Annotated in this window: 53 protein-coding genes (2 of these 53 cut by a window edge); 35 read left to right on the forward strand and 18 right to left on the reverse strand. The window is 64.2% G+C overall.

What is annotated here, in order from left to right; translation table 11 throughout:
• From cydB to ACYQ12_RS02315, 9 genes are all read left to right on the forward strand, one after another.
• Positions 1-721 carry the 3' portion of a cytochrome d ubiquinol oxidase subunit II gene (gene cydB, locus ACYQ12_RS02275; protein WP_459867105.1) on the forward strand. Its footprint begins 278 nt before the window's first position, so the window shows 721 of its 999 coding nt (coding positions 279-999); its start codon lies off the left edge, out of view; its stop codon occupies positions 719-721.
• Positions 722-729: 8 nt separating this feature from the next.
• Positions 730-2520, forward strand: coding sequence for a thiol reductant ABC exporter subunit CydD (cydD, locus tag ACYQ12_RS02280; RefSeq protein WP_459867108.1), 1791 nt, complete (start codon positions 730-732; stop codon positions 2518-2520).
• On the forward strand, positions 2513-4312 hold the full coding sequence (cydC, locus tag ACYQ12_RS02285) for a thiol reductant ABC exporter subunit CydC (protein ID WP_459867111.1): 1800 nt from the start codon (positions 2513-2515) through the stop codon (positions 4310-4312). Before cydD ends, cydC begins: the two co-directional genes overlap by 8 nt.
• A 301-nt stretch (positions 4313-4613) precedes the next feature.
• Entirely contained in the window at positions 4614-7592 is a 2979-nt protein-coding gene (fdhF, locus tag ACYQ12_RS02290; RefSeq protein ID WP_459867114.1) for a formate dehydrogenase subunit alpha, read from the forward strand.
• On the forward strand, positions 7592-8074 hold the full coding sequence (locus ACYQ12_RS02295; protein ID WP_459867117.1) for a helical membrane plugin domain-containing protein: 483 nt from the start codon (positions 7592-7594) through the stop codon (positions 8072-8074). The genes fdhF and ACYQ12_RS02295 overlap by 1 nt, the downstream gene beginning before the upstream one ends.
• A gap of 226 nt (positions 8075-8300) precedes the next feature.
• Positions 8301-8735: a host attachment protein gene (locus ACYQ12_RS02300; RefSeq protein ID WP_459867120.1), complete on the forward strand. Its 435-nt coding sequence runs from the start codon at positions 8301-8303 to the stop codon at positions 8733-8735.
• 290 nt (positions 8736-9025) lie between these two features.
• Positions 9026-10879 (forward strand): methyl-accepting chemotaxis protein, encoded by a 1854-nt coding sequence (locus ACYQ12_RS02305; RefSeq protein ID WP_459867123.1) that lies wholly within the window; start codon positions 9026-9028, stop codon positions 10877-10879.
• 110 nt (positions 10880-10989) lie between these two features.
• Positions 10990-11112, forward strand: coding sequence for a hypothetical protein (locus tag ACYQ12_RS02310; protein WP_459867126.1), 123 nt, complete (start codon positions 10990-10992; stop codon positions 11110-11112).
• A gap of 388 nt (positions 11113-11500) precedes the next feature.
• Positions 11501-13642: a methyl-accepting chemotaxis protein gene (locus tag ACYQ12_RS02315; protein ID WP_459867129.1), complete on the forward strand. Its 2142-nt coding sequence runs from the start codon at positions 11501-11503 to the stop codon at positions 13640-13642.
• Positions 13643-13718: 76 nt separating this feature from the next.
• Here the strand turns inward: ACYQ12_RS02315 and ACYQ12_RS02320 are convergent, their stop codons facing one another.
• On the reverse strand, positions 13719-14645 hold the full coding sequence (locus tag ACYQ12_RS02320) for a LysR family transcriptional regulator (RefSeq protein WP_459867132.1): 927 nt from the start codon (positions 14643-14645) through the stop codon (positions 13719-13721).
• 152 nt (positions 14646-14797) lie between these two features.
• Here ACYQ12_RS02320 and ACYQ12_RS02325 point away from each other — a divergent pair, with 152 nt between their 5' ends.
• Entirely contained in the window at positions 14798-15565 is a 768-nt protein-coding gene (locus ACYQ12_RS02325; RefSeq protein WP_459874454.1) for a ferredoxin--NADP reductase, read from the forward strand.
• 116 nt (positions 15566-15681) lie between these two features.
• Here the strand turns inward: ACYQ12_RS02325 and glnK are convergent, their stop codons facing one another.
• The 3 genes from glnK to ACYQ12_RS02340 form a co-directional block, all read right to left on the reverse strand.
• Entirely contained in the window at positions 15682-16020 is a 339-nt protein-coding gene (gene glnK / locus ACYQ12_RS02330; protein WP_459635063.1) for a P-II family nitrogen regulator, read from the reverse strand.
• A gap of 153 nt (positions 16021-16173) precedes the next feature.
• On the reverse strand, positions 16174-17433 hold the full coding sequence (locus ACYQ12_RS02335) for an ammonium transporter (protein WP_459867135.1): 1260 nt from the start codon (positions 17431-17433) through the stop codon (positions 16174-16176).
• Between the two features lie 25 nt (positions 17434-17458).
• Positions 17459-17797 (reverse strand): P-II family nitrogen regulator, encoded by a 339-nt coding sequence (locus ACYQ12_RS02340; protein WP_459867138.1) that lies wholly within the window; start codon positions 17795-17797, stop codon positions 17459-17461.
• Positions 17798-18050: 253 nt separating this feature from the next.
• Between ACYQ12_RS02340 and ACYQ12_RS02345 the strand changes: the two genes are divergently transcribed.
• The 3 genes from ACYQ12_RS02345 (at position 18051) to ACYQ12_RS02355 (ending at position 21360) form a co-directional block, all read left to right on the forward strand.
• Positions 18051-18491, forward strand: a complete 441-nt coding sequence (locus tag ACYQ12_RS02345; protein ID WP_459867141.1) for an accessory factor UbiK family protein — start codon at positions 18051-18053, stop codon at positions 18489-18491.
• Positions 18492-18702: 211 nt separating this feature from the next.
• Entirely contained in the window at positions 18703-20217 is a 1515-nt protein-coding gene (locus ACYQ12_RS02350; RefSeq protein ID WP_459867144.1) for a YifB family Mg chelatase-like AAA ATPase, read from the forward strand.
• A gap of 96 nt (positions 20218-20313) precedes the next feature.
• Entirely contained in the window at positions 20314-21360 is a 1047-nt protein-coding gene (locus tag ACYQ12_RS02355; RefSeq protein ID WP_459867147.1) for a sodium:calcium antiporter, read from the forward strand.
• Positions 21361-21372: 12 nt separating this feature from the next.
• On the opposite strand, the gene ACYQ12_RS02360 is transcribed toward ACYQ12_RS02355, so the two are convergent.
• From ACYQ12_RS02360 to ACYQ12_RS02370, 3 genes are all read right to left on the reverse strand, one after another.
• Positions 21373-22515 (reverse strand): aminotransferase class I/II-fold pyridoxal phosphate-dependent enzyme, encoded by a 1143-nt coding sequence (locus ACYQ12_RS02360; RefSeq protein ID WP_459867150.1) that lies wholly within the window; start codon positions 22513-22515, stop codon positions 21373-21375.
• An 85-nt stretch (positions 22516-22600) separates the two neighbouring features.
• Positions 22601-23089, reverse strand: coding sequence for a hypothetical protein (locus ACYQ12_RS02365; protein WP_459867153.1), 489 nt, complete (start codon positions 23087-23089; stop codon positions 22601-22603).
• Positions 23086-24057, reverse strand: coding sequence for an alpha/beta hydrolase (locus tag ACYQ12_RS02370; protein WP_459867156.1), 972 nt, complete (start codon positions 24055-24057; stop codon positions 23086-23088). Before ACYQ12_RS02370 ends, ACYQ12_RS02365 begins: the two co-directional genes overlap by 4 nt.
• Before the next feature lie 264 nt (positions 24058-24321).
• On the opposite strand from ACYQ12_RS02370, the gene ACYQ12_RS02375 reads away from it, so the two are divergent.
• Positions 24322-26526, forward strand: coding sequence for a malate synthase G (locus ACYQ12_RS02375; RefSeq protein WP_459867159.1), 2205 nt, complete (start codon positions 24322-24324; stop codon positions 26524-26526).
• A 156-nt stretch (positions 26527-26682) separates the two neighbouring features.
• Positions 26683-27102 carry a PaaI family thioesterase gene (locus ACYQ12_RS02380; RefSeq protein ID WP_459867162.1) on the forward strand — a complete coding sequence of 140 codons (420 nt, stop codon included), beginning with the start codon at positions 26683-26685 and terminating at the stop codon, positions 27100-27102.
• Positions 27103-27149: 47 nt separating this feature from the next.
• Here ACYQ12_RS02380 and ACYQ12_RS02385 read toward each other — a convergent pair whose 3' ends face one another.
• Positions 27150-27530, reverse strand: coding sequence for a DUF423 domain-containing protein (locus ACYQ12_RS02385; protein WP_459867165.1), 381 nt, complete (start codon positions 27528-27530; stop codon positions 27150-27152).
• A gap of 170 nt (positions 27531-27700) precedes the next feature.
• On the opposite strand from ACYQ12_RS02385, the gene ACYQ12_RS02390 reads away from it, so the two are divergent.
• The 5 genes from ACYQ12_RS02390 (at position 27701) to ACYQ12_RS02410 (ending at position 32626) form a co-directional block, all read left to right on the forward strand.
• Positions 27701-29182: an alanine/glycine:cation symporter family protein gene (locus ACYQ12_RS02390; RefSeq protein ID WP_459867168.1), complete on the forward strand. Its 1482-nt coding sequence runs from the start codon at positions 27701-27703 to the stop codon at positions 29180-29182.
• A gap of 52 nt (positions 29183-29234) precedes the next feature.
• Positions 29235-29435, forward strand: coding sequence for a sulfur carrier protein ThiS (gene thiS / locus ACYQ12_RS02395; RefSeq protein ID WP_459867171.1), 201 nt, complete (start codon positions 29235-29237; stop codon positions 29433-29435).
• Between the two features lie 91 nt (positions 29436-29526).
• Entirely contained in the window at positions 29527-30327 is an 801-nt protein-coding gene (locus tag ACYQ12_RS02400) for a thiazole synthase (protein WP_459867174.1), read from the forward strand.
• Positions 30328-30358: 31 nt separating this feature from the next.
• Positions 30359-31117, forward strand: a complete 759-nt coding sequence (gene trmB, locus ACYQ12_RS02405) for a tRNA (guanosine(46)-N7)-methyltransferase TrmB (protein ID WP_459867177.1) — start codon at positions 30359-30361, stop codon at positions 31115-31117.
• A gap of 504 nt (positions 31118-31621) precedes the next feature.
• On the forward strand, positions 31622-32626 hold the full coding sequence (locus ACYQ12_RS02410) for a 2-hydroxyacid dehydrogenase (protein ID WP_459867180.1): 1005 nt from the start codon (positions 31622-31624) through the stop codon (positions 32624-32626).
• 8 nt (positions 32627-32634) lie between these two features.
• Here the strand turns inward: ACYQ12_RS02410 and ACYQ12_RS02415 are convergent, their stop codons facing one another.
• The gene (locus tag ACYQ12_RS02415) at positions 32635-33549 is read right to left on the reverse strand and encodes an AEC family transporter (RefSeq protein ID WP_459867183.1); all 915 of its coding nucleotides are present in this window, start codon (positions 33547-33549) and stop codon (positions 32635-32637) included.
• Between the two features lie 180 nt (positions 33550-33729).
• Here ACYQ12_RS02415 and ACYQ12_RS02420 point away from each other — a divergent pair, with 180 nt between their 5' ends.
• Positions 33730-34245, forward strand: coding sequence for a hypothetical protein (locus tag ACYQ12_RS02420; RefSeq protein ID WP_459867186.1), 516 nt, complete (start codon positions 33730-33732; stop codon positions 34243-34245).
• Positions 34242-34844, forward strand: a complete 603-nt coding sequence (locus ACYQ12_RS02425) for an SCO family protein (protein WP_459867189.1) — start codon at positions 34242-34244, stop codon at positions 34842-34844. Before ACYQ12_RS02420 ends, ACYQ12_RS02425 begins: the two co-directional genes overlap by 4 nt.
• On the opposite strand, the gene ACYQ12_RS02430 is transcribed toward ACYQ12_RS02425, so the two are convergent.
• Both ACYQ12_RS02430 and bamJ read right to left on the reverse strand, forming a co-directional pair.
• Positions 34841-35938, reverse strand: coding sequence for an extracellular catalytic domain type 2 short-chain-length polyhydroxyalkanoate depolymerase (locus ACYQ12_RS02430; protein ID WP_459867192.1), 1098 nt, complete (start codon positions 35936-35938; stop codon positions 34841-34843). The two genes, ACYQ12_RS02425 and ACYQ12_RS02430, sit on opposite strands and share 4 nt — an antisense overlap.
• A 331-nt stretch (positions 35939-36269) precedes the next feature.
• Entirely contained in the window at positions 36270-36998 is a 729-nt protein-coding gene (gene bamJ, locus ACYQ12_RS02435; protein ID WP_459867195.1) for a BamJ family beta-barrel-assembly machinery protein, read from the reverse strand.
• 206 nt (positions 36999-37204) lie between these two features.
• Between bamJ and dctP the strand changes: the two genes are divergently transcribed.
• Positions 37205-38236 carry a TRAP transporter substrate-binding protein DctP gene (dctP, locus tag ACYQ12_RS02440; RefSeq protein ID WP_459867198.1) on the forward strand — a complete coding sequence of 344 codons (1032 nt, stop codon included), beginning with the start codon at positions 37205-37207 and terminating at the stop codon, positions 38234-38236.
• Between the two features lie 61 nt (positions 38237-38297).
• The gene (locus tag ACYQ12_RS02445) at positions 38298-38432 is read left to right on the forward strand and encodes a hypothetical protein (protein WP_459867201.1); all 135 of its coding nucleotides are present in this window, start codon (positions 38298-38300) and stop codon (positions 38430-38432) included.
• A gap of 115 nt (positions 38433-38547) precedes the next feature.
• Here ACYQ12_RS02445 and ACYQ12_RS02450 read toward each other — a convergent pair whose 3' ends face one another.
• The 3 genes from ACYQ12_RS02450 to ACYQ12_RS02460 form a co-directional block, all read right to left on the reverse strand.
• Positions 38548-39831 carry a TRAP transporter large permease gene (locus ACYQ12_RS02450; RefSeq protein WP_459867204.1) on the reverse strand — a complete coding sequence of 428 codons (1284 nt, stop codon included), beginning with the start codon at positions 39829-39831 and terminating at the stop codon, positions 38548-38550.
• Positions 39832-39875: 44 nt separating this feature from the next.
• Positions 39876-40502, reverse strand: a complete 627-nt coding sequence (locus tag ACYQ12_RS02455) for a TRAP transporter small permease (RefSeq protein WP_459867207.1) — start codon at positions 40500-40502, stop codon at positions 39876-39878.
• Positions 40503-40673: 171 nt separating this feature from the next.
• On the reverse strand, positions 40674-41207 hold the full coding sequence (locus ACYQ12_RS02460; RefSeq protein WP_459867210.1) for a TIGR02444 family protein: 534 nt from the start codon (positions 41205-41207) through the stop codon (positions 40674-40676).
• Between the two features lie 42 nt (positions 41208-41249).
• On the opposite strand from ACYQ12_RS02460, the gene ACYQ12_RS02465 reads away from it, so the two are divergent.
• From ACYQ12_RS02465 to chaB, 3 genes are all read left to right on the forward strand, one after another.
• Positions 41250-43187 carry an ATP-binding cassette domain-containing protein gene (locus ACYQ12_RS02465; RefSeq protein WP_459867213.1) on the forward strand — a complete coding sequence of 646 codons (1938 nt, stop codon included), beginning with the start codon at positions 41250-41252 and terminating at the stop codon, positions 43185-43187.
• Positions 43188-43253: 66 nt separating this feature from the next.
• Positions 43254-43514, forward strand: a complete 261-nt coding sequence (locus ACYQ12_RS02470; RefSeq protein ID WP_459867216.1) for a hypothetical protein — start codon at positions 43254-43256, stop codon at positions 43512-43514.
• Between the two features lie 73 nt (positions 43515-43587).
• Positions 43588-43821 (forward strand): putative cation transport regulator ChaB, encoded by a 234-nt coding sequence (gene chaB / locus ACYQ12_RS02475; protein WP_459867219.1) that lies wholly within the window; start codon positions 43588-43590, stop codon positions 43819-43821.
• Positions 43822-43897: 76 nt separating this feature from the next.
• Here the strand turns inward: chaB and ACYQ12_RS02480 are convergent, their stop codons facing one another.
• The 4 genes from ACYQ12_RS02480 to thiD form a co-directional block, all read right to left on the reverse strand.
• Positions 43898-44671 (reverse strand): SDR family NAD(P)-dependent oxidoreductase, encoded by a 774-nt coding sequence (locus ACYQ12_RS02480; RefSeq protein ID WP_459867222.1) that lies wholly within the window; start codon positions 44669-44671, stop codon positions 43898-43900.
• A 25-nt stretch (positions 44672-44696) separates the two neighbouring features.
• Positions 44697-45134 carry a D-aminoacyl-tRNA deacylase gene (gene dtd, locus ACYQ12_RS02485; RefSeq protein ID WP_459867225.1) on the reverse strand — a complete coding sequence of 146 codons (438 nt, stop codon included), beginning with the start codon at positions 45132-45134 and terminating at the stop codon, positions 44697-44699.
• 85 nt (positions 45135-45219) lie between these two features.
• Entirely contained in the window at positions 45220-46077 is an 858-nt protein-coding gene (locus tag ACYQ12_RS02490; RefSeq protein WP_459867228.1) for a universal stress protein, read from the reverse strand.
• A 119-nt stretch (positions 46078-46196) separates the two neighbouring features.
• A complete protein-coding gene (thiD, locus tag ACYQ12_RS02495; RefSeq protein WP_459867231.1) occupies positions 46197-47024 on the reverse strand; it encodes a bifunctional hydroxymethylpyrimidine kinase/phosphomethylpyrimidine kinase in 828 nt (275 codons plus the stop codon).
• Positions 47025-47311: 287 nt separating this feature from the next.
• On the opposite strand from thiD, the gene ACYQ12_RS02500 reads away from it, so the two are divergent.
• The 8 genes from ACYQ12_RS02500 to nuoI form a co-directional block, all read left to right on the forward strand.
• Positions 47312-47728, forward strand: coding sequence for an NADH-quinone oxidoreductase subunit A (locus ACYQ12_RS02500; RefSeq protein WP_459867234.1), 417 nt, complete (start codon positions 47312-47314; stop codon positions 47726-47728).
• Positions 47729-47797: 69 nt separating this feature from the next.
• The gene (locus ACYQ12_RS02505; protein WP_459867237.1) at positions 47798-48493 is read left to right on the forward strand and encodes a NuoB/complex I 20 kDa subunit family protein; all 696 of its coding nucleotides are present in this window, start codon (positions 47798-47800) and stop codon (positions 48491-48493) included.
• A 65-nt stretch (positions 48494-48558) separates the two neighbouring features.
• Complete coding sequence (nuoC, locus tag ACYQ12_RS02510) at positions 48559-50358, forward strand: NADH-quinone oxidoreductase subunit C/D (protein WP_459867240.1); 1800 nt, start codon at positions 48559-48561, stop codon at positions 50356-50358.
• 3 nt (positions 50359-50361) lie between these two features.
• Positions 50362-50886, forward strand: a complete 525-nt coding sequence (gene nuoE, locus ACYQ12_RS02515) for an NADH-quinone oxidoreductase subunit NuoE (protein WP_459867243.1) — start codon at positions 50362-50364, stop codon at positions 50884-50886.
• Positions 50883-52223, forward strand: a complete 1341-nt coding sequence (gene nuoF, locus ACYQ12_RS02520; protein ID WP_459867246.1) for an NADH-quinone oxidoreductase subunit NuoF — start codon at positions 50883-50885, stop codon at positions 52221-52223. Before nuoE ends, nuoF begins: the two co-directional genes overlap by 4 nt.
• 31 nt (positions 52224-52254) lie before the next feature.
• Entirely contained in the window at positions 52255-55029 is a 2775-nt protein-coding gene (gene nuoG / locus ACYQ12_RS02525) for an NADH-quinone oxidoreductase subunit NuoG (RefSeq protein WP_459867249.1), read from the forward strand.
• Entirely contained in the window at positions 55026-56033 is a 1008-nt protein-coding gene (gene nuoH, locus ACYQ12_RS02530) for an NADH-quinone oxidoreductase subunit NuoH (protein WP_459867252.1), read from the forward strand. Before nuoG ends, nuoH begins: the two co-directional genes overlap by 4 nt.
• Before the next feature lie 10 nt (positions 56034-56043).
• On the forward strand, positions 56044-56079 hold the start of the coding sequence (nuoI, locus tag ACYQ12_RS02535; RefSeq protein WP_459867255.1) for an NADH-quinone oxidoreductase subunit NuoI. It continues 531 nt past the right edge of the window; 36 of the gene's 567 nt are visible here — the first part of the coding sequence; the start codon lies at positions 56044-56046; its stop codon lies off the right edge, out of view.

Genomic DNA, 56079 nt, shown 5'->3' on the forward strand with positions numbered 1-56079 from the left:
GTGCCTGTTCTTTCGGGGCATGGCCTTCGAATTCCGCTTCGAGTCGCATTCGCGTCAGGGATTCGATCGGGGCTTCATCGTGGCCACGGTGGTGACCACGTTCATTCAAGGCATGATCGTCGGCAGCGTGATCAGTGGCGTGGCGACCGACGGCGAGCCCTACATGGGCGGCGCTCTGGGCTGGTTTTCATGGTTTGGTCTCTGTACCGGCGCGGCGCTGGTGGTGGGTTATGCGCTGCTGGGGGCGGCCTGGCTGATCGTCAAGACCGAAGGTCATCTGCAACGGCGGCTTTATCGCCTGATAAGGCCACTGACATTGCTGTTCCTGCTGGGCATGGTGGTCGTCGCCATCTGGACGCCGCTGGCGAATGCGCGCATTGCCGAGCGCTGGCTGAGCTATCCTCATAGCCTGTGGCTGGGCGTGCTGGCCGTGCTGATGGTGGTGCTGGCGTTTGGCATCATCCGCGGTGCACAGCGTCGCTACGAGAAGCGGATTTTTCTGCAGGTCGTGGGAATGTTCGTGCTGGGGCTGGTGGGCCTGGTCATCAGCCTGTATCCGATAATGATTCCGCCGGACGTGACTATCTGGAATGCCGCATCGCATCGCTCGAGCCAGACTTTTCTGCTGGTGGGCTACGCGATCATGGTTCCGATCATCCTGTGTTATACCGCCTACAGTTATCGGGTATTTCGTGGCAAGGTCCGCGAAAGCGAAGGGTGATACGTATCGTGAGCCATGACGAACCCGAAAGGAGCGCTCTTCCCACGCCGCGTCAGTGGCTGAATGCCAATGCCGGGCACGGCGCATTCTGGGCCCGTATCGCGATGATCGCCGGCACCGCCTCGACACTGCTGTTGTTCGTGCAGGCCTGGGCGATCGCCAGCGTGGCGCAGCGGATGGTCATCGAGAATGCCGCCTTCTCCAGCGTGATTCTGCCGCTGTGCCTGCTGCCGCTCGCCTTCATCGGCCGCGGAGCGCTGGCCTGGCTCAAGACCGAAGCCGGGACGCGCAGTGCCATCCAGATTCGTCAGTCGATCCGCCGCGACCTGCTCGGACGCCTCGGCGAACTCGGCCCCCTCTGGGCGCGGCGCCAGCACAGCGCGGCGCTCGGCAACCGTGTCTGGGATCAGGTCGACGCCCTGCAGGGCTATTACGCGGACTACCGCCCGCAGATGATCCTGTGCGTGAGCGTTCCGCTGCTGATCCTGCTGGCGGTATTTCCCTTGAACTGGGCGGCGGGGCTGATTCTGCTGGCGACCGCGCCGACCATTCCACTGAACATGGCCGTGGTGGGCATGGGCGCCAAGAGCCGCCAGCAGGCGCAGTTTCGCGAGATGAGCCGCATGAGCCGGCACTTTCTCGACACCCTGCGCGGGCTGTCGACGCTCAAGCTGTTCGGCGTCAGCCGCCGTCAGGCCGATGAAGTGCATGCAGCCTCGGAGAGCTTTCGCGCACGCACCATGCATGTGCTGCGCCTGGCCTTTCTCTCCTCGGCGGTGCTGGAGTTCTTCAGCTCGGTGTCGATCGCGCTGCTGGCCCTGTATATCGGCTTTACCTATCTGGGCCAGTTCCACTTCGGCACCTGGGGGCATGGGCTGGATCTGTTCATCGGGCTGTTCGTGCTGATTCTCGCCCCCGAGTTCTACCAGCCGCTGCGTGACCTCGGCACCCACTATCACGCCAAGGCCGAGGCGGAAGCCGCCGCCGAGGATCTGATTCCGATCCTGGCGCGCGACGTGGCGACCCGCCAGGGGCGCCGTGACTGGCCAGTGCCCGCGCGGCTGGGGCTGCGGCTGGACGATGTCACTTGCCGCTATACCGCCCGGTCGTCCCCCGCACTTGCCGGGGTCAGTCTCGAGATTGACCCGGGCGAGACTCTGGCCGTGATCGGTCCCAGCGGGGCGGGCAAGACGACCTTGCTGAATGTGCTGATGGGCTTTCTGCCTCCCGAGTCGGGCACCTTGACCACGGACGACGGGACCCGTATCGACACGCTGGCACCCGAGGCCTGGCAGCGCGCCATCGGCTGGGTCGGCCAGACGCCGACGCTGCTCTCGGGCTCGCTGGCCGACAACCTGCGTCTTGCCGCTCCCGAGGCCGGCGAGGACGCACTCTGGCGGGCACTGGAGCAGGCCGATCTCGGCGAGTGGGCGGGGCGCCTGCCTCAGGGCCTTGCAACCCGCCTGGGCGAAGGCGGACAGCCCGTTTCCGGTGGCCAGGCGCGGCGTATTGCCTTGGCGCGGGCCTTTCTGCGCGAGGCGCCGCTGGTGCTGCTCGACGAGCCCACGGCGAGTCTCGACCGTGACAGCGAGGCGCGGGTCATGCGCACGCTCGAACGGCTCCGGCAGGGGCGAACCCTGGTAATGCTGACGCATCGTCTCGAACTGCTGCAACTCGCCGATCGGGTGCTGGTGCTCGAGGAGGGGAGAGTCCGGGCCCTGGGGACCCTGGCGGCACTGCGGGCCGATGGCGGTCCGCTCGCCGAATATGTCCTGCCGGAGGCGCGTGTCGATGCCTGATCCCAGCTCCCCGTCCGCCAGGGCGGCACTCTCTCCCTCCATCAGGATGACGCTAAAGGAGCTCCGGCCCTATCTGGGGCAGATGCGCCCCTTCGCCTGGCTGCTTGGCAGCGGTGTACTGCTCAACCTGCTGGCGCTGGCCTCGAGTGTCGGACTGATCGCTCTGTCCGGCTGGTTTCTGAGTGCGGCGGCGCTGGCCGGCCTGACGGCGGCGACAGCGGCGAGCTTCAACTTCTTCGTGCCCTCGGCGGGGATTCGTTTCTTCGCCGTGTCCCGGACCGCGACGCGTTACGGTGAGCGTGTCACTTCCCACGAGGGCACGCTGAAACTGCTCTCCCGGCTGCGCAAGCACGTCTATCAGGCCATTGAACCCCTCTCGCCCGCCGCACTGATGCGCTACGGTAGCGGCGATCTGATGACGCGCCTGACCGCGGATGTCGATGCTCTGGACACCCTCTACCTGAGGGTGTTGACGCCGTCGCTGGTGGCGCTGTTCACGATCGTCGGTTGCGGCGTGGTGATCGGCGTGTTCGCTTGGCCGATCGGCCTGTTCGCTGCTCTGGCGCTGCTGGTATCGGGCGTGCTGGGACCCTGGCTTGCCTGGTATCGGGGATATCGCCACTCGAGTCGTTGGCATGCCTTGAACGGCACGCTGCGCAGCCGTCTGCTCGAGCGGCTTGCCGCCCTGCCGGAGCTGCTGCTGTACGGCCGCTGGCAGAGCGAGATCGAGGCCATGGTCGAGGCGCAGTATCAGCGCGATGCGGCAGAGCAGCGACTGGCCCGGCAGTGGGGGCGCGCGCAGCTCATCTCCCAGACTCTGCTGGGACTGACCATGGCCGGCACACTGCTGATGGCTGCCTGGATGGCCAGCCAGACGCGGCTCGATCCGACGCTGATCGCGCTGATGGGACTGGCGGTGCTGGCCGCTTTCGAGGCTATCGCCATGCTGCCCCAGGCTTGGCAGAATCTGGGCCGCATTCAGCGCGCCGCGCAGCGTCTCAACGAGCTTGGGACGCAGGTGCCGAGCATCACCTACCCCGAGGCGGATCTAGCCACGCCGCGTGATGCCCGCCTCGAACTCGAAGACGTGGCGGTGACCTTCGCCGATGGTACCCGAGCGCTCGACGGCGTGACGTTGACGTTGGAGGCGGGCGAGCACTTCGCGCTGCTCGGGCCGTCCGGTGGCGGCAAGACGACGCTGCTCAATACCCTGGTGCGCTTCGTCGAGCCCAGCCGGGGCAGGCTGCGTCTCGGCGGCGTGGCACTCGAGGACCTGAGCGAGCCGACATTGCGGGCATCGTTTGCCGTGGCGCCGCAGGACGTTCATCTCTTCGTGGCGAGCTATCGCGACAACCTGCGAATCGGCGCGCCGCAGGCCAGCGATGAGCAGATAATCGAGCTGCTCACGGCGCTCGGGCTCGAGGGGTGGCTGCAGAACCAGCCCGATGGGCTCGATAGCTACCCCGACGAAGGTGGTAGCTCGCTGTCCGGCGGCCAGTTGCGCCGCTTCGGCATTGCCCGCGCACTGCTGGCTCCGGCGCCGGTAGTGGTACTCGACGAGCCGACCGAAGGGCTCGACGAGCCGACCGCGGCCCAGGTGCTCGACGAGATACGCCGACGCTGTGCCAGCCGCACGCTGCTGCTGATCACCCACCGGCTGAGCGGGCTCGAGCGGCTCGATCGTATCGGCATTCTCGACGATGGCCGCCTGCTGGAGGCGGGCGCGCCTCAGGCACTGCTCGCCCGGCCGGATAGCCGCTACGCCGCCCTCAATCGCCAGGTGGTGCTCTAGACCCCACGGGACGGATTTACGGTACGCACCTTGTTTTACGGTACGCGCCTTAGACAGGCGAAACCGGGTTGACTACGTTTTAGCAGAGACGAATGGAAGAAGACGCGTTGCTCGGCCTCTCTGGCTACCTGACGGGCATCGTTTCCCTCGCTCCGTTGTCTCTCGTCCGGGTCCCGGTCGCAGCCGATCCGTAGGGGCTGGCCGGTTCAAGCCCGACAGAATAAGGATATTCAACAAGCCCGACTGATTCGGTGTCTTTTCCTCACGCAGATCGGCCGGGCCCCGTGAAAAGGGTTATCCCATGACCAAGGTCACTGACTGCACGATTGTTTATGATGGGGAGCGATTGACGGGCCAGGCGGGCGCACCACTTATCGATTTCCTCGCGGAACACGACATCGACCTGCCGCATGTGTGCTACCACCGTGCACTCGGCCCAATCGAGACCTGCGATGCCTGTTGGGTCGAAATCGATGGTGAGCTCAAGCGGGGCTGCACGATCCACACCCAGGAAGGTCTGGCAATATCCAGCAAGAATGAACATGCCGAGGCGGCACGCATCGAGGGTATGGACCGCCTGCTTTCCAAGCATGAACTCTACTGCACGGTATGCGAGCACAATACCGGCGACTGCACCCTGCACAACACGATGGCGGACATGAACATCCCCATCCAGCGCTACGAGTTTCGGCGCAAGCCCTACGAGAAGGATCACTCCAGCCCGTTTTATACCTATGATCCCGACCAGTGCATTTTATGCGGGCGTTGCGTGGAAGCCTGTCAGAACGTCGAAGTCAACGAGACGCTCTCCATCGATTACACCAGCGAGAATCCCCGCGTCTTGTGGGATGGCGGGAGCCCGATCGATGAATCGAGCTGTGTACAGTGCGGGCATTGCGTCACGGTCTGTCCATGCAACGCGCTGCTGGAGAAGACCATGCAGCCGGATGCCGGGCCGTTCACCTCGATGTCGGAGTCGCTCAAGCGACCGATGATCGATCTCGTCAAGGCGCTGGAGAACACCACCGGGGCGACGCCGGTCACCGGTGTCTCGATGATGGACATGGCGTGGCGCCAGCCGGAGATCAAGCGCACCAAGACGGTCTGTACCTACTGCGGGGTGGGTTGCTCCTTCGAGATGTGGACCCGCGACCGGCATATTCTCAAGGTGCAGCCGGTAGTCGATGCCCCGGCCAACGGCATCTCGACCTGCATCAAGGGCAAGTTCGCCTGGGATTTCGTCAATAGCGAGAATCGCCTGACCACGCCTCTGATCCGCGAGAATGGCCGTTTCCGCGAGGCGGGCTGGGACGAGGCGCTGGATCTGGTCGCCCGACGCCTGCTGGAGACGCGCGACACCTATGGTCCGGACAGCATCGGATTCATCGGCTCGAGCAAGGGCAGCAACGAGGAAGCCTATCTGACGCAGAAGATCGCGCGGCTGATCGTCGGCACCAACAACGTCGACAACTCGTCGCGCTACTGCCAGAACCCGGCGACCAAGGGGCTGTTCCGCACCGTCGGCTACGGCGGCGATGCCGGCAGCATCACCGACCTCGAAAAGGCGGAGGTGATCGTCATCGTCGGCAGCAACACCGCCGAGAACCATCCGGTCATCGCCTCGAAGATCAAGGCCGCCCACAAGCTGCACGGCCAGAAGCTGATCGTCGCCGACCCGCGCAAGCACGAGATGGCCGAGCGCGCCGATATCTTCATGCGCCCCAAGGCGAGTACCGATCTGATCTGGGCCTCGGCCCTGTCGCGCTACATGTTCGACAACGGCCTGGCCGACACGGCGTTCCTCGATAGCAAGGTCAACCAGGTCGAGGAGTATCGCCGGTCGCTTGCGCCGTTCACCCTGGAGTACGCCGAGGAGAAGACCGGCATCCCCAAGCAGCAACTGATCGACGCCGCGGAGATGATCGGCCGCGCCAAGAGCGTCTCGCTGTTGTGGGCGATGGGCATCACCCAGCACAGCCACGGTTCGGACACCAGCACCGCACTCTCCAACCTGCTCCTGGTCACCGGCAACTATGGCAAGCCGGGTACCGGCGGCTATCCCATGCGCGGCCACAACAACGTGCAGGGCGCCAGCGATTTCGGCTGCCTGCGCAACATGTACCCGGGCTACGAGAAGGTCTCCCAGGACGAAGCGCGCGAGCGCTGGGCCAGGGGCTGGGGCGTGCCCAAGGAGCAGCTCTCCGACAAGGTCGGGGAGGGCAACTTCCTGATGGTGCAGGCCGCCGAACAGGACAAGCTCAAGGCGATGATGATCATCGGCGAGGAGACGGCGTTCTCGGATGCCGACTCGCACAACGTGCATGAGGCCTTCACCAAGCTCGATTTTCTGGTGGTGCAGGACATCTTCATGAGCCGTACCGCCGAGTTCGCCGACGTGGTGCTGCCGGGGGCGCCCAGCGTCGAGAAGGAGGGCTCCTACGTCAACACCGAGCGGCGTATCCAGCGCTTCTACGAGGTCATGCCGCCGTTGGGCGACAGCCGTCCCGACTGGCGCATTCTTACCGACCTGGCCGCACGCATGGGCCACGATTGGGGATACACGCATCCCGGCCAGATCATGGAGGAGTGCGCCCGCATCGCGCCGATGTTCGCCGGGGTGACCTACGAGCGACTCGAAGGCTGGAAATCCCTGCAGTGGCCGGTAAAGGAGGATGGCACCGATTCGCCGCTGCTCTACGCGGACGGTACGTTCCATACCGACGACGGCAAGGCCGTGCTCTATCCGCTGGAGTGGCAGGAGCCGGCCGAGGCGCCGGACGAGGAGTACGACCTGGAGCTGGACAACGGACGCATGCTCGAGCACTTCCAGGCAATGAACCAGACCGGGCAGGGACCGCGCATCAAGGAAGAGCTGCCCAGCTGGTTCGTCGAGGTCAGCCCCGAGCTGGCCGCCGAGCGCGGCATCGAGGATGGTTCCTGGGTCTGCATCACCTCGCGACGCGGCAGCACCGAGGTGCCCGTCGTGGTTACCGACCGCGTTCGGGGACGCACGCTTTTCCTGCCTATCCACCAGGGCAAGCCGGGGGTCAACGGCCTGACCGGCGAGCATCACGATCCCGATGTCGACACGCCGGCTTACAAGGAGACCGCGGTCAAGCTGAAAGTGCTGGATCGGGAAAAGGGGCCTTCGCCGCTGCCACCCAACAATTTCCGCCGGGGCAGCCGGACGCCCAACAAGGGACCCGAGGCACCGGTCAAATGGGCTCGGGACGATTACGTCAAGCCGCCGCATCACCTAATCCATCCGGAGAAAATGTAATGGCCGAACGTATTCACTACACCCCCAAGCCGGCCAAGATCGGCCCGGATGCGCACGAGGAACTGGAGCGCCTGCTGCAGACGCTGCACGAGCATGGCGTGCTGCGCTTCGCCAACGACATCGTCGCCAGCAACAATGAGGTGGCCAAGGTGCTCGTCAGCGGCCTCAGCAAGCCAGGGTCTCTCAATGCCATCCAGAACCTGGCGGCACTGGGCATGATGCTGTCCACCATTCCGCCCGATCAGTTCTACAAGGTGGTTTTCGCCGTGAAAGACGGCCTGAGACACGTCGCCGAGTATCAGCCCGAGAAGCACGATCATGAGGCGCCGGGGGTCAGCGGGGCCTACAAGCTACTGCACGACGAGCAGCTATGGCAGGCCGTCACGCCGGTGATCGAGGGGCTCAAGAAATTCGCCGAAGGGCTGGATCGCGATATCGACAAGCCGATCTCCGATTACACCGGCAAGAAGACCCAGGATTAGCGTCGCCGCAAGTCCCGTCGTTGCGTCTCGTGGCGTGGTACGGCGGCCCCTGTAGGCGAGGGACACGGCGGGATTTGTGTCCTTCGCCATCATCGCCCATCCTGAAGAGGCGCCGGAAAATCGCCGGCCGTTCTACGGACCCACGACGCATGCGGCGAAGCGATGGCTTCCCGTCGGGCATGTTGGTTCACGCCGGAGTGCGTGCTAAGAGATGAAAGGAGGCACTATGAAGACCTATATCATTGCCGCGGATGCTGCCCGGGCACGGATCTTCCTGCAGGAGAAGGTTGGCGAGGTACGCGAGATCGACTCGCTCGTGCATCCCGAAAGCCGCCAGCATCAGGGGGATCTGCGTACAGGCGGCGACGGCGGCGTTGACGATTCGGCTGGCTACGGGATTCGCCAATCCGATCACTCCGTGACCACCATGGAAAAGCACGCCGGGATGTTTGCCAAGGAGGTGGCGGAATACATGCGCAAGGCACGTGTCGAGCACAAGGTCGACAGCTTCATCGTGGCTGCCGCTCCCAAGTTTCTGGGAGCGTTGCGCGACAAGCTGGATACCACGACGCGGGGCATGATCGAGAAGACTGTCGACAAGGACCTCTCCAAGGATTCCGAGCAACAGATCGCCGAGAAGCTCGGCAAACCCTTTGCCTGATCCCTCTGCCTTGAGCGCTGCCTGAAGAATCGCCGAGGGTTACCCAGGCTTTTCTCAGGCAGAGCGTAGCGGGCCGCTGCCATCCCGGGCAGCGGTTGCTCCGTCTTTTCCCGTGGCCTATCCCATCGTGATTGTCGGAGCCTCCTAGAACGCTCTTGATTAACGTTGATTAAACGATATTGATTTAAGTTTATTTTGCTCGAGTCGATAGTCCTTTCCCGGACTCCCGGCACGTTGCCGGACACGGGGCAGCTCTCTGCCTGCCCATTGACCCGATTCGAGAGCGAAACATGTTGTCTTCCCTGAAACAGCGCATTCTGGTTGCCAGCGTGGCAATCATTGTACTGGCCATGGTGCTGGTCGCCGGAGTGAGTTACTTCACCGTCAAGTCCCATTACGAGGACCTTGTCGAAAAGAACCTGGCGACCGTGACCAGGAGCAGTGCGGAGTCCATCGAGGAATGGGTTGCGGCACGTGCGATGATGCTTGAGGCGGCCCGCGATCTAATCGATGAGCAAGAGCCGTTGCCGACGCTCCATCAACTGGCCCAGTCTGGTGGGTTTCGCGTGGCATTCGTGGGATACGCAACAGGAGAGATGACAACTTCCGAAGGTTTCAAGCCCCCCCCGGGTTACAACGTCCGCGAGCGCCCCTGGTATACCGCTGCCGCTGAGCGTGGCGGCGTGGCGGTTTCCAATCCTTTCGTGGACGCCAACACCGGCCAGAAGGTCGTGAGCTTCTCGATACCGGTCATGAGAGACGGCCAGCTATTCGCCGTCATTGGCGGCAACATCGTGGTCGAGGAGCTCATCGCCGATGTAGCGGCGATCAAGCCGACTCCCTCGAGTTTCGCCTTCCTGAGCTACCGGGGCGAGACGCTACTGGCACAGCCCGACGTCGAGATGACCGGAGCGCCTGTCACCCAACTCGCCGAAGATCTGACGCCGGCAACGCTCAACGAACTGAGTCAGGACGGGGCTTGGCGTGCAGTGAAAATCGGCGAACGAGACATGCGCCTCGACGTCAGCCCCATCGCCGGCACCGACTGGGAGCTGGGGGTGGCCCTCGACGAGCGTGAGGCGACGGGGGGGCTACAGGCGATTATCCAGTCGGCACTGCTGACCCTCGTCCTGGTCAGTGTCGCGGCCGCCACGCTCTTTGGCTTATGGCTCAAGCGTGCCTTTGCCGGCCTGCTGCAGGCCCGCGATGCCCTGGAGAACATCGCCAGCGGCAGTGGTGACCTGACCCAGCGGCTGCATGTCGCCGGACACGACGAAGTGGCGCAGATTGCCGATGCCTTCAACCGTTTCGTCGGCAAGATGGAAAGCGTACTACTGACCATCCGCGACACCACCGACTCGGTCAAGGTGGCGGCTCACGAGATCTCGCTGGGCAGCCATGACCTGTCCGGGCGCACGGAGCAGGCGGCTTCCAACCTTCAGGAAACCTCCGCTTCCATGGAACAGATCACCAGTACCGTGGAGCAGTCGGCGGATTCCGCGCGTCAGGCCAGCGAACTGGCGGTTAACGCATCTCAGGTGGCCAAGCGCGGAGGTGAGGTGATGGGGAGTGTGGTCAGCACCATGGAGGATATCAATACCTCGTCGCGCCAGATTGCCGAGATCATCACGGTGATGGACAGCATTGCATTCCAGACCAACCTGCTGGCGCTCAACGCATCGGTCGAGGCGGCGCGTGCCGGGGAACAGGGGCGCGGTTTCGCCGTGGTCGCCGGTGAGGTCCGCAACCTCGCCAGTCGCAGCACCCAGGCGGCCCAGGAGATAAAGGGCCTCATCGACGCGTCGGTGAGCAAGACGCTCACGGGTACCGAGCTAGTCAAGAATGCCGGCACCACCGTCAGCGAGATCGTCGACAGCATCACTCGGGTCAGCGATGTCATCGGCGAGATCAGTGCGGCCAGCCGCGAGCAGAGCGCGGGAATCGGTCAGGTCAACGTGGCGGTTTCCGAGCTCGACCGCATGACACAGCAGAATGCGGCACTGGTCGAGGAGTCGTCTTCCGCCGCCGAACAGCTCAACGAGCAGGCCCAGCGGCTGGCCGAAACGGTGGCTACCTTCAAGCTGAGCGACAGCGGCACGCGAGTGTCCTACGAGAGTTCTCCTGCTCCGGTCTTGCTGTCGTAGCCTCTTGATCTGATGTCCACGTTGGCCCGGTGAGGTTGGATGTCGCCGGGCCAGAGTGTTCGAAGACAGTTTTGCCTCCAGGCGAATCGGTTATTTCCAGGTGAGGCTCGATGAAAGTTCAAGTCGCGTCGGTGGTCGTCGGTGAGGTGCGCCAGTTGGGCAGCCGCAGCGTCGATGCTGCGCGCCAGCTCCCGGCCGGCAGGAGAAAACACATCGGTTCGTCGGCACTCTGATGCAAAGAGAATATCCATGGCAGCACTCTAAAGTGACAAGCCTTAATCATGATCTGCTCACGTTAAAGCTTTCTTTTTAAACTTCCGCTGATGTTGGTGATTTAAGTAAACAATTAAATTGCTCAAGTTTATTTGCAAGGCGGCGATAACTTATATGTATGTTTCGCTTAACGCCCGGACTTCATCCTTACCATAACTCCAATCCCTCCAAGGCTGAGTACAACCACTATGCCGACTTTCCTGAACTGTCGCATTCGGGCTGCCGGTGCGAGCATCACGGGTACGCGCGCCCGGCAGCATCGCGACATCGGACTCATGACGCAAAGGCCGCCGCGCCCCCAGCAATCACCGGTGCCCTGCCCAGCCGCTTGGCTGAAGGAGTGACGATATGCACTTCAAGTCCTTACGCACCTTCGTTACCACTCTGGTCGGCACCTGCATTCTGGTCGTCGTGGCCGCGCTGGTCATCTATTCGTTGATCGCCAACTCTCGCTCCCAGGCGCTGGTGGAGTCCGAGACCCGCGCACTACTCGAGCAGAACATCGAGCAGCGTCTGAGTGCGGTGGCCACTGCGCAGGTCGAGCGTATTCAGGCCCGGCTCGAGCATGCATTGACCCTGGCCCGAAATCTGGCGGCCAGCAATGCGATGATGGGCCGTGAGCAGGCCAATGGCCTGCCGCAGCTGTCGCTGAGCCGCCAGGAACTGTCGAATCTGGTGCGTCAGACAGTGGTCGACAACCCCGACCTGCTGGATGCCTTCATCGGCTGGGAGCCCAACGCCTTCGGCAACGACGCCTATTTCACCGGCCGCGAGGACCAGGGCTACGGTGAGGATGGTCGGTTCATGCCGTGGTGGTATCGTACCAAGAGCGGTGACATCGAGGTCCTGCCGTTGGGCAGTAACATGGAGAGCCAGGCACGCGACGCGTCGGGCATTCGTCAGGGTGAATACTACCTGTGTACCAAGGAGTCGAAGCGCAGTTGTATCGTCGATCCCCACCTGTATGACTATAACGGCAAGATGCTACTGGTCACCTCGTTCAACGCTCCCATCCTGGTCGATGGCGAGTTTCGTGGCAGCGCCGGGGTCGACCTGTCCGTCGATTTCATCCAGGGCCTGCTGGACGAAGCCAATCAGTCGCTCTATGACGGTGCCGGAGAAATGGCCCTGATCGCGTCTCAGGGTGCCGTCGCGGCGTATACCCGCAATGCCGAACTGCTCGGTCAACCCATGGATAAGGCGTTCGATCCCTCCTTTCAGGCAAGCATCGCGCAGGCCCAGAGCGGCGAGAGGGTGCGTAATCTCGATGCCGGGCAGGACATGATCGAACTGTATTGGCCATTCACCATCGACGAGACCGGCAAACCCTGGGTGCTGATGATTCGTCTGCCCGAGAGCGCCGTCATGGCCGGTCTGCATGACCTGCAAGAGCAGATGCAGGCCCAGCGCCAGAACACCATGCTGGGGATGATCGCGATGGGCCTGGCGATCGCCGGCCTGGGTCTGCTCGCCAGCTGGCTGTTGGGCGGCAGCATTTCGCGACCGCTGCGGCAACTGGCCGAGCGCATGCGCGATATCGCCTCGGGCGGCGGCGACCTGACCCGGCGCCTGCCGGTCAGGGGGCGCAACGAAAGCGCCCAGTTGGCGATCCAGTTCAACGCCTTCGCCGACAAGATGAACGACGTGCTGCTCGACGTCCGCGACAGTAGCGAGTCGGTCAACGTGGCGGCGGGCGAGATCGCCCAGGGCGGCCAGGATCTGTCGTCGCGTACCGAGACCGCGGCCTCCAACCTGCAGGAGACCTCGGCGTCGATGGAACAATTGACCAGCACCGTCGATCACACCGCCGAGTCGACGCGTCAGGCCAATCAGCTGTCGCTCTCGGCCTCGGAGATCGCTTCCCGCGGCGGTGAGGTGGTGTCTCAAGTCGTGACTACCATGGACGACATCGATGCCTCGTCAAGGCAGATCGCCGAGATTGTCACCCTGATGGACGGCATTGCCTTCCAGACCAACCTGCTGGCGCTCAATGCTTCGGTGGAGGCCGCTCGTGCCGGTGAGCAGGGCCGCGGCTTTGCAGTGGTCGCCGGTGAGGTGCGTCAGTTGGCCAGCCGCTCGGCGGAGGCCGCGCAGCAGATCAAGGGGCTGATCGATGCCTCCTCGGCCAAGACCCGGGCCGGCGCCGAGCTGGTGCGCACCGCCGGCGCGACCATGGACGAGATCGTCGCCAGCGTGGCGCGGGTCACCGAAGTGCTCGGCGAGATCAGTGCTGCCACCAAGGAGCAGAGTCAAGGCATCGGCCAGGTCAATCAGGCGGTGGCCGAGCTCGACCGTATGACGCAGCAGAATGCTGCACTGGTCGAGGAATCCGCTGCGGCGGCCGACCAGTTGCAGGAACAGGCGGAGCGCCTGACGCAGGTGGTCGGCGCGTTCACGCTCGCGCCTCGTGGGGCGGGCCATGCCGATATGACGCTGCCTGCCCCGGCCAGGTCATCACCGACCCGGGCCCTCAGCCACGACGATGCCTGAGGACAGGCCATGCCAGCAGTGGCTCGGAATCTTCCGGGCCATTGCCATTTTGGAGCCTGTCATCGTCATCCATTCTTCAAGAAACGTAAGGTAGCTTGATCTCGTCGCTGCACCGGCTACCGGCAGTCATTTCCCGGCATAGCCGCAGAAACTCACGCATCGCGGTGGTCAGATACTTGTGGCGGTGCCAGATGAAGGCGAACTGGCGATGCAGATCGAGTTCGGGTGTCTCGATGGGCACCAGGCTCCCACGGCGGAAGGCGTCGCGCAGGGCCAGGCGTGAAATGCAGCCGATGCCCAGGCCCGATTCGACGGCACGCTTGATCCCCTCGGTATGTTCCAGCTCCAGCAGAATGATGAAACGGCTACGCCGGTGGCGCAGCGCCTGCTCCAGGGTGCGGCGGGTGCCGGAGCCTTCCTCGCGCATGATCCAGGCCTCGCGCATCAATGTTTCCATGTCGGCCTGACCGGCCCGGGCCAAGGGGTGGTCGGGGGCGCAGAACACGGTCAGTTCGTCCTCCACCCATGGCTGCATGACGATGTCGTCATGCTGGCAGTCGCCCTCGATCAGACCCAGATCAAGATCATGGTGGGCGACCTGCTCGACAATGGAAGCCGTGTTGCGTACATGCAGCCGAACCCGGCTGTCGGGATGGCGATGCATGAAGTCGCTGATCAGCAGCGTCGCCAGGTAGTTGCCGATGGTCAGCGTGGCCCCTACATCCAGCGAGCCAAGCCCATGCTGACCTCGCAGCAGTTCCTCGATCTCCTCGGCGCGGTCGAGCAGGGCCACGGCCTTGGGCAGCAGCTGAAAGCCAAGCGCGTTGAGTCTGAGCCGCTTGCCCACACGGTCGAGCAGTTGGCAGTCGAATTGGCGCTCCAGTTCCGCCAGTGCCGTGCTGGCCGCCGACTGGGAGAGCGACAGGGCATGCGCGGCACGGGAGACGCTCTCGTGCTGGGCGATGGCGACGAAGACTTCCAGCTGTCGCAGTGTGTAGCGCATCTCGGGTTTCCTGTCGTTTTATCTGCATTATAGATAAGTCTTATCCAGACAATCCATTTAACAGATAGGTTACCGCAGCATAGAATTTCATCACTCTTACCGGCGACATCATTCGCCTTGGCCATAACGCGAGGAGCCCACCCGTGAGCAAGATGGCGCTTGAAGAAGTCCTCAGTGTCCACCACTGGAACGACACGTTGTTCACTTTTCGCACGACACGTGAACGCAGTCTGCGCTTCAAGAACGGCCAGTTCGTGATGATCGGGCTGGAGGTCAACGGCAAGCCGCTGATGCGTGCCTACTCCATTGCCAGCCCCAACTACGAGGATCATCTCGAGTTCTTCAGCATCAAGGTCCAGGATGGCCCGCTGACCTCGCGTCTGCAGCACCTCAAGGTCGGTGATCAGATCATGGTCAGCCGCAAGCCCACGGGAACGCTGGTGGTGGATGATTTGCTGCCGGGACGCAACCTGTACATGCTGTCCACGGGAACCGGCCTCGCGCCCTTCATGAGCCTGATTCAGGACCCCGAGGTCTACGAACGCTTCGAGAAGGTCGTGCTGATACACGGCGTACGTGAGGTCAGCGAACTGGCTTATGCCGACTTCATCGGCAAGGAACTGCCGGCACACGAGTACCTGGGCGACGAGGTGCGCGAGAAGCTGGTCTACTATCCCACGGTGACGCGCGAGGCGTTTCACACCATGGGCCGCCTGACCGATCACATCCGTACCGGCAAGCTTTTCGAGGATACCGGTCTGCCCTCGATGGATCCCAAGCAGGACCGTGCAATGATCTGCGGCAGCCCGGCGATGCTCGACGACACCAGTGCACTGCTCGACGAGCTGGGCTTCAACATCTCGCCGCGCATGGGCGAGCCGGGCGACTATGTGATCGAACGCGCCTTCGTCGAGAAGTAGCAGGGCTGCGCTCGCCCGCTTTTCGATCAGTACCTGTCATTGAAAACCCCCATCGGCTGCGTGACCGGTGGGGGTTTTTCTTACCGCTCTGCTGCAAGCCTGTTGTTGCCGCTCGATCAGACCGCGTCCTTTCCCGTCTCTCCGGTGCGGATGCGGATGACCTGTTCCAGCGGCGAGACGAAGATCTTGCCGTCCCCGATCTTGCCGGTGTTGGCAACCTGGGTGATGGCATCGATGACCTTGTCGGTCATGTCGTCATCCACGGCGACTTCCAGTTTGACCTTGGGCAGGAAGTCGACCACATACTCGGCGCCACGATACAGTTCGGTGTGGCCCTTCTGACGGCCGAAGCCCTTGACCTCGGTCACGGTAATACCCTGTACACCGATTTCCGACAGCGACTCACGGACGTCGTCCAGCTTGAACGGCTTAATGATGGCGGTCACCAGTTTCATCGTCATTCTCCTCGCATTGGGGATGCGGGTGGCGCGCACCACCCCATTTTATGCCAAGTGATCATGCCTCAAGCATACACCGCTTGGTCAGGGATTAAAAAAGGCCCCCCGAAGGGGGCCAGGGGAGCACGCCAGCTCACTCGTTGCATCGGCTCACTTCTTGCCGACGATAAATTCGGGATAGGCTTCCAGGCCGCACTCGGCGAGATCGACACCCTCGTATTCCTCCTCTTCGCTGACACGAACACCCATGACGGCCTTGATAATCAGCCAGACGACCAGGCTGGCGATGAAGACCCAGGCGAAGATGCCGATGGCGCCGATCAACTGGGCCACGAAGGTGGCCTCGGCGTTGCTCACCGGTACCACCATCACGCCCCAGATACCGGCCACGCCGTGAGCGGAGATGGCGCCGACCGGATCGTCGATCTTCAGCTTGTCGAGGGCGACGATGGAAACCACCACCAGCAGGCCGCCGATGGCACCGATAAGGGTGGCACCCAGCGCGGAGGGTGACAGCGGATCCGCCGTAATGGCCACCAGGCCGGCGATGGCGCCGTTGAGCGCCATGGTCAGATCCGCCTTGCGGAACCAGAGCTTGGCCAGCACCAGCCCGGCGATGACGCCGCCGGCAGCCGCGGCGTTGGTGTTCACCAGAACCTGGGCCATGTGGTTGGCGGAGTCGATGGTGGAAACCATCAGCTCGGAGCCGCCATTGAAGCCGAACCAGCCCATCCACAAGATGAAGGTCCCCAGAGTGGCCAGCGGCAGGTTGGAGCCGGGAATGGCGAAGATGGCGCCGTTCTTGCCGTACTTGCCCCTGCGCGGCCCGAGAACCAGCACGCCGGCCAGTGCAGCGGACGCACCGGCGAGGTGCACGATCCCCGAGCCGGCATAGTCGGAATAACCGATGGCGGACAGCCAGCCGCCACCCCAGGTCCAGTAGCCGGAGACAGGGTAGATGACGCCGGTCATGACCACGGCGAAGGCCAGGAAGGCCCAGAGCTTCATGCGCTCGGCCACGGCGCCGGAAACGATGGACATGGCGGTGGCCACGAAAACGACCTGGAAGAAGAAGTCGGCCCGGGCGGAGTAGTAGACGTCGCCACCGCTGCTCATCACATCCTCCACGCTGTTTTCGCCGCCCAGCAGGAAGCCGAGGCTCGGAAAGATGCCGCCTTCGCCGCTCGAGTACATCAGGTGGTAGCCAAACAGCAGATACAGGGTGCAGGCGATGGCGAACAGCACGATGTTCTTGGTCAGAATCTCGGCGGTGTTCTTGGAGCGTACCAAGCCCGCTTCCAGCATCGCGAAGCCTGCGGCCATCCACATGACCAGCACACCGGAAATCAGGAAGTAGAAAGTGTCCAGAGCGTACGCCAGCCCGGTCATTTGCCCAGTCAGTTCATTCATTATGTGTTCTCCTAAGTCCCGCGCCTCAGACGGCGTCGGCCCCGCGTTCACCCGTACGGATGCGAATGACATCATCGAGCGGCGTGACGAAGAGTTTGCCGTCACCGATCTTGCCGCTGTTGGCGGCAGTGCGAATGGCGTCCAGAACGCCTTCCACGCGCTCGTCTTCCAAGGCGATCTCGATCTTTACCTTGGGTAGAAAATCCACGACGTACTCAGCGCCGCGATAGAGCTCCGTATGACCTTTCTGGCGCCCAAACCCCTTCACCTCGGTGACCGTGATGCCCTGGACGCCGTTATCGGCCAGCGCCTCCCGGACATCGTCGAGCTTGAAGGGTTTGATAATGGCGGTGATGAGTTTCATCCCAGTTCTCCCGTTATCGGCTTTCGCCTATCCGACAGCAGGCAGAACACATGCCACATGGATAAAAATCAATTAAATTCAGTTGGATATGGTTGTTGTGGGAAGACGGACCGTCGAGAGGTAAAAGGCAAGGGTCCGTTTGTGCACTCTTGTTGTGCAGGCCTGGAAACGCCCTGCACCATGTCGGCGTATGCGCATTTGACGTGTCTTGCGTATGCTGTGGATGTCTCCGCTCTCACAAGAGGATCAGCTCATGGCGAATAATGACAGGCTCGGGCGACTGGCCCAGCAGATCGGCGAACGGCTCCAGGATGCCTCGCATGCACCGGAAGATATCCAGCGCAGCGTACAGAGCGTGATGCGCGGTGCTTTCGATCGCCTGGAACTCGTTTCCCGGGAAGATTTCGATATTCTCATGGACGTACTGCAACGTACCCGTCAGCGGGTCGAGGCACTGGAGAAACAGGTCGAGGCACTGGAAGTGGCATTGGCGGCCGAAGCGCCCACCGCTTCAGCTCCTGCCTCGGGAGGTCCTTCCACGTCCTCGCAGGCCTCCGTTGGATCCGCGGCGTCGAGTGAACCTGCGGTAAAGGATGCTGCGGATGGCGCACCAAGCACGCCCGCGGAGGATGCCGGCGGTGCGGAGACGGGCGCGACGATATCTCCTCGCGATCGCAACAAGCCAACGGCCTGACGCCTTGGGGCGCGTGGCCGGTGCCATGCCGGGGCAGTCACGACTTGCGTGATTGCGGCTTCGCCGGTCAGGTCAGGGCGAATGTCCATTAACGGTCGAGTCGTCAAATGATGGCGTAGCGTAACGAAAGGTAAGCGTTCGGGTTGGCTTGAGCGCCATATCGGCGTATATCAGAGATTACGCTAATAACCTGAGCGACGAGGAGAAGGGCATGGCGCTCGCCATCATCAATACGCGCGCGAGCCTGGGGCTCGAGGCACCGGAAGTGCTGGTCGAGGTGCATCTCACCAATGGCCTGCCGGGACTGGCCATCGTGGGATTGCCGGAAGCCGCGGTGAAGGAGAGCCGGGAGCGGGTGCGCAGCGCACTGATCAACGCCGGTTTCGAATTCCCTTCTCGTCGCATCACGCTCAACCTGGCGCCGGCGGATCTGCCCAAGGAGGGTGGACGTTTCGATCTGCCCATCGCCCTGGGCATTCTGGTCGCTTCAGGACAGATTCCCGAGGCTGCCGTGGCCGGGCTGGAATGCCTGGGCGAGCTGGCTCTGGACGGTCGTCTGCGCCCGGTCACCGGAGTGTTACCGGCGGCACTGGCGGCGGTGCGCGAAGGGCGCCGCCTGCTGCTTCCGGAGGCCAATGCCGACGAAGCGGCACTTGCCGGGGACATCGAGGTCTATCCGGCCACTCATCTGTTGCAGGTGGTGGCGCATTTGTTGAATCAGGAACGCATCGCCGTGCACCAGCTTGGTGAGCCTCCCGCACCGCAGCTGCCCGAAGCCGATCTCAAGGAGGTGCGTGGACAGCACCAGGCTCGGCGGGCATTGGAGGTTGCTGCAGCGGGAGGGCACAACCTGCTGTTCTGTGGTCCTCCGGGAACCGGCAAGACGATGCTGGCCAGCCGCCTGTCGGGCATCCTGCCGCCGCTGAGCGATGACGAATCTCTCGAGGTCGCGGCAGTACGTTCGGTGTGCGGTCTGCCGATCCTCGAGCGCTGGGGGCAGCGACCCTTCCGGGCGCCGCACCACACGGCAAGCGCCGTGGCCCTGGTGGGTGGCGGTTCGCGGCCGCGTCCCGGGGAGATATCGCTGGCTCACCACGGCGTGCTGTTTCTGGACGAGGTGGCGGAATTCGATCGGCATGTGCTGGAAGTGCTTCGCGAGCCGCTGGAGTCGGGACGGATCCACATCGCCAGAGCCAGCCACCAACGCCGCTATCCTGCGCGTTTTCAACTGGTGGCGGCAATGAACCCGTGCCCTTGCGGCCACCTTGGCGATCCGCGGCGCGCCTGCATCTGCACCTCGGCCCAGATCCAGCGCTATCAGTCGCGCCTGTCCGGCCCGCTTCTCGACCGTATCGACCTGCAGGTGGAAGTCCCGGCGATTCCCGCCGCCCAACTGACCGAGCAGCGCCAGGGCGAGAGTTCGCAGGTAGTGCGCGAACGGGTGCTGGCGGCTCGGCAGCGTCAGCTGGCCAGGGGAGCGCTCAATGCCCATCTGCCGGGGCAGGCGCTGGAAGCGTGTTGCGAACTGAATCATCAGGAGCGCACCTGGCTGGCCGACGTGCTCAACCGCCTGAACCTCTCGGCGCGCGCCTATCATCGCGTGTTGCGCGTGGCGCTGACGCTGGCCGATCTGGCCGGGGAGCCACGGCCAGGCCAGACACAATTGATGGAGGCGATCGGCTACCGCCAGCTCGACCGATTGACCGGTGCGGGGAGCGGCCGGTAACCCGCAGCGGGTCCCCCTCACGAACCTGCACTACCCTCAATAGGCAGGACGCCAGAGCGGGTGAATGTATTCAACCATGGCAGACAGGAGGTCGCCTTGCTCAATCTTCAGGACATGGATCTGTCCGTAAGCCTGATTCTCTTCACGGTATGTGCGGCGGTGATCGGCGTGATCGGCACGCGACTGACGCGGATCGTGGACGAACTTGCCGATCGCACCGGTCTGGGCGAAGCCATTGCGGGTGCCGTACTGCTGGGGATGGCGACTTCGCTGTCGGGTATCGTGCTGTCGGTCACGGCGGCTCTGGAGGGCCAGCCCGAACTGGCGATGAGCAACGCGCTGGGCGGCATTGCCGTGCAGACGCTGTTTCTCACCGTGGCGGATCTGTTCCTGCGTCGCGTCAACCTCGAGCATGCCGCGGCCTCCATCGGCAATCTCATGCAGGGCACGTTGCTGTTGTGCATGCTGTCGCTGATTCTTGTCGGAAGTTTCTCCCCCGAAGTGACGTTTTGGAGCATTCACCCGGTCACCCCCTTGCTGCTGCTGGGGTACTTTTATGGCTTGCGCGTGGTGGATCGCGGACAGAGTGAAGCCATGTGGAAGCCGGCGCGTACCCACGAGACGCGCGAGGATGTGCCGGATGAGGCGTCCATGCAGCGCTCGCTGGTCTCCCTGTGGCTGGCATTTATCCTCATGGCGTCGATTCTGGGTATCACGGGGTGGTTGCTGCAGCGCTCGGCCACCGTCATCGCCGAGGAAACCGGGCTGAGCCAGGCGGCGATCGGGGTTCTGCTCACCTCGGTAGTGACCTCGTTGCCGGAACTGGTAACCTCGGTGGCGGCCGTGCGACGCGGCGCCCTGACCCTGGCCGTGGGCGGCATCATCGGTGGCAACGCCTTCGACACGCTCTTTGCCGCCGCCTCGGACATCGCCTATCGCGAAGGCTCGATCTACCACGCCGTGTCCGACGACGTGCTGATGTGGGTGGCGCTCTCCCTGCTCATGACCGGGGTGTTGCTCATGGGGCTGGTGCGGCGCGAGAAACACGGCCTCGGGCATATCGGCTTCGAAAGCGTCACTCTCATCGGCCTCTATCTCACCGGGGTGGTCATGGTGCTGACCGAAAACGAGATCGGGGGCTAGCGGCGGCTCGGATTAGCCTGCCAGAGCCTTTTCCAGCGCGGCCAGGCGCCCCGGCACCAGCGCATCCTCGACGGCACTGATACGCAGTATGTGACCCAGCGCCGGGTGCGGAGGGCGGTGCACTAGGCTGCCCTCGGCGAGCAGCGTCTGCTGGATTTCGGCTGCCAGCGAGGCATCGGCCATGCGCACGGCGATGAAGTTGGTGGCGCTGGGCAATACCTCTGCGCCGAGTCCGCGCAGATGGTCGGCGAGGCGTTCGCGACGCGTGATCGTGTCACGAATGTGCCGACGGGTTTCCTCGGGATGGTCGAGCAGGGTTTCCGCCGCCGCCAGTGCCAGCGACGAGACCGCGTAATGGATTCTCACCTTCTGCATCATGGCGATGGCCTCGGGTGTGGCGATGGCATAGCCGATTCGCAGCCCGGCCAGGCCGTGTGCCTTGGAGAAGGTCCGCAGGCGGACCGCTCTCGAGAGTATTGCGCCGGCCGATGGCGCTTCGCTGTCCTCGCGAAAGTCGTGGTAGGCCTCGTCCAGGATCAGCGTGCACTCCTCGGGCAATGCCTCGCATAGCCACGCGATGGCAGCGTCGTCGTGAAGGTGACCGGCGGGATTGTCGGGGTTGGCCAGATAGACGACGCGGGCATTCTCCGCATGCGCCGTTTGCGCCAGACGCTGCAGATCGGGGGCGAGTTGCGGTGTCTGCTGACGGCCCTTGGCTTCGTACCGGGCTTCGCGCCGGGTCTCGTAATAGGGCACCTCGATCAGGCGGCAGCCCTGGCCTTCGGCGAAATAGCCGAAGGTAGGGTAGGTGCCTGCACTGGCGATCACTGGACTGCCGGGGTCGCACAGGGCTCGCAGGGCCAAGGCCATCAGGCTGTCGGCACCGGCGTCGACCAGCAGGGCCTCGAGCGGCGTGCCCAGTTGCATGGCCAGTCGGGTACGTACGTCCATGGCCTCGGCGTCGCCATAGCTGCGCGCCAGTTCCGCGACGGCGCTGCCAAAGCGTGCCGAGAGTGCGGCGTGCGGCATGTCGAGCCCTTCATTGGATCCCAGGCGATGGGGGATGGCCTGGCCCAGGCGCCGCTCCATTGCCTTCAGTCCGGGAAAGGGGTTGTGGGGACCCTCGCGGTCCAGATGACGGGCGTAACGCGGCATGAACGGTCCTCGGCAAGTGCAAAATCCCTATTGTGACCCTGCCCATGCCTGCTGACAAAGCGCGTGTGCCCTGGCGCTGTCGAGGCTACAGCGCGCTGACGTCGAGAGCGCCTGTCAGTTGCTGCTGCCAGGCGGGGCTGCTCTCGCCTAGACGGCGCAGTACCAGCTCCAGCCGGTAGGGACGCAGGACGCGGTCGGAGAGGCGCAGGGCAGGATCGGTGGCCTGCAGGCGGCTCACGACCAGCCATTGATTGTCGGGTGTCGTGCCTCGCTCCATGTCGGGCGACCAGTCCAGTACCTGAGGGCCGCCCGCCTGGGCCAGCAGGGCGCGCGTCAATGACTCGTGAAAGCGCTGGGGAGTGATCTCCAGCGAATCGTCGACTTCCGGCGGGACGACCAGCAACACGATCTCCTGGCTGGCCCGGTTCCAGGGCGGATGGGCCAACAGCTCCTCGGCGGTGCGCTGACTCAGGCCGTAGACGGCCTGACGGGGATTCTGGGGATGCTGCGGTGCGCCGGCACATCCAGCCAGCCATAGCACGATCAGCAGCATCGGCAACAGACGATGGCTCATGAGAGTTCAGCGCTCAGCGTCGAGGGCGCGCGCTGGGTGGCGAGAAATCCCTCCAGCTGCTGGAAAAGCATTTCACGTATGGCTTCGGTTTCGTTGACCAGATGGTGGCGGGCCTCAGGGTGGCGCTGGATGCGGGCATTGGGAAACTTGCCCTGCAGCGTCTCGAGATTCCACGGCCAGTCGACGGTCAGGTCCTGCTCGCCCTGCAGGATCAGCACCGGCAGTTCGCTGGACGGCAGCGACAGCAGTAGCGGCATCCAGTCTCGCATGGCGCTGACCCAGGCCAACGCCAAACGGTCGGGCTGCAGCGGATCCTGGCTGCGCAGAAAATCGGCGAAGTCGGCATCGTTGGAGTTGGCCCGGTACTTGCGCGGAATCGAATCCACGAAGGGGCTGACGAGGCGGTGCAGCCAGCTCGACTGCGACCAGCCCCAGGGGCGCACCAGCGGCGCCAGCAGGGCCAGGCCGGCCCAGGGCGACTGCTGCCCGCGGCTCAATGCATCGGTGGCGAGGATCGCGCCGCCGGTGCTCTGGCCGATGCCGACCCAGGGGCGCGGTGCGAGTCCTTGACGTTCCACTTCCTGCTGCAGGGCTTCGAGGCACATCGCATAGTCGCCGAAATCATCGATGGTCGCGCGGGGGCCGCTCGACAGTCCGTGCCCCGGCAGATCCCACAGCACGACCTGCCAGCCCTGGGCCAGCAACATGCGCAGCAGATGGCCGTACAGGCCCAGATGATCGAAATAGCCGTGGACCACGAATGCCGTGCCATGCGGGTTGGGCGGCGTCCATACCTGTGCCCAGAGGCGAAACTGACAGGCCCCGAAGAAGCCGGCGTGCAGACAGATACCCTGCGTGACCAGCGGTGCCAGTCGATAATGTGTCAGGTAACCGGCCAGCGGCGAGGCCAGTGGCGATTCGATCCTGGCCAGCGGGCCCAGTGCCTGCAGCGGTGTGAAGTCGGTCATGTGATTCCTCCGGTATGCTTCATGCTAGTCCGGCTATCGCAGCGAAGCTACTCGATGGCCCGCAATGGCAGCCTCGCGGGTCTACGCCTAAGGTGGGAAGACACTTGGCCAGGCTTGAGTTAATATGTGGAAGTGTTTTCCATATTCATGCCGGATCGGTCAGTGAGCGAGCCGGCACATCAGGTTTCGTCTGGGCAAGTGAATGAGCGCAGCTAGAGCGCAACGCATACCGAGCCCGCTTCAGACAGAACGTAGGAGACTCTCATGACCGAACGCGTAACCTGCCACCGCCTGCAGGTGGCTGCCGAGCTGCATCGCTTCATCGAGAACCGCGCCCTGCCCGGGACCGGCATCGACGCCGCTGCCTTCTGGAGCGGGCTCGATGCGCTAGTTCATGATCTGGCCCCCACCAACCGCGAGCTGCTCGCCGAGCGCGACCGTCTGCAGCGCGAACTCGACACTTGGCATCGCGAGCATCCCGGTCCGGTGAGCGACATGGCGGCCTACCGCACCTTCCTCAAGGAAATCGGCTATCTGGTCGAGGCGCCGAGCTCGGTCAAGGTCACCACGAGCAACGTCGATCCCGAGATTGCCGTGCAGGCCGGTCCGCAGCTGGTGGTACCGGTCAGCAACGCCCGCTATGCGCTGAATGCCGCCAACGCCCGCTGGGGCAGTCTCTACGACGCGCTCTACGGCACCGACGCCATTTCCGAGGCCGATGGCGCCGAAAAGGGCACGAGCTACAATCCCAAGCGCGGCGAGAAGGTCATCGCCTACGCCCGCGGCGTGCTCGACCAGGCCGCACCGCTGGCCGAGGGCTCCCACAAGGACTCCACCGGCTACGCGCTGCGTGATGGCAAGCTCGTCGTCACCCTGCAGGGCGGCGGCGAGACCGGGCTCAAGGAGCCTCAGCAGCTGGTCGGCTATCAGGGCGATGAAACCGCGCCCCAGGCGATCCTGCTTGCCCACCACGGCCTGCACATCGAGATCCAGATCGATGCCGAGCATCCCATTGGCAAGACCGACCCGGCGCATGTCAAGGACCTGCTGATCGAGGCCGCCGTCACCACCATCATGGATTGCGAGGATTCCGTCGCCGCCGTCGATGCCGAGGACAAGGTCATTGTCTACGGCAACTGGCTGGGGCTGATGAAGGGCGATCTCGAGGAGCAGTTGGCCAAGAACGGCAAGACCGTCACCCGCCGGCTCAATCCCGACCGCGAATACACCGCGCCCGACAATCGGACAGTGACGCTGCCGGGACGTTCGCTGATGTTCGTGCGCAACGTCGGCCACCTGATGACCACGCCGGCGATCCTCGACGAGAACGGCGCCGAGATCCCCGAGGGCATGCTGGATGCGGTGATGACCAGCCTGATCGCCATGCATGATCTCAACAAGAAGGGCAGTACCGGAAGCGATGCCGGCTCCATCACCAACAGCCGCGAAGGCTCGGTGTACATCGTCAAGCCCAAGATGCACGGCCCCAAGGAAGTGGCGTTCTCCAACACGCTGTTCGGCCGCGTCGAGGATCTGCTGGGTCTGCCCCGCGACACGCTCAAGATGGGCATCATGGACGAGGAGCGCCGTACCACGGTCAACCTCAAGGCGTGCATCAACGAAGCCGCCTCGCGCGTGGTGTTCATCAACACCGGTTTCCTCGACCGTACCGGCGACGAGATGCACACCGCCATGGAAGCCGGTCCGATGATCCGCAAGGGCGATATGAAGGGCGCCAAGTGGATTGCCGCCTACGAGCGCAACAACGTCCAGGTCGGCCTGGCCTGCGGCCTGCGCGGGCGCGCCCAGATCGGCAAGGGTATGTGGGCCATGCCCGATCTGATGGCGGCGATGCTCGAGCAGAAGATCGGCCATCCCAAGGCCGGTGCCAACACCGCCTGGGTCCCGTCGCCCACCGCCGCGACATTGCATGCCCTTCACTATCATCAGGTCGATGTCGCCGCCATCCAGCAGGAACTGGAAGCGCAGGGCGAGCCCGACCTGCTCGACGACCTGCTCACCGTGCCGGTGGCCGAGAATCCCAGCTGGTCCAGCGACGAGATCCAGCAGGAGCTCGACAACAACTGCCAGGGCATCCTGGGATACGTGGTGCGCTGGGTCGAGCACAGCGTGGGCTGCTCCAAGGTGCCCGATATCCATGATGTCGGCCTGATGGAGGATCGCGCCACGCTGCGTATCTCCAGCCAGCACATCGCCAACTGGCTGTACCATGGCGTGGTCAGCGAGCAGCAGGTGCGCGAGACGCTCGAGCGCATGGCCAAGGTGGTCGACGAGCAGAACGCGGGCGACGCTGGCTACACGCCGATGTCCTCGCATTTTTCTGACTCCAGCGCCTTCCAGGCCGCCTCGGACCTGATCTTCAAGGGCCGCGAGCAGCCGGCGGGCTACACCGAGCCGCTGCTGCACCACTGGCGTGCGGTGCACAAGGCCAAGGTCCGTCAGGGCTGATCAGGCACTAGCCTCGACGGTTTTGCCGTTACCGACGGCCCCGGGACATGAGTCCGGGGCCGTTTTTGCATCCTGGTGATGCGAAACGGCGTCGGGCTGCGCTATCTTTGCCTTTGCAGCATGACCGCTTGCCACTGACCGCCGGGAGATCCTGCCATGCCCGTGATGACCGCCGCCGCCATCGAAGATTTTCTCGACGGTGTCTTTCCCCATCGCCAGGGAACCATCGAGGGCGTCGACGACAGGCGCGCCACCATGAGCCTGGCCATCGAGGATGAACACCTGCGCCCCGGCGCCTGCGTATCGGGGCCGACGATGATGGGGCTGGCCGACGTCTGCCTGTACGTGGCGATTCTCGCCCAGATCGGCCCGGAGCCGATGGCGGTGACCACCGATCTCAACTGCCATTTCCTGCGCCGTGCCCGCGGCGATCGCGACCTGATCGCCAATGCCCACATCATCAAGCTGGGCCGACGGCTGGCGGTGGGCGAGGTGCAGCTGTTCTCCGGCAGCGACGAAGACCCGGTGGCCATCGTCACCGCCACCTATGCGTTGCCCGATCGCGACGAGGATTAGGGGCTGGTGACGTTTCAGCGCGAACCGCGTTGCAGCGTCAACAGACCCTAGACGCTTCTGCCCCGCCAGGCCGTCACCGCCAGCGTCAGCCAGCCGGCCATGAACAGCATGCCGCCCAGCGGCGTGATCATGCCCAGTCCCCGGGTGCCGAGCAGGACCAGGGCATACAGCGACCCCGAAAACAGCACGATGCCGGCCCCCCACAGCGCGAGCACCCACCGCTGACCGCGAAGCGGCATCTGCTGGCGCCATATCAGCACGGCGAGTATCGCCAGGGTGTGCCAGGCCTGGTAGCGCACGCCCGTCTCGAAGGCCTCGAGCAGCTGCGCGGACACCTTCCCTTCCAGACCGTGCGCCCCGAAGGCGCCGGCCATGACCATGACAAAGCCGCTCAGCGCCGTGGCGACCCAGGCAAGACGATAGGGCATGTTAAGCATCTCCTGAATGTCTATGCTGCGTTGATGGACGATGCGTGACGTGCACTGACGTTTCATCATGTGCGCACCACGGCTATCATGCCGGCCTTGAAAGGTCCGTCTCGATGACATCAGGCGCGGTGTCTCGGGCAGGCGCATGACGAACCCAGGAGAATAATGCCATGGAACCCCTTGTCTCGCTTGTCGCGCCGTTGCGCGATGCCATCTACGTGGTGATGACCCCGGTCAGTGACTTCATCTGGAGCTATATCCTGGTGTATCTGCTGCTGGGGGCCGGCCTGCTGTTTACCGTACTGACACGAGGCATGCAGGTCCGGCTGTTCGGGCACATGGCGAAAGTGACCTTCACCTCTCGCGGCGCGGGGGAGGGCGTCAGCGGCTTCCAGGCGTTCGCCACCTCGATGGCGGCTCGCGTGGGCACCGGCAACCTGGCCGGGGTCGCGCTGGCGCTCTGGATAGGCGGGCCCGGGGCGATTTTCTGGATGTGGATGACCGCGCTGGTGGGCTTTGCCACGGCCTTCGTCGAGTCGACCCTGGCGCAGGTCTACAAGCACAGCAATGAAGACGGTGTCTTTCGTGGCGGGCCGGCCTATTACATCGAACGCTGCCTGGGCTGGCGCTGGCTGGGGTCGCTGTTCGCCATATTCCTGCTGATCGCCTATGGCCTGGCCTTCAATGCCGCCCAGTCCAACACCATCGCCCAGGGAATGAACGGTGCCTTCGGTGTCCCCAACTGGATAACCGGCATCGTGGTGGTCTGTCTGGCCGGGCTGGTGATCTACGGTGGCCTGAAATCCGTGGCGCGTGCCGCCGAGAAGATCGTCCCGGTCATGGCCATTGCCTATCTGCTGGTGGCGTTGTGGATCCTGTTTGCCAATATCTCCGCCGTTCCCGACATGCTCGCGCTGATCGTCAAGAGCGCCTTCGGTTTCGGCCCGGCAGTGGGAGGGGCAGCGGGATATTCGATCAAGGTGGCGATGGAGAACGGCATCAAGCGCGGGCTGTTCTCCAACGAGGCCGGTATGGGCTCTACGCCCAACGCCGCGGCGCAGGCCACCGTGAAGCATCCGGCGGCGCAGGGATTGGTGCAATCCTTTGGCGTTTTCGTCGACACGCTGGTGGTCTGCAGCTGCACGGCGGTAGTGATCCTGCTCTCTGGCGTGTATGAGCGGCTGTTGTCCGACTCGCCGGGAGGATCGATCGAAGGCATCCAACTGACCCAGGATGCCATGGTCGATCATCTGGGCGGGTTCGGCGAGATATTCATCGCCATTGCCATTTTCCTGTTCGCCTTTACCTCGATCCTGGCCAACTTCTCCTTCTCGGCGGTGAACATCGAGTACCTGTTCCGTCGCCATGCGCGCATGGCGGTGCATGTCCTGCGCTTTGCGGTCCTCGCCATGGCCATGATCGGTGCCGTGGCCAACCTCGATTTCGTCTGGGACTTCGCCGATCTCGCCATGGGGCTGATGGCCACTACCAACCTGTTCGCCATCCTGATCATGTCACCGATTGCGCTGCGCGTGCTCAAGGACTACGAACAGCAGCGTCGCAACGGCATCACGGAGCCGGTTTTCGATCCCAAGGTGCTCAAGCGGCCGGAGCAGGTCGATGCCGATGTGTGGCCACCCAAGGATGCCTGAGGCGGACTTTGGCGTTACACTGGCGGCCCCTCAACTCTGGTGAGAGGCCGTCATGCAGATTCAGCTCAATGGAGAGATGCAAGCGTTCGACACGGAGCTGACCGTCAGCCAGCTGATCGATCGGCTCGGGCTGCGCGGGCGGCGCATCGCCGTCGAAGTCAACGAGGACATCGTGCCGCGCAGCGAGCATGACGATACCCGCCTGACGCAAGGCGACCGGGTGGAGATCGTGCATGCCATCGGCGGCGGCTGATCGCATCGAGACCTGCCTTTGCCGCGGCCGGCCCGAGGGGCGGGCGGCCCAGCCCAACTTGTTCAGGCCCAACTTGTTCAGGAGAGTTCCCATGAGCGCTGACACTCGCGTCGATACGCCATTGACCATCGCCGGGCGTACCTTCGCCTCGCGCCTGCTGGTCGGTACCGGCAAGTACCGGGATTTCGACGAGACCGCGACGGCCATCGAGGCCAGCGGTGCGGAAATCGTCACCGTGGCGGTGCGTCGTACCAACCTGGGCCAGAATCCCGACGAGCCCAACCTGCTCGACGCTGTATCGCCCGAGCGCTATACCCTGCTTCCCAATACCGCCGGCTGCTACACCGCCAAGGATGCGGTGCGTACCTGCAAGCTGGCCCGCGAGCTGCTCGACGGTCACAGTCTGGTCAAGCTCGAGGTGCTCGGTGACGACAAGACACTGTACCCGAACGTGATGGAGACTCTCCGGGCCGCCGAGGAACTGGTCAACGACGGTTTCGACGTGATGGTCTACACCAGCGACGATCCCATCGTCGCCAAGGAGCTCGAGCGCCTCGGCTGCTGTGCGGTGATGCCGCTGGGCTCGCTGATCGGCTCGGGACATGGCCTGCTGAACCCGCACAGTCTGGCGATCATTCTAGAGAACGCCGAGGTGCCGGTTCTCGTCGATGCCGGTATCGGCACCGCCTCGGATGCGGCACTGGCGATGGAGATGGGGTGCGACGGCGTGCTGATGAACTCGGCCATCGCCCATGCCCGCCAGCCGGTACTGATGGCCAGTGCCATGCGCAAGGCCATCGAGGCCGGACGCGAGGCGTTTCTCGCCGAACGCATGCCGCGCAAGGCCTATGCCAGCGCCTCCTCGCCGCTCGCCGGCCGTATCAATGGTTGATCAACCCGACAGGATCTTGAAGAAGCGCTGCATGAGTGACGAACGTTTGCCCCCGTCCCGGGCCGAAGACGCGCCCGCCGAACCGGATGCCCCCCAGGCGTCACCGGATGCGCGACCGCATCGTGGCGTGAAAAGCTATGTGCTGCGTGCCGGACGCATGACTGTTGCGCAAAATCGTGGCCTGGAAGAGGTCTGGCCGCGTCTGGGCCTGACGCTTGAGCAAGGCATGCAGGATCTCGATGCGCTGTTCGGACGCCATGCGCCACGTGTGGTGGAGGTCGGTTTCGGCATGGGCCAGTCCCTGATCGAGCAGGCCGAGCAGCATCCCGACACCGATTTCATCGGCATCGAGGTGCATGCGCCGGGCGTGGGCAAGCTGCTCGACGAGGCCGACAAGCGAGGCCTGACCAACCTGCGCGTGTATCGCGAGGACGCGCTGGAGGTGCTGCGCCGCTGTCTGCCCGAGGCCTGTCTGGATACGTTGCAGCTGTTCTTTCCCGATCCTTGGCCCAAGAAGAAACATCACAAGCGACGTATCGTGCAGCCGGCATTCATCGAGCTGGTGCGTACACGGTTGAAAATCGGCGGCCTGTTCCACATGGCCACCGACTGGGAGCCCTATGCCGAGCAGATGGCGGAACTCATGGACCAGGCACCGGGCTATCGCAACACCGCCACCGACGGCATCTTCGTGCCGCGTCCGGATTTCCGCCCGCTGACCAAGTTCGAGGTGCGCGGCGAGAAGCTGGGGCATGGCGTGTGGGATCTGATCTATACGCGCATCGACTGATGCGCTGCCATGCCAGGGTCGTCCAGGCGCCGCTTTCTCGGAAGCGGCGTTTTTTTGTGCTGACGTTGAGATGGCGCAAGACGTGGCAGGATAAAAAAGGCCGCCCGGGTGGGCGGCACAAGACCGTGACTAGCTTGATGAGGAGAAACCATGGCGGGAACCTGACTTCCTGCCAATGGCAGCGGTGGCTGGCAAGCAACCGCCAATAAAAGATAATCATTATCATTCAATGCGTCAAGCCGGCGATCGCTTTTTCTTTTCGTTTGGCCGGGAGCCTCGCCGTAAGGTATATCCGGTCATGGGGGTATAAACAAAAAAGGCCGCCCGAGTGGGCGGCACAAGACCGTGACTAGCTTGATGAGGAGATAACCATGGGCAGGAACCTGACATTCGCTGCTTAGGCCAGCGGCACTTGGCGAGTACCACTGGAAGTAAAGGTAATCATTCTCATTTGAATCGTCAAGCGTAACGAGAATATTTTTCATCGAATACCGGAGGTGTCGCATGTCCCATGTCGTCATGTTCAGCGCCCAGCCCTATGACCGGCGCTTCTTCGACGAAGCCAACACGCGCCACGGTTTTCTGATCACCTATCATGAAACCGCCTTGACCCTGGAAAGTGCCATCCTGGCACAGGGGGCCGACTGCGTATGCGTCTTCGTCAACGACTGTCTCGATGTCGAGGTGCTCACCCGGCTCAAGGCGCTGGGCATCGGCCAGGTGGCGCTGCGCTGCGCCGGTTTCAACAATGTGGACCTCGCCGCGGCCGAGCGGCTGGCGATAAGCGTCGTCCACGTGCCGGCCTACTCGCCGGAGGCCGTGGCGGAGTATACGCTAGCGTTGCTGCTGACCCTCAATCGGCGCACCCATCGGGCTTTCAATCGGGTCCGGGAAGGCAACTTCATGCTCGAAGGCCTGTTGGGGATGACGCTGCATGGCAAGACGGTGGGCATTATCGGCACCGGGCGCATCGGACTGGCTGCGGCGCGGATATTTCACGGTCTCGGCTGCCGCCTGCTCGGCGAGGACCGCTACCCGGCGTCCGCATTCACCGACCTGGGAGGGGAGTATGTGCCGCGCGCGCGTCTTCTGGCGGAGAGCGACGTGATCACCCTGCATTGCCCGCTGACCGAGGAGACCCGCTATCTGATCAATGCCGAGACGCTGGAGCTGATCAAACCGGGAGCCCTGCTGATCAACACCTCTCGCGGAGCACTGATCGATACGCGGGCGGTGATCGACGCCCTCAAGTCATGCCAGCTCGGTGGCCTGGGTATCGATGTCTACGAGCAGGAGACCTCGCTGTTCTTCCGCGACCGCTCCAGCGAGATCATCGACGATGACGTCTTCCAGCGCCTGGTCACTTTTCCCAACGTGCTGATTACCGGCCATCAGGGCTTCTTCACCCGCGAGGCGCTGACCGAAATCGCCGAGGTCACCCTGGATAACCTGGCGTGTCTGGCGCGGGGCGAGGCGTGTGCCAATCGCGTGCTGCCGGCCAAGGCCTGAGACGGCACTTAGCCGGCCAGGGCCAGCCAGGCAGGCAGTGTCAGCATCGCCAGCAAGGTCTGGCCGGTGACCAGGGCGGCCATGAGCTCTGCATCGCCACCCAACTGGCGAGCAAGGATGTAGGCGGAGGTGGCGGTAGGGAGGGCGGCGAACAGTAGCGCCACGTCGCGGGTGATCGGGTCGATGCCGGTCAGCCAGGCCAGCCCCAGCACCACCAGCGGCATTGCCGCCAGCTTGATGAGGCTCGAGTACCAGAAGGCGCGGCCGCTACCCAGCAGAGCGGCAGGGCGCAGCGCCACGCCAACGGCGATCAGCCCCAGCGGCAGGGCGGCGCGGCCGATCAGTTCGACGACCGGCCGGCTCCAGCCGGGCAGGCCGATACCCGACAGGTTGAGAGCGATACCGGCCACACAGGCCAGGATCAGCGGGTTGCGGGCCAGTGCCGCCAGGCTGCGAGCGAGACTCGAGGGCCCCAGAGTGCCGGCGGCGATGAACCCGGCCACGCACAGCACGTTGACCACCGGAACCATCAGTGCCACGGCAACGGCCGCCGCCGTGGTGCCGGCCGGACCGTGCAGCGCGGCGGCACCGGCCACGCCGACGTAGGTATTGAAGCGCAGTGCGCCCTGCATCACCGAGGTGAAGGCGGGAGCCTCGAGCGACAGAGCGTGGCGCCAGCGCCACAGCACCAGGGCAAAGAGGATCATGGCGCCTAGCAGCACCAGTGCCAGGCGGGCCACCGGTACCTGCGAGACGTCGGCATTGGCAAGCGTGGCGACCAGCATGGCGGGGAACAGCAGAAAATAGATCAGCCGTTCCATCTGCGGCCAGAAGCCACTGCCGGGGAAGCCTCGCCAGCCGAGAGCGACACCCAGCAGTATCAGTAGAAACAACGGGCCCAGAGCGCTTTCGACCGCGGTCATGTTCTCTCCGTCATGGTGATCGGGCCGCCCCGCTGGGTGGTCGGCGACGCGTACATGATGGACCGCAGCGGCACATCATGTGTCTCGGCTAATATAGCGTAGCGAAGCCGATGACGGACAGTGTCCGGCGCACGTCATGCTGGTAAGCTGAGCGTTCCTTTCCGGAGTGCCGGTCCCGCTATGCAACCTTCCGACATGCTGCGTCACGATGACGACAAGACACGTTCGCCGCTGCTCAATCTGCTGATACTCGTCACGCTGGCCACCATGGTGGTGGCGTTGTGGTACCTGGCCGATTACTACATCCACGGCTCGAACCAGGACATCACCTGGTATCCCCCCAACGGTTCCTGCGATCTGATGCACGAGGCCTGCTCCGCCGAACTGGGGCTGCATTCGCGCCTGACATTCGGTGTCGATGGCGAACTGCGCCCCATGGCGCCCATCGAACTCAGCGTCAGGCTTGAAGGGATCGAAGCTCAGGACGTCTTCGTCGAGTTCATCGGCCGCAACATGAACATGGGGCTCAATCGCTTCCATCTCGAGCCGCAGGACGGCGGAGTCTTTCACGGCGTGGGGCAACTCGGTATCTGCACTGACAACGTGATGCCCTGGCGCGCCCAGGTGGTTGTCGAGACGTCCCAGGGACGCAAGGGCAGCTGGTTCGATTTCGATCTCCGGCGGAGGCCCCTATGACGAATCGGCGTCCTGTCATCGGACTGCTGGTCCTGACGCTGATGCTGGCCGGTTTTGTCGGAGGGCTCCTGGTCCATCGTTGGCAGAATGATGGCGGGCCGGCCGAGGCGGGCGGCCCTATCGTGCTGGACTCGACCCAGGCGCAGGGCGAATTCCGGCTCTCGGCGCTCGGGCCGGACCAGATCGCAGTCATTTTCTTCGGCTACACCTTCTGTCCCGACGTTTGCCCCGTGACGCTGGCCAACATGCGTCAGGCTCTGGCACAACTGCCCGAAAAGGCCCGGGAGCGGGTAGTGCCGGTGCTGATTTCCGTCGATCCCGAGCGCGATACCCTGGCACGCCTGGAGGCCTATGTGAGCCACTTCGGCCCCGCCTTCGTCGGCGCCACGGGCACGCCGGAAGCGCTGGCGGAGATCGGGGAGCGTTACGGTGTGGTCTGGCGCAAGGTCGGAGCCGAGGAGGATCCGCAGGGATATAGCGTGGATCACTCCAGCTCAATCTTCATCGTCGATGCGCAGGGCCATATTCTCGAGCAGGTGGTCTTCTCGCCGACGCCCGACGTGTTACGCGAGGCCCTGTCACGGGCGCTGGCTTTCTAGAACGTCGCCGCCCGCGACTCCTTCTTCTCCTGCAGTGGGCCCCTGCCGCTGATGTGATCGACCATGGCCTTGAGCGCCGCGGTTTGCCGGCCGTTGTGGGTATCGTGCAGCGGATGCAGTTGCCAGGTACTTTCGTCATAGCCCCACCAGTCCCAGCAGCCCTGCGGATTGGGCAGGCTGGGTTCGGCCTGGGGATAAAGCACGACCAGGCGGTGTTGCGAGGCCCAGCGATTCAATCCCGAATGGCGCGCGAAAGCCTCGCCGATCCGTTCGCTGCTCATGTTGCAGCCATGCAGCGCAACGGTGAGTGCGCAGGGCCGACCCTGCTCGCAGCTCTCGGGCACATAGACATAGCCGGTCTCCGCCAGGCGGCGTCCTGTATAGAAGTCGCGCTGGTCGAAGGGGTAAAGCGTACCCGCGGCTATGGAGGCAGCTCCGCCTTGCGTGGCGTCGGGGTGCCGCTGTGGGTAGAGCCAGGCGAGGGCGTCGTCGGCATTCGATGTGTCGCAGTCAAGCAAGTAGGGACTGGCCTCCTCGCCGCAGGGTACGAGGGGGGCTTCCTTGGTGTCATCGGCCGTCGGCCAACCGTGAGCGGCCTGGGGGGCGAGCCGAAACTCGAGCTGGCGTTGTGGATCGGCGAGCCAATGGCGGTACTGTTCGGCCAGGAGTTCACCCAGGCGGGGGGCGATCACCGCGTCCTGCGCGCCGTGCCAGATGAAGACGCGCTGCTGGGCCAGGGCTGCATCACTGCCTACCAGATTCTGCGCCTGGTAATCGGCGCGCTGTGCCTCGATGGCGTCGAGATCGGGCAGGCCGTCACGGGTATTCATGCACTGGTTCAACGCGTGGTGCAGGCTGCCCCGGGCGCAGTGCCAGGGGCCGGCGGCAAAGACAGCCAGCCCGGAAAACGTTTCCGGCCATGCTACGGCCAACTGGGTCGCCATATAGCCGCCTGACGATACACCCATCACGCTAACGGCATCCGGCTCGACAGTGAGAACCGGCAGCGGAGGCGGGCCGCTCTCCTCCTCGGCGACGGCGAAAGGCGACACCGCGAGTGTGAGGAGCAGCATCAGAGCTGTGCGACCTTGCATTTTTTCTTTGCTTAAACAGTCAGCTAACGAACGCATCACGAAATGTTGTCCACAAAATAGGAAAGCTCGATACCCAGCCGGTTGTGGATAGCTACGCCTGCCGTTATGGTCACCACGGCTTCGTGAGCCTTCGAAATTCGACAGGCTTGACAGGCAGTTATGAGTATCTCACAACGCCTGCGAGACATTCTGCTAGAAGAGGTGAGATGAATTGCCACACGCTATCCCCGGCTTGATCACTGCAGAAACACAATGCATCCACAGTATTATCCACAGGCTCGAGGCTGACAAAAAAACGCCGCCCCGGTGGGCGGCGTGCATGACGGCGGCTTTATTCCCCGCTATCTGAGCCGCTGTTCTGGGAAGTCTCGGCACCATCCTCGATACCCAGCAGCTCGACCTTGAAGGTCAGCGCCTGGTTGGGGCCGATGGGACCACCGGTGCCGGCCGGGCCATAGGCGAGGTCGGAGGGGACATAGAGCATCCAAGTGTCACCCACATGCATCATCGGCAGCGCTTCCTGCCAGCCTTCGATCACCTGATCGACCTGGAAGCTGATCGGTTCGCCCCGCTTGTAGGAGCTGTCGAATACCGTGCCGTCGGGAAGCGTACCTTCGTAGTGCACCTTGACTGTGGAATCGGCACTGGGCGACTCCCCGTCACCGGACTCGAGCACCTTGTACTGGAGGCCGGAGTCGGTGACCTCGACGCCTTCCTTCTTGGCATTCTCGGCCAGGAAGGCCTCGCTGGCCTTGCGGTTCTCCTCGGCGAGCTGCTTCATCTCCTGTTCGCGTTCCGCGACCTTCTGCTGCTGGAACTGGGACAGGGTCTGCATCATCTCCTCTTCGCTCATCTGCAGGTCCGCATCGGAATAGACATCCTCGATGGCCTGGGTGAAGGCGTCGATATCGAGGTTGTCGATGTCCTGCACGAGGCTTTGCCCCAGCGTGGCGCCGATGCTGTAGCTGAGTTTCTCCTCGTCGCTCTGCGGTGCGGCGAAGGTCAGCAGAGGCGCGGTCAGCAGGCTGCCGAAAGCCACGGCAGTCACCAGTTTTTTCATGAAAACTCCTTGAGGCGGTTCACTTCGGATAAGACCGGTAGGCGCCGTGACGCGGTACGGCCGAATGCCAGGGTGGTCTTGGAATTTACTGGGACTCTAACAGGGTACGATAGGTTCCGCATCCGTGTGGCTTCCGGGCCCTCGGCTTGACATTGATCGGGCTTTGCTCTTTTCTGGCTTTACATCGACAACAAAAGGGGAACGTGATGCAACTGCGCAATATCGTGATCGGAATGACCGCTCTGGGCATGGTGGGCATCGCTTCGTCGGCATTTGCCGAGACCTGGCGTTTCGGTCTCGAGGAAACCGAAGGCAGTGTCCAGTACGGCTACGCCGAGCAGTTCAAGCAGATGATCGAGGAAAAGAGCGACGGCGATATCACCGTGCAACTGCTTCCGTACGGCTCCTGGGGGTCGGACTATTCAGCGCTTTACGATGCCATCCAGAACGGTGCGATTCAGATTGGCTTCGGTTCCGGTTTCCTGGGCGGCACGGTGCCCGAGAGCCAGCTGATGAGCCTCAACTTCGTCATGCCCAACGACCAGCTCGAGACGGCAAAGATCCTCAACTCCGACGAATTCTTGAAGAGCGAGCCCTGGCAGCAGGCGTATCGTGAGCGCGACCTGGTGCCGCTGGGCGCGCTGCCCGAAGGCTATCAGGTCTGGACCGCCAACAAGGAGATCCGCACTCCGCAAGACATGCAGGGATTGCAGATCCGTGTCATGGACAACAGCCTGCTGCGCAGAACCTACCAGGCTTATGGAGCGGCGCCGATCACCATTGCCTACGGCGAGCTCTACAGCGCCCTGCAGCAGGGCCAGGCGGAAGGCAACATCCAGCCGGTCTTTGCGCACGAAAACATGGGCTTCTATGAAGTTCAGGACTACATGATCTTCGCCGATCAGTCGCAGTTCATCGCCAACCTCATCGGTAATCTGGACTGGTATGAAGGGCTGTCCGACGAGCAGCGTCAGATGCTCGACGCTACCCTGGATGAAATGGTGCAGAAGGGCCACGATATCCAGACGCAATTCAACTCCGAGCGTCTCGACACCATCAAGGAGAAGAGCGATATCAACATCATTCACCTGAATGATGAAGAGCGTGCCCAGTTCCGTGAACTTGCCGAACCGGTTCGCCAGGTCTACGTCGACATGGTCGGCGAGCGTGGCAAGCAGTCGCTGGATATTCTTCTCGATCAGATCGACAAGGCAGGCTCCGGCAACCAGGGTTCCTGATACACCGTAGCCAACGGGCCGGCAGCATGTGCCGGCCTGCCGACTCACCGCCCGGAAGTCCATGCTTCCGGGCGTTTTCGTTCGTCTGTCCGACAGCCCCGATCGGCGCGGACTGGAACCGGGCCGTCGTCGCGTGCACCAGGGCATCAGCCGCTTCGTCACGCGCTACATGAACCGCTACGGACGCGCCGCGTGAATCGCTGCGGGGCCTGCCCGGTATGTCACGGCCTGCACTGGACGAGCCGCGCGTACCGGCACAAGAGGAGCATGCGGGAAAGATCGGCCCGGCGCGAAGGCCGGGCCGGTGCGGGTCAATCACCGCCCAGCGAGGGCAGCAGCAGAGAAATCTGCGGGAACAGGATGAGAATGAGGGTGGCCAGCAGCAGAATGGCGATGAACGGAGGCGTACCGCGAATCACATCCATGTAGGGACGGCGGAAGACGGCGATGGCCGTGAAGATGTCGCAGCCGAACGGAGGAGTCGCCGAGCCGATGGCCGCCTGCAGCGTGACGATGACGCCGACGTGTACCGGGTCCAGCCCCGTGGATTCCACCAGGGGTTTGATGATCGGGACCAGGATCAGTATGACCACGATCGGGTCGACGAACATGCAGCCGACGAAGAAGGCGGCTGCGATCAACAGCAGCGCCAGGAACTGGTTGTCACCGACGCTGCCGATGATCGGTCCCAGGATCTTCTCCGGTACGCCGGCGGTGCCCAGGGCCTGGGAGAAAGCGGCGCCGATGGCGACGAGAATGAAGACGACGGCGGTGATCATGCCCGTGGACAGGGCGAGGCCGCCGAGATCGCGGATCGAGACCTGGCGGTAGATCACCACCTCCAGGATCAGCGCGTAGGCAACCGCGACTGCCGACGCCTCGACGGCGCTGAAGAAGCCGCCGTAGATGCCCCCGACCACCAACACCGGAAAGCCGAGCGGCAGAATCACCCGGCGAATGGCGCGAAAGCGCTCGCTCCAACTCGCCCTGGGCTCCGCTTCGATGCCCTTGAGCCGTGCACCGATATAGCAGTAGACCGCGAACATCGCCAGGATCAGCAGTCCCGGCAGAATGCCGGCCAGGAACAGGTCGCCGATCGAGGTCTTCATCACCACGCCATAGACGATGAAGCCGATGCTGGGCGGGATCAGCAGGGCGATATCGCTGGCGTTGATGATCAGGGCCAGGGTGAAGGCGTCGCTGTAGCCCCTGGCCAGCAGGCGTGGACGCATGGGGCCGCCCATCGCCACCACCGTGGCCTGGGTGGAGCCGGAGACGGCGCCGAACAGGGCGCAGGAAGCGGCGGTGGTGATGGGCAGACCGCCACGAACATGCCGGGTGAATACGTCGACCACATCCAGCAGCCGGTTGGCCGTGTGGCCCTTGGTGAGAATGTCGGCAGCGAAGATGAACATGGGGACCGCTGCCAGCACCCAACTGCCCACGCCGTTGATCATCCAGACGACAGCCTGGTCGGGGCCGAAAAAGGTCATACCGGTAAACATCATGTATAGCGTGCCTGCCGCCAGGGGGACCATCATCGGGAACCCCAGCAGCAGAAGCACGAGCATGATCACGCCTAGCCAGATCAGCATGCGGAAATCCTCGTGTCTCGTGGTCTTGTGTGATTATCGCCCGATCAGACGCCGCGCGAGATATCTTGGTCGGAGGGCTGCTCGCCATCCTCCGCGGGAACCTCGGAATAGGTCTCCTTCTCGTTGAACGAACGATAGATGTCGTCGCTCAGGAGATTGCGCGCGGTCGTCAGCAGATATTGGATACCGGCCAGGGTGAAGCCGATGGGGAGAGCGAGATAGACGGTCCACAAGGGAACGTGAAGCGAAGCGCTGGTACGCCCTCGCCCCTGCAGCACGGAGACATATTCGGCGGACTTGTAGGCGAAATAGAACATCACTACCGCCGTGCCCACGCTGATGACGATCAGCAGCGCCTTGCGCAGCCTGCCGCTGAGCTGATCGTAGATGGCCGACATGCTGATGTGGCGGGCGTTTCGGGCGGCATAGCCGACACCGACGAAGGTCACGATGACGATCAGCATCTCGGTGACTTCGTAGGTGCCGGCGATGCCTTGCGAGAAGAGAATGTTGCCGACCACGTGTGCGCTCATCAGCGCGGCCATGACGAGTATGCCGCCGGCGACGATGACGCGTTCGATCACACCGAGGCCACGGTCGAGGGCGCCCAGAATGCGTACCAGACTGCCGGATGGCTTGTCGCGATTACCTGAAGGGGTCGGTTGGGTCATGTTACAAGCTCCCTTTGTATCGTTAGGAGGCGGCGAGCCTTGCGCCTCATTGCCATCGGCAAGCACGTTGCCGATGGATCACGGCTTATCGTTGTTCTGTCCTTTTGAACTTACAGGCTTTGCGGCGTCAGTGCTAGAAATCGATGGGGCCATGGCAGGAGCGGCTGATGGTCAACCGCTCCGTTGCAGACCGAGCGCCAGCCGCTGCAGTGAGCCGATTGCCGCGTCGGCCGCCGGGCCCAGGTGTCGTGCCAGACGGGCGCCCAGATCGCCGTCCGCGTCTCGCCCGGGACGGACTCCTTCGCCGCGTCGCGTCAGGGACTGAAGCTGGTCCAGGGCGTCGCGCTCGGCTGCCAGTTCGGCGCGCTTGAGGTGCTCCCGCCACGCCTCCAGCGGCGATCCGGGACGGGCCAGCGGCTTGAGAGCACGGCGTCGCGCACGCAGACGATAGGTCTGGTGGGCCTGATGAGTCCGGACCGGCGCCAGGACCCGGGCGACGTCGGAATCCGTCACCAGGCCGAGATGATCCAGCCACCCCAGCCATAGCAGCTCGCAGACGTCGGCGCCGGCGCGCTCCTGCAGGTCGAGGCAGGCCGCGGCGACGACGGGATCGGCGTAGTGCGCACAGGCGTAACGCCAAAGTGCATCCGGGGCGGCCAAGGCGAAGGGGAATTGGGTAGAATGGGCAGTCATGATCGATGACACGCAGCGTGTCCTTGATGCTTACAACGTCGATGGGAGACAGGCATGATCGCATTTCGCCAACTTGCGCTGCAACGCGGCACCCAACTGCTGATCGAAGAGGCCGATCTGGTCCTTCACGACGGCCAGCGGGCGGGAATCGTCGGGGCGAATGGCGCCGGCAAGTCGAGCCTGTTCAAACTGCTGCTGGGAGAGCTCGCTCCGGATCGCGGCCAGGTCGAGCTTTCCGGCGGCCAGCGCATCGCGCACATGGCGCAAGAGGTCGAGGCGCTGTCCCGAGCGCTGGTCGATTATGTCCTTGATGGCCATCGGGAACTGCGGGACACCGAACGGGAGCTGGCGCATGCCCAGACCCGGGGGGACGCCCATCGCGAAGCCGAGCTGCACGGCCACATCGAGACGCTGGATGGCTACAGTGCCCGGGCGCGTGCCGAGCAGCTGCTGGTGGGGCTAGGCTTCGCTCAGCGCGATCTGGAACGCCCGCTGGCGGATTTTTCGGGCGGCTGGCGGATGCGGGTCAACCTGGCGCGCACACTGTTCATGCCCTCCGATCTGCTGCTGCTCGATGAGCCCACCAACCACCTCGATCTCGATGCCCTGCTATGGCTGGAACAGTGGCTCACACGCTATCCGGGAACGCTGCTGCTGATCTCTCACGACCGCGACTTCCTCGATGCGGTGTGCGACCACATCGTGCATTTCGACCAGCGTCGGCTCACGCTCTATCGCGGCAACTATACGGCGTTCGAGCGGGCCCGGGCCGAGAAGCTCGCCCAGCAGCAGGCCGAAGCCGCCAAGCAACAGGCGCGGCGCGAGGAGATCGAGAGTTTCGTGGCCCGCTTTCGCGCCAAGGCCACCAAGGCCCGTCAGGCCCAGAGCCGGCTGAAGATGCTCGAGCGCATGGAAACCGTGGCCATCGCGCATGTCGATTCCCCGTTTCACTTCACGCTGCCGGCCTCCGACAAGACCTCCCATCCGCTACTGGTGCTCGACGATGCCACGCTCGGCTACGGCGACACGGCGCTGCTGCATCACGTCAAGCTGAGCCTGCTGCCCGGGCAGCGCATCGGCCTGCTCGGCCCCAACGGCGCCGGCAAGTCGACACTGATCAAATCACTGACCGGCGACCTGCCCCTGCTGGGCGGGAGCCGAGTCCCCGGTGAGCATCTGGCGATCGGCTATTTTGCCCAGCATCAGCTGGAGAGTCTGGACATGAAAGCCACACCCTTTCTCCATGTCCAGCGCCTGTCGCCCCGGGCCAGTGAGCAGGAGGTCCGCAATTTCCTCGGCGGCTTCGGTTTTCAGGGAGACGCGGTGTTCAGCGAGGTGGCCCGCTTCTCGGGAGGCGAGAAGGCGCGTCTGGCGCTGGCACTGATCGCCTGGCAGAAGCCCAATCTACTGCTGCTCGACGAGCCGACCAACCACCTGGACCTGGACATGCGCGAGGCGTTGACCGAGGCACTGGCAGGCTTCGAGGGGGCGGTGATCATCGTCTCCCACGACCGTCACTTGCTGCGGGCCAGCGTCGACGAGTTCTGGCAGGTGGCCGACGGTACGCTGACGCCCTTCGATGGCGATCTGGAGGATTACCGGGCCTGGCTCAAGGCGCGCCTGGAAGGCGAGCGCCGCGAGGCGCGCGAGGAGAAGACACAGCGTCAGGCCGACAACGGCGAGGCCAAGGGCGACCGCAAGGCGTCACGCCGGGCCGCGGCCGAAATGCGCGAGAAGTTGCGCCCGCTCAAGCGTGAGCGTGACAAGGCCGAACGGGGCATGACCGAGACGCAGGCGGCATTGGCCGGCGTCGAGGAGGCGCTGGCCGATGCCGCGCTCTACACCGAGGCGTCCCGCAAGGAGGAGTTGACCGCGCTGTTGACCCGCCAGGGCGAGTTGAAGAACCGTCTTGAGGGCCTGGAGCAGGCATGGCTCGAGGCCGAGGAGGCGCTGGAGCAGATGGAGACGGCCCTGTCCTCGGCGGACGATTGATACCGAAATGGATGGCCGGCGACGCCTCGCGAACAATAAGCCGAGCGTCGCCGGCGGGAGAGAACGATGATGCGTCATATCCTTGCTGCCCTGGCGATGCTGGGGCTTCTGGTGGGCTGCGCCGATGCGCGCCTGAACATGAAGAATTATGATCGGCTGGAAGCCGGCATGACGCGAAGCGAGGTCGAGGCCGTCATCGGCGAGCCGCGGCAATGCTCGGGAGCGCTGGTGGTTGCCAACTGTTTCTGGGGCAACAAGCAGCATTTCATCCAGGCGCAGTTCGTCTCGGGCCGGGCAGTGACCTACCAGTACCATGGGCTGAAGTGATCATGGCTCGCGATTGCCCGACAATAATGGCTAGACTGCAAGCACACCGTGCAATGCGATACCGGAGGTAGCCATGCCCTACGCGTCCCGCAACGATCTGCCCGATAACGTCCGCCACGTGCTCCCGGCTCACGCTCAGGATATCTATCAGGAGGCATTCAACAGCGCTTGGGACGAATACAAGGATCCCGAGGACCGACGCGGTCACGCCTCCCGCGAGGAGACCGCTCACCGGGTTGCCTGGGCCGCGGTGAAGAGCCAGTACGAGAAAGGCGGCGATGGCAAGTGGCATCCCAAAAAGAAGTGAACGAGGCGTCATGGGGTAAAAACAAAAGAGGCTGCCCGCGGGCAGCCTCTTTGGCGTATGCCTGTCCGAGCGGCGCCTACTCGGCGTAGATCATCTTGCGGGTCATGCCGCCGTCGACGGTGAAGTGCTGGCCGGTGATGAAGCCCGCTTCGGGCGAGGCGAGAAAGGTCACGATGGCGGCGATGTCTTCGGGGGCGCCCACGCGGCCCACCGGATGCTGCTCGCGGTCGATGTCGCGATGCTCGACAGGCGCCTGCTGGGCGCTCTTTTCCCACGGGCCGGTTTCGATCCAGCCGGGACAGATGGCATTGACGCGGACCTGCGGCCCCAGGCTGACCGCCAGGGCATGCGTCATCGCCAGCAGCCCGCCCTTGGCCGCGGCGTAAGCTTCGCAGTGCGGTTCCGACTGCAGGGCTCGGGTCGAGGCCATGTTGACGATGCTGCCCAGGCGGCTTCTCAGACCGGGCACGGCGGCGCGGGTACAGAGAAAGGCGCCGGTGAGGTGACTGTCCTGCCAACGTCGCCAGTCGTCCAGCGAGAGCTGTTCGATGGGGCCGGTTTCGGGATTGGCGATGCCGGCGTTGTTGACCAGCAGATCCAGGCCTTCCGCCTCGCCGGCTTCGGCCTGCCACTCGCTCAGGCGCTGAAAGGCCGTCGCGATCTGCGTTTCATCGCCGACGTCGGCATCGAGACGCAGCAGTGGGGCCTTGGCGTGTGCGGTTTCCAGTTCGTCAAGGGCCTCGCCGTCACGGTCGAGGGCGGCCACTCGCCAGCCGCGGGCCAGCAGGTGCTCGACGATGCCGCGCCCGATGCCCTGGGCGCCGCCGGTAATCAGGGCGGTTCTGGTCATATCAGCTCTCCTTGCCGTGAATGGGTCAGGTGTCCAGCAGGAAGGTTACCGGGCCGTCGTTGACCAGCGCCACCTGCATGTCGGCGCCGAACTCGCCCGTGGCGACGTGGGGCCAGGCAGCTTGCGCCCGAGCGATCAGATAGTGGAACAGTCGGTCGCCCTCGCTGGGGGCCGCGGCGCTGGAAAAGCTCGGACGTAGCCCCTTGCGCGTGTCGGCGGCCAGCGTGAACTGGGATACCAACAGCAGCCCGCCCTCCGCCTGCTGGAGATTGCGATTCATCTTGCCGTCCGGGTCGGCGAAGACCCGGTAGTGTAGTAGCTTGTGCAGCAGTTTGTCGGCGCGTGCCTCGTCATCGCCACGCTCGATGCCCACCAGTGCCAGCAGGCCGTGGCCGATGGCGCCGACAGGGCGGCCTTCGACCTCGACGCTGGCGCGCGTCACGCGCTGGATCAATGCCTTCATTCTCTCTCGCCTTATTCTCTGCGCAGTCGGTGCGCGCATCAGCCACGCCGATCCGGGATGCGTCGCGCGCTGTCCAGGACGAGCGTCACCAGGCGCGGCACAGCATCATGTCGACATGCGCTTCGGCCAGCAACCGCTCCACCAGCGGTACCGCATGGCGGTGACCGATGCTCGACAGGTCATGATGGCCTACCGCCAACAGATCCGGCGGCTGGCGACGCAGGCGGTTGAGCAACACCTCTCCCGGCTCGCCCTGCTCAAGAACCAGTTCGAGCTCGGGAACGTCGCCCAGTTCCACCATGAGACGCTCGACCTCGGCCTCCAGACGCAGCCGCAGGCTGGCCAGCTCCCGGTCGCGCCAGCGTGCCACGCCGCTGTCCGAGGCCGGCTCCCGCCCGCCGGGAAGATTCCAGGCATGCAGCAGCGTGACATGCGCGTTCGGAAAGCGTATCAGCGTTTCGCGCAGCGTCTGGCGGCAGGCCAGCGAGAAGTCGACCGGGACCAGCACGTCCTGCCAGGGCTGATCGAGACCGTGACTGACGGTCAGCACCGGGCAGGGCGCGCGGCCCAGCACCCGGGCCAGGGTCGTACCGCCGACGAGATCCTGCTGGCCGCGCTTGCGATGAGCGCCCAGCACGATCAGCGAGGTGTCGCGCTCGTGGGCCTCGCGAACGATCTCCGCATAGGGCGCCCCCGCGACCGTCTGGATCAACGTCTCGGGCTGGGGCAGGGCATAGTCCTCGCGGACATCGGCCAGCAGCCGTTCGAGTTCCGCCACGACGGCATCCTCGAGATCATGCAGGGCCTGGCGAGGCAGGTGGGGATCCAGGACATGGAGCACATCGAGGCGGGCACCATGCTCGTTGGCGAGCTTTACCGCGCGGGCAAAGGCCGCGCGGTTCTCGGCGGAGAGATCGCAGGCGAACAGCAGGGTCTGGGTCATGGTGGGTCCCCTCCTGAATAGCGTTCGGTATCTCGCACGACGGGCATGCCGAGCGGCATCTCCAAGAATGGTGGGCGTTCCGGCGCTCTGCAAGTGTCCGGGCACATACCCGGCGCGGCTTACCACCAAGCATGGAAGTGGTGAACGGGGCCCTTGCCCTGGCCCACCGTCAAGCGGGCACTGGCTTCCAGCGCCGCCTGCAGCCAGGTCTTGGCTTCCCGGACGGCATCGACGACCTGGTCATCGCTTGCCGCCTGCCGTCGCGCCAGACAGGCGGCGATCGCCGAGGAGAGTGAACAACCGGCGCCGTGCAGATTGCGGGTCTCGATCCGCGGGGTCTCCAGCCAGTGGCGGTCGCTCGGCGTGGCGAGCAGGTCGGGGCAGGTCGGGCCGGCCAGATGGCCGCCCTTGAGCAGTACGTGAGAGGCGCCCAGCGCCATCAGGCGGGGCATCAGCGCTGCCATGGCGGCCGGGCTGTCGGGCGCCGCCGCGTCGAGCAGTACCGCCGCCTCGGGCAGGTTGGGGGTGATGACGTCGGCCAGCGGGACCAGCACGTCACGCACGGCACGGATGCCGGCGGCATCCACCAGCACATCGCCGCTCTTGGCCACCATCACCGGATCGAGCACGATCCAGCGTGGACGCCGCAGACTCAATGCTTCGGCGATGGTATCCGCCACCTCACGGCTGGCGACCATGCCGATCTTGACGGCATCGATGGTGACATCGTCGAGCAGGTTGTCGAGCTGGGCGCGGATCAGCCGTGCCGATACCGGCTCGACGGCTGCAACGCCGCAGGTATTCTGGGCGATCACCGCGGTGATCACGTTGGTGGCGTAGACGCCGAGCGCCGAGAAGGTCTTGATGTCGGCCTGGAGGCCCGCGCCTCCGGAGGGGTCGGAGCCGGCAATGGTCAGTACGTTGGCGATCGTCGGTTGCGGGGACATCGTGGCATGCCTGTGTTGCGTTGAAACTCGATATCGATGCGGCATGAAACCCCTTCCTGCAGCGAATCACAAGCGGGAGTTCTCCGGACGGGCCGGCCGGATGAGCGATGGGGAGGGGAGTGTCCGCTTCGTTATCCGACTAAGGAAGTGGTCGGCCCGCCTGACAGGCGTTCGGTTATCCCCTATGCTGCAGGAGCGAAGCCAGAGAATACTGGCAGATGAATTTCCGGTTGCGGTCTCGTGACGGCGGCAACCACCGGTGAACCTATCGGGGTGGGTGAGATGAGATGAATCAGGACGCCTCTGCGCTGGTCGCTCAATACTGGGCCGTTGGGCTCTTTGTCGTCACCGTACTGATCTTGTGCGCCGTCATGATCGGCGCGGCCAGCCTGCTTGGCGGCCGCAGCCGCGGACGCAGCAAGACCCTTCCCTATGAATCCGGCATCGTGAGTACCGGCAGCGCCCGGCAGCGCTTTTCCGTCAAGTTCTATCTGGTCGCGATGCTGTTCGTCATATTCGACATCGAAGCCGTCTTTCTGTTTGCCTGGGCCGTCTCGGTACGCGAGGTGGGATGGACCGGATTCTGGGCCGCGGCAATCTTCATCTTCATTCTGCTGGCCGGCCTGGTCTATGACAGCCGTGTCGGGGCGCTGGACTGGGCGCCTGCCGCCCGGCGCCGCGCATCGCGTGACGATTCCCCCTAGACATGGTTGGCGGCCCGCGCCGCTCATGTCCCGGCAGACCCGCATTCGTTTCATGTGCAGAGGCAGTCTATGCAGTACACCCTGACCCGTGCCGAGCCCGGCACCGCTAGCGACTCAGGCCCGGCCGACGACCGGCGCTATCCTCTCGGCGAGCGCTCGCGCGTCGAGGATCCCCTCAAGCAGCAGGTGCATCGCAACGTCTTCATGGGCCGGCTCGAGGAGGTGCTCCACTCGGCGGTCAACTGGGGGCGCAAGAACTCGCTCTGGCCGTACAACTTCGGCCTGTCCTGCTGTTACGTGGAGATGACCACCGCCTTCACGGCGCCGCACGATGTCGCCCGCTTCGGCGCCGAGGTCATTCGCGCCTCCCCCCGCCAGGCGGATTTCATGGTCATCGCCGGGACCTGCTTCATCAAGATGGCGCCGGTCATCCAGCAGCTTTACGACCAGATGCTCGAGCCCAAATGGGTGATCTCGATGGGGTCATGTGCCAACTCCGGCGGCATGTACGACATCTATTCGGTGGTGCAGGGGGTCGACAAGTTTCTGCCGGTGGATGTCTATGTGCCGGGGTGTCCGCCGCGCCCCGAGGCCTTCCTGCAGGGGCTGCAGCTGCTGCAGGAATCGATCCAGGCGGAGCGCCGCCCGCTGTCCTGGGTGGTCGGCGATCAGGGGGTCTATCGTGCCGAGATGCCCTCGCGCAAGCAGGCCAGCCGCGCCCAGCGTATCGAGGTGACCGAGCTGCGCTCGCCCGATGGCATCTAGCGCCCGGAAACCTGCGAGGTCCGCCACCTCGGATAACATCGATCACGTCCAGGACAGCACCTATCATGAGCGCCGTTGAGACATCACAAGATCGTCCGCACGACAGCGACACATCGACCGGAACCCGCGACGATCCGGTCATACAGGCGCTGCATCAGCGCTTTGGCGAGACCGCCTTTCGCGTCCAGTCCACGCGTACCGGCATGCCGGTGCTGTGGGTCGCCCGCGAGCGGCTGCGCGATGTTCTCGTCTTCCTGCGCGACATGCCCGACCCCTTCGTCATGCTGTTCGATCTTTCGGCGATCGACGAGCGCCTGCGCAGTCAGCGCCGCGGTCTGCCGCCGTCCGACTTCACGGTCTTCTATCAGCTGCTCTCAGTGGCGCGCAACCGCGACATCATGCTCAAGGTGGCGCTTGCCGAGGCCGACCTGCGCTTGCCCAGCGTGACGGATCTGTACGCCAACGCCAACTGGTACGAGCGCGAAACATGGGATCTGTTCGGCATTACCTTCGAGGGGCATCCGCATCTGACGCGGCTGCTGATGCCGCCGACCTGGAGCGGTCACCCGCTGCGCAAGGACTATCCTGCGCGAGCCACCGAGTTCGATCCCTACACGCTGACCGTCAAGGGCCAGGAAACCGAGCAGGAGGCACTGCGTTTCGACCCCGAGGCCTGGGGCATGCAGCGCGAGAGCGAGAACACCGACTTCATGTTTCTCAATCTGGGGCCCAATCACCCCTCCGCCCACGGCGCATTTCGCATCGTGCTGCAACTCGACGGCGAGGAGATCGTCGACTGCGTGCCGGATATCGGCTATCACCATCGCGGCGCCGAGAAGATGGGCGAACGCCAGTCCTGGCACAGCTACATTCCCTACACCGATCGGGTCGACTATACCGGCGGGGTGATGAACAACCTGCCTTACATCCTGGCAGTGGAAAAGCTCGCCGGCATCGAAGTGCCCGACCGGGTGCGGACCATTCGCGTGATGATGGCCGAGGTGTTTCGCATCAGCAGCCACCTGCTGTTTCTGGGCACCTACCTTCAGGACCTGGGGGCGATGTCGCCAGTGTTCTTCGCCTTCACCGACCGTCAGAAGTCCTACGAAGTCATCGAGGCGATTACCGGCTTTCGCATGCACCCGGCCTGGTATCGCATCGGCGGTGTCGCCCAGGATCTGCCGCAGGGTTGGGAGCGGCTGATGCAGGGTTATCTCGACTGGATGCCCAAGCGCTTGAAAGAGTACGAGCGCGCGATGATGGACAACGCCATCATTCGTGATCGCACCAAGAATGTCGCCGCCTTCGACACCCGCGAGGCGCTGAAGTGGGGCGTGACCGGCCCCAACCTGCGCGCCACTGGGCTGGACTTCGACCTGCGCAAGAAGCGCCCCTACTCGGGCTATGAGAACTTCGAGTTCGAAGTGCCCGTTGCCGCCAATGGGGATGCCTTCGATCGCGGCTGGCTGCGCATCGAAGAGATGCGCCAGAGTCTGCGCATCATCCAGCAGTGTGTCGATCACATGCCTGCCGGCGACTACAAGGCGGACCATCCGCTGACCACGCCGCCGCCGCGCGAGAAGATGCTCCAGCATATCGAGACGCTGATCACTCACTTCCTGCAGGTCTCCTGGGGGCCGGTGCTGCCGGCGAACGAGTCGATGCAGATGATCGAGGCGACCAAGGGTATCAACAGCTACTACCTGACCAGTGACGGCAGCACCATGAGCTACCGCACGCGTATCCGCACGCCGAGCTTCCCGCACCTGCAGCAGATTCCGGCCGTGGTGCGTGGCGCCTTCGTGCCGGATCTGATTGCGCATCTGGGCAGTATCGATTTCGTCATGGCCGACGTGGACCGTTAAGCGATGAACACTTCCTCCACCACGCACTCTTCCACTGACCGGACCATCGCCAGCGATGCTTTCGTGCTCGACCCGCAGGATCGCGAGACGATTCTGCACGAGCGCGCGCATTATCCGCAGCCACACGCGGCGAGCATCGAGGCGCTGAAGATCGTCCAGCGCCGTCACGGCTGGGTGCCTGACGGGGCGATTCCCGCCATCGCCGAGGTGCTGAAGATCCCGGTGGCCGATGTCGAAGGGGTGGCGACCTTCTATAGCCTGATCTTCCGCCAGCCGGTGGGGCGTCACGTGATCCTGCTGTGCGACAGCAGTTCCTGCTTTCTCACCGACTACGAGGAACTGCGCGACGCCTTCCAGGAGGTCCTGGGCATCGGCTTCGGCCAGACCACCCCCGACGGACGTTTCACGCTGCTGCCGGTGTGCTGCCTGGGCGCCTGCGACCGGGGGCCGGCACTGATGATCGGCGACGATACCCATGGGCCGGTGTCGCCCGCTGAGATATCTGAATTGCTGGAGCGCTATCCATGAGCCGAATCCTGCAAACGATGGCGGAGCGCCGGGCCGAAACCCATCCGCTAACCTGGCGGCTGCGTGACGACGGCATTTGTGTCGGCCTCGAGGAGTACAAGGCCAAGGATGGCTACGCCGCGGTCACGCGCATGCTGGAAGGCATCTCCCCTGACGAGCTCATCGAGACCGTCAAGGAGGCCAACCTGCGCGGACGCGGTGGCGCCGGCTTCGCCGCCGGCATGAAGTGGAGCCTGACCCTGAAAGGCGACGATGTCCCGCGCGGCTATCTGGTCTGCAACGCCGACGAGATGGAGCCCGGCACCTTCAAGGATCGCCTGCTGATGGAGCAGCTGCCGCACCTGCTGATCGAGGGCATGATTCTCGCCGCTCACGCCAACCGCTCGCGGCAAGGCTACATCTTCCTGCGCGGTGAGTATGTCGAGGCCGCCCGTGCCTTGACGCGGGCGCTCGACGAGGCGCGTCGTGATGGCTGGTTGGGGCCGGACGTGCGCGGCTCCGGCTGGGACTTCGACATCGCCCTGCACACCGGGGCGGGACGCTATATCTGTGGCGAGGAGACGGCGCTGATCAACTCGCTGGAGGGCAGGCGCGCCAACCCGCGTGCCAAGCCGCCGTTTCCGGGGCAATCCGGCGCCTGGGGCCGGCCTACCGTGGTCAACAACGTCGAGACGCTGTGCAACGTGCCGGCCATCGTCGCGAATGGCGCAAAGTGGTATCAGGGACTTTCCGGCGGGTTGAGCAACGACGGCGGCACCAAGCTCTACGGCGTCTCGGGCAAGGTCAGGCATCCCGGCCTGTGGGAGCTGCCCATCGGTACGCCGGGGCGGGAGCTGATGGAGCGCGCCGGGGGCATGCGCGATGGCCTGACGCTCAAGACATGGCTGCCGGGTGGTGGCAGTACCGGCTTCCTGCTGCCGGAGCACCTCGACCTGGCGCTCGATTTCGACAGCGTCGGCAAGGCCGGCAGCCGCCTGGGCACGGGATTGATCGCGGTGGTCGCCGACACCCAGAGCGTGGTGTCGCTGACTCGCAATCTGGAGGAGTTCTTCGCCCGCGAGTCCTGCGGCTGGTGCACGCCTTGTCGCGACGGTCTGCCGTGGACGGTCAAGCTCCTGCGTGCACTCGAACGCGGTGAGGGCGAGGAGGGCGACATCGAGATGCTCGAGCAACTGACCAGGGGACTGGGGCCGGGGCAGACCTTCTGCGCCCATGCACCGGGCGCGGCGATGCCGCTGGCCTCGGCCCTGAAGCATTTTCGAGACGAGTTCGAGCGCGGTGTTTCGCACCCGCCACGTGCGGCACACGCGGACCCGATACCCGCCGGGTCGGTATGAGCGCAGGGGTAACGTACAGAGAAGGACGCCAATGGCCACCATCCACGTAGACGGCACCGCCTATCAGGTCGACGGAGCGGACAATCTGCTCCACGCCTGCCTGTCGCTGGGTCTGGATATCCCCTATTTCTGCTGGCACCCGGCGATGGGCAGCGTCGGCGCCTGCCGCCAGTGCGCCGTGAAGCAATACAAGGATGCCGACGACACCAAGGGCATGCTGGTGATGTCCTGCATGGCGCCGGTCAAGGATGACGGCTACATCTCGATCGACGATGACGAGGCCAGGGCCTTCCGCGCCAGCGTCATCGAGTGGCTGATGATCAACCATCCCCACGACTGTCCGGTGTGCGAGGAGGGGGGACACTGCCACCTGCAGGACATGACGGTGATGACCGGCCATGACCGCCGCCGCTATCGCTTTCGCAAGCGCACCCACAAGAACCAGTATCTGGGGCCGTTCATCGCTCACGAGATGAACCGCTGCATCACCTGCTATCGCTGCGTGCGCTTCTACAAGGACTACGCCGGCGGCGAGGATCTCGGTGTCTTTGGCGCCAATGACAACATCTATTTCGGCCGCTATCAGGATGGCGTGCTGGAGAGCGAGTTCTCCGGCAATCTCACCGAGGTCTGTCCCACCGGCGTGTTCACCGATCAGACCCATTCCGATCACTACACCCGCAAGTGGGACCTGCAGTTCGCTCCCAGCATCTGCCACCAGTGCGCAGTGGGCTGCAACACCAGCCCCGGCGAGCGTTACGGCGACATCCGGCGCATCGAGAATCGCTATCATGGCGAGGTGAATCACTACTTCCTCTGCGACCGGGGGCGCTTCGGCTATGGCTACGTCAATCGCGACGACCGCCCCCGGCGGCCCGAATATCATGATCGTCCAGCCCGCCAGGACCAGGGGCCCCGGGAAGAGGCGGTGAAGCCCCACTATCTCGAGATCGACGCGGCACTCGATCGTGCCGCCGATCTGCTGCGCAACGCGCAGCGCATCATCGGCATCGGCTCGCCCCGTGCCAGCCTGGAGAGCAACCACCTGCTGCGCGAACTGGTCGGTGCCGACTATTTTTCCACCGGAATCAACGCCGCGGAGCAGCACTGTCTGGAACTGATGCAGCGTCTCGCCGTGGAGAGCGGGGCGGCCATCCCCAGCCTGCGTGAGATCGAGGCCCACGATGCGGTGCTGATTCTCGGCGAGGACATCATGCAGACCGCGGCACGCCTGGCGCTGTCAGTGCGTCAGGCGGTACTGTCCCGACGCGACAGCCTCGCCGAGGCACGCGGCATCCCGGTGTGGAACGCCGAAGCGGTCAAGACGCTGGCCCAGGACGAGCGCAACCCGCTGTTTCTGGTCACACCCGCGGCGACGCGCCTCGACGGGCTTGCGGCAGGCGCCTTTCGCGGCGCCCCGGACGATATCGCCCGGCTGGGATTCGCCGTGGCCCATGTCCTCGATGACAACGCACCGGGCGTGGCGGAGCTGGACGCGACCAGTCGCGAACGGGCCGAACGTATCGCCGAGGCGCTGTTGGCCGCCGAGCGGCCGTTGATCGTCTCGGGGGGCTCGCTGAACGCCCCGGCGGTGCTCGAGGCTGCCGGCAATATCGCGCGGGCCCTGTCGCGGCGCACTCGGCAGGTGTCGCTGTCGCTGGTGCGCCGCGAGGCCAACAGCACGGGGCTGACCATGCTCGGCGGCCTGCCGCTCGAGGCGGTGCTGGAAAAGCTGGATGACAGCACGGCGCTGGTGATTCTCGAAAACGATCTTCACTACCGGCTGGGGCATTCGCGGGCCGAGGCTGCCATGGCCCGTGCCGCCGGGACGGTGGTGATCGACCATCAGCGCACCCCGACTTGGTCGCGCGGGGACCTCGGCCTGCCGGCGGCGACCTTCGCCGAGGGCGATGGCACGCTGGTCAACCTGGAGGGCCGCGCCCAGCGCTTCTTTCAGGTCTTCGAGCCGAGCTACACGCGTCCCGAAAGCCGCATTCGCGAAAGCTGGCGCTGGCTGCATGCGCTGCAGGCCACGCTGGCGAGAAGCGAGATGCCCCCGGTGATCCTGGACGACGTGACCCGTGACCTGGCCCAGCGTCACCCGGCGCTGGCCGGAGTGGTGCAGGCTGCGCCAGGGGCGGCGTTTCGCATCCACGGCCTCAAGCTGGCCCGCGAGCCGCATCGTTACAGTGGGCGTACGGCGATGCGGGCCCATCTCGACGTCAACGAGCCCCGAGCCCCGGTCGACCCCGACACGCCATTCGTGTTCTCCATGGAGGGATATGCCGGCTATCGGGAACCGCGCCAGGAGGTCGCCTTCGCTTGGGCGCCGGGCTGGAACTCACCGCAGGCGTGGAACAAGTTCCAGGACGAGGTCGGCGGCCATCTGCGTGCCGGCGATCCCGGTGTGCGCCTGTTGACGGCCCAGCCCGGCGGACATGACTACTGCCGCGAGGTGCCGGCGGCCTTCACGCCACGCGACGGCCAGTGGCAAGTGGTGGCGCTTCCCCAGCTGTTCGGCAGCGACGAGACCTCGGCACGCGCCGCGCCGATCCAGGCCCGCGGCGTCTCGCCCCAGGTCGTCCTGTCAGCGGCCGACGCCGAGCGCCTGCAACTGCACGAAGGGCGCAGCATGACGCTGAGCTGGGATGGCGGCTGGCTGCATCTGCCGCTTCGGATCGAACCGTCGCTGCCGGCCGGGCTGGTGGGTCTCCCGCTGGGCATGACCGACCTGCCGGTGCCGGACGGTCAGTGGGTGCAACTGCAGGCGGGCACGCATCGGCCCGCAGAGGAGGCCTCGCCATGAACGTCTGGTCGCCGCTGTTCGCCTGGTGGACGCCGACCGTGGAGGCGGTGCTGTTCGCCGTCTTCCAGGCCATCGTCATTCTGCTGGCGGCGGTCATGGCCGGCGCGCTGCTGAGCTTGGTCGAGCGGCGTCTGCTGGCCTTGTGGCAGGACCGCTACGGGCCCAACCGGGTCGGACCCTTCGGCATGTTCCAGATCGTCGCCGACATGCTGAAGATCTTCTTCAAGGAAGACTGGATACCGCCCTTCGCCGATCGCGCCTTCTTCGTGCTGGCGCCGGCGATCGCCATGGCCTCGCTGCTGCTGTCGTTCATGATCATTCCCGTCACACCCACCTGGGGTGTGGCCGACCTGCACATCGGCGTGCTGTTCTTCTTCGCCATGGCCGGCATCAACGTCTATGCGGTGCTGTTCGCCGGCTGGTCGAGCGGCAACAAGTACGCCCTGCTCGGCGCCATGCGCGCCTCGGCGCAGACGCTCTCCTACGAAGTGTTCATGGGCCTGTCGCTGATGGGCGTGGTGGCCATGGCCGGCTCGTTCAACATGCGCGAGATCGTGCTGGCCCAGGACAGCGTGTGGTTCATCGTGCCGCAGTTCTTCGGCTTCTGTACCTTCCTGATCGCCGGCATCGCCGTCACCCACCGTCATCCTTTCGACCAGCCCGAGGCCGAGCAGGAGCTTGCCGACGGCTATCACATCGAGTATTCGGGAATGAAGTGGGGCATGTTCTTCGTCGGCGAATACGTGGGCATCGTGCTGGTGTCGGCGCTGCTGGTCACGTTGTTCTTCGGCGGCTGGCAGGGGCCCTTGCTGCCGCCCATCGTGTGGTTCTTGCTCAAGGTGGGCGTGTTCGTGACGTTCTTCGTGCTGCTGCGTGCGGCACTTCCCCGGCCCCGTTACGACCGGGTCATGAGCTTCGGCTGGAAGGTCTGCCTGCCGTTGACTCTGATCAATCTGCTGATCACGGGGGCGGTGATTCTGCTCGTCGCCCCCGCGGGAAGCTAAGGAGGCTGCCTTGCTCAAGTCACGCAATGTCATCGAGCCGCTCAAG

It is taken from the genome of Halomonas shantousis, from assembly GCF_054654615.1.

Coding starts and splice junctions, on each gene's coding strand:
- chaB (WP_459867219.1), top strand. CDS start 43,588: ATGCCCTACGCGTCCCGCAACGATCTGCCCGATAACGTCCGCCACGTG.
- ACYQ12_RS02335 (WP_459867135.1), bottom strand. CDS start 17,433: ATGAATGAACTGACTGGGCAAATGACCGGGCTGGCGTACGCTCTGGAC.
- thiS (WP_459867171.1), top strand. CDS start 29,235: ATGCAGATTCAGCTCAATGGAGAGATGCAAGCGTTCGACACGGAGCTG.
- nuoE (WP_459867243.1), top strand. CDS start 50,362: ATGAACACTTCCTCCACCACGCACTCTTCCACTGACCGGACCATCGCC.
- dtd (WP_459867225.1), bottom strand. CDS start 45,134: ATGAAGGCATTGATCCAGCGCGTGACGCGCGCCAGCGTCGAGGTCGAA.
- ACYQ12_RS02425 (WP_459867189.1), top strand. CDS start 34,242: ATGACGAATCGGCGTCCTGTCATCGGACTGCTGGTCCTGACGCTGATG.
- bamJ (WP_459867195.1), bottom strand. CDS start 36,998: ATGAAAAAACTGGTGACTGCCGTGGCTTTCGGCAGCCTGCTGACCGCG.
- nuoH (WP_459867252.1), top strand. CDS start 55,026: ATGAACGTCTGGTCGCCGCTGTTCGCCTGGTGGACGCCGACCGTGGAG.
- ACYQ12_RS02375 (WP_459867159.1), top strand. CDS start 24,322: ATGACCGAACGCGTAACCTGCCACCGCCTGCAGGTGGCTGCCGAGCTG.
- ACYQ12_RS02325 (WP_459874454.1), top strand. CDS start 14,798: ATGGCGCTTGAAGAAGTCCTCAGTGTCCACCACTGGAACGACACGTTG.
- ACYQ12_RS02410 (WP_459867180.1), top strand. CDS start 31,622: ATGTCCCATGTCGTCATGTTCAGCGCCCAGCCCTATGACCGGCGCTTC.
- ACYQ12_RS02415 (WP_459867183.1), bottom strand. CDS start 33,549: ATGACCGCGGTCGAAAGCGCTCTGGGCCCGTTGTTTCTACTGATACTG.
- ACYQ12_RS02455 (WP_459867207.1), bottom strand. CDS start 40,502: ATGACCCAACCGACCCCTTCAGGTAATCGCGACAAGCCATCCGGCAGT.
- ACYQ12_RS02470 (WP_459867216.1), top strand. CDS start 43,254: ATGATGCGTCATATCCTTGCTGCCCTGGCGATGCTGGGGCTTCTGGTG.
- ACYQ12_RS02465 (WP_459867213.1), top strand. CDS start 41,250: ATGATCGCATTTCGCCAACTTGCGCTGCAACGCGGCACCCAACTGCTG.
- ACYQ12_RS02305 (WP_459867123.1), top strand. CDS start 9,026: ATGTTGTCTTCCCTGAAACAGCGCATTCTGGTTGCCAGCGTGGCAATC.
- ACYQ12_RS02430 (WP_459867192.1), bottom strand. CDS start 35,938: ATGCAAGGTCGCACAGCTCTGATGCTGCTCCTCACACTCGCGGTGTCG.
- ACYQ12_RS02370 (WP_459867156.1), bottom strand. CDS start 24,057: ATGACCGACTTCACACCGCTGCAGGCACTGGGCCCGCTGGCCAGGATC.
- glnK (WP_459635063.1), bottom strand. CDS start 16,020: ATGAAACTGGTGACCGCCATCATTAAGCCGTTCAAGCTGGACGACGTC.
- ACYQ12_RS02420 (WP_459867186.1), top strand. CDS start 33,730: ATGCAACCTTCCGACATGCTGCGTCACGATGACGACAAGACACGTTCG.
- nuoF (WP_459867246.1), top strand. CDS start 50,883: ATGAGCCGAATCCTGCAAACGATGGCGGAGCGCCGGGCCGAAACCCAT.
- cydC (WP_459867111.1), top strand. CDS start 2,513: ATGCCTGATCCCAGCTCCCCGTCCGCCAGGGCGGCACTCTCTCCCTCC.
- ACYQ12_RS02360 (WP_459867150.1), bottom strand. CDS start 22,515: ATGCCGCGTTACGCCCGTCATCTGGACCGCGAGGGTCCCCACAACCCC.
- ACYQ12_RS02320 (WP_459867132.1), bottom strand. CDS start 14,645: ATGCGCTACACACTGCGACAGCTGGAAGTCTTCGTCGCCATCGCCCAG.
- ACYQ12_RS02500 (WP_459867234.1), top strand. CDS start 47,312: ATGAATCAGGACGCCTCTGCGCTGGTCGCTCAATACTGGGCCGTTGGG.
- ACYQ12_RS02445 (WP_459867201.1), top strand. CDS start 38,298: ATGCTTCCGGGCGTTTTCGTTCGTCTGTCCGACAGCCCCGATCGGCGC.
- dctP (WP_459867198.1), top strand. CDS start 37,205: ATGCAACTGCGCAATATCGTGATCGGAATGACCGCTCTGGGCATGGTG.
- ACYQ12_RS02385 (WP_459867165.1), bottom strand. CDS start 27,530: ATGCCCTATCGTCTTGCCTGGGTCGCCACGGCGCTGAGCGGCTTTGTC.
- ACYQ12_RS02300 (WP_459867120.1), top strand. CDS start 8,301: ATGAAGACCTATATCATTGCCGCGGATGCTGCCCGGGCACGGATCTTC.
- thiD (WP_459867231.1), bottom strand. CDS start 47,024: ATGTCCCCGCAACCGACGATCGCCAACGTACTGACCATTGCCGGCTCC.
- ACYQ12_RS02315 (WP_459867129.1), top strand. CDS start 11,501: ATGCACTTCAAGTCCTTACGCACCTTCGTTACCACTCTGGTCGGCACC.
- nuoG (WP_459867249.1), top strand. CDS start 52,255: ATGGCCACCATCCACGTAGACGGCACCGCCTATCAGGTCGACGGAGCG.
- ACYQ12_RS02340 (WP_459867138.1), bottom strand. CDS start 17,797: ATGAAACTCATCACCGCCATTATCAAACCCTTCAAGCTCGACGATGTC.
- ACYQ12_RS02490 (WP_459867228.1), bottom strand. CDS start 46,077: ATGACCCAGACCCTGCTGTTCGCCTGCGATCTCTCCGCCGAGAACCGC.
- ACYQ12_RS02310 (WP_459867126.1), top strand. CDS start 10,990: ATGAAAGTTCAAGTCGCGTCGGTGGTCGTCGGTGAGGTGCGCCAGTTG.
- ACYQ12_RS02450 (WP_459867204.1), bottom strand. CDS start 39,831: ATGCTGATCTGGCTAGGCGTGATCATGCTCGTGCTTCTGCTGCTGGGG.
- ACYQ12_RS02380 (WP_459867162.1), top strand. CDS start 26,683: ATGCCCGTGATGACCGCCGCCGCCATCGAAGATTTTCTCGACGGTGTC.
- nuoC (WP_459867240.1), top strand. CDS start 48,559: ATGAGCGCCGTTGAGACATCACAAGATCGTCCGCACGACAGCGACACA.
- ACYQ12_RS02295 (WP_459867117.1), top strand. CDS start 7,592: ATGGCCGAACGTATTCACTACACCCCCAAGCCGGCCAAGATCGGCCCG.
- ACYQ12_RS02400 (WP_459867174.1), top strand. CDS start 29,527: ATGAGCGCTGACACTCGCGTCGATACGCCATTGACCATCGCCGGGCGT.
- ACYQ12_RS02365 (WP_459867153.1), bottom strand. CDS start 23,089: ATGAGCCATCGTCTGTTGCCGATGCTGCTGATCGTGCTATGGCTGGCT.
- ACYQ12_RS02480 (WP_459867222.1), bottom strand. CDS start 44,671: ATGACCAGAACCGCCCTGATTACCGGCGGCGCCCAGGGCATCGGGCGC.
- ACYQ12_RS02345 (WP_459867141.1), top strand. CDS start 18,051: ATGGCGAATAATGACAGGCTCGGGCGACTGGCCCAGCAGATCGGCGAA.
- ACYQ12_RS02350 (WP_459867144.1), top strand. CDS start 18,703: ATGGCGCTCGCCATCATCAATACGCGCGCGAGCCTGGGGCTCGAGGCA.
- ACYQ12_RS02505 (WP_459867237.1), top strand. CDS start 47,798: ATGCAGTACACCCTGACCCGTGCCGAGCCCGGCACCGCTAGCGACTCA.
- fdhF (WP_459867114.1), top strand. CDS start 4,614: ATGACCAAGGTCACTGACTGCACGATTGTTTATGATGGGGAGCGATTG.
- trmB (WP_459867177.1), top strand. CDS start 30,359: ATGAGTGACGAACGTTTGCCCCCGTCCCGGGCCGAAGACGCGCCCGCC.
- ACYQ12_RS02390 (WP_459867168.1), top strand. CDS start 27,701: ATGGAACCCCTTGTCTCGCTTGTCGCGCCGTTGCGCGATGCCATCTAC.